This is a genomic window from Bradyrhizobium sp. UFLA05-89 (genome assembly GCF_059803475.1).
The window spans coordinates 1-43716 of sequence record NZ_JBANBA010000081.1; the positions used below are offsets into that span (position 1 = coordinate 1).

The 43716-nt window shown below is 58.9% G+C and carries 30 protein-coding genes and 4 pseudogenes; 20 read left to right on the plus strand and 14 right to left on the minus strand.

Translation table 11 applies throughout. The features are described 5' to 3' along the window. The first annotated feature begins 2076 nt into the window (after positions 1–2076). Positions 2077–2604 (plus strand): hypothetical protein, encoded by a 528-nt coding sequence (locus SO139_RS31795; RefSeq protein ID WP_498541176.1) that lies wholly within the window; start codon positions 2077–2079, stop codon positions 2602–2604. A 2323-nt stretch (positions 2605–4927) separates the two neighbouring features. Here SO139_RS31795 and SO139_RS31800 read toward each other — a convergent pair. Continuing rightward, the gene (locus tag SO139_RS31800; protein ID WP_498541177.1) at positions 4928–5314 is read right to left on the minus strand and encodes a response regulator transcription factor; all 387 of its coding nucleotides are present in this window, start codon (positions 5312–5314) and stop codon (positions 4928–4930) included. 88 nt (positions 5315–5402) lie between these two features. Then, the gene (locus SO139_RS31805; protein WP_498541178.1) at positions 5403–6074 is read right to left on the minus strand and encodes a response regulator transcription factor; all 672 of its coding nucleotides are present in this window, start codon (positions 6072–6074) and stop codon (positions 5403–5405) included. Positions 6075–6529: 455 nt separating this feature from the next. Here SO139_RS31805 and SO139_RS31810 point away from each other — a divergent pair, with 455 nt between their 5' ends. The 8 genes and pseudogenes from SO139_RS31810 (at position 6530) to rfbC (ending at position 16550) form a co-directional block, all read left to right on the plus strand. Further along, a complete protein-coding gene (locus tag SO139_RS31810) occupies positions 6530–6727 on the plus strand; it encodes a hypothetical protein (RefSeq protein WP_498541179.1) in 198 nt (65 codons plus the stop codon). Positions 6728–7897: 1170 nt separating this feature from the next. Then, positions 7898–9325 (plus strand): MATE family efflux transporter, encoded by a 1428-nt coding sequence (locus tag SO139_RS31815; RefSeq protein ID WP_498541180.1) that lies wholly within the window; start codon positions 7898–7900, stop codon positions 9323–9325. Between the two features lie 641 nt (positions 9326–9966). Further along, on the plus strand, positions 9967–10923 hold the full coding sequence (locus SO139_RS31820; RefSeq protein ID WP_498541181.1) for an ArdC family protein: 957 nt from the start codon (positions 9967–9969) through the stop codon (positions 10921–10923). Positions 10924–11856: 933 nt separating this feature from the next. After that, positions 11857–12123, plus strand: a pseudogene (locus SO139_RS31825) (strawberry notch-like NTP hydrolase domain-containing protein); the annotation flags it as partial. A gap of 92 nt (positions 12124–12215) precedes the next feature. Further along, entirely contained in the window at positions 12216–13304 is a 1089-nt protein-coding gene (locus tag SO139_RS31830; protein WP_498541182.1) for a DUF7146 domain-containing protein, read from the plus strand. Positions 13305–14062: 758 nt separating this feature from the next. Beyond that, positions 14063–14650 (plus strand): helix-turn-helix transcriptional regulator, encoded by a 588-nt coding sequence (locus SO139_RS31835; RefSeq protein WP_449382395.1) that lies wholly within the window; start codon positions 14063–14065, stop codon positions 14648–14650. Between the two features lie 190 nt (positions 14651–14840). After that, positions 14841–15797 carry a glycosyltransferase family 2 protein gene (locus SO139_RS31840; RefSeq protein WP_498541183.1) on the plus strand — a complete coding sequence of 319 codons (957 nt, stop codon included), beginning with the start codon at positions 14841–14843 and terminating at the stop codon, positions 15795–15797. 183 nt (positions 15798–15980) lie between these two features. Beyond that, on the plus strand, positions 15981–16550 hold the full coding sequence (gene rfbC / locus SO139_RS31845) for a dTDP-4-dehydrorhamnose 3,5-epimerase (protein WP_498541184.1): 570 nt from the start codon (positions 15981–15983) through the stop codon (positions 16548–16550). A 547-nt stretch (positions 16551–17097) separates the two neighbouring features. On the opposite strand, the gene SO139_RS31850 is transcribed toward rfbC, so the two are convergent. Further along, positions 17098–17736, minus strand: coding sequence for a hypothetical protein (locus tag SO139_RS31850; protein ID WP_498541185.1), 639 nt, complete (start codon positions 17734–17736; stop codon positions 17098–17100). 165 nt (positions 17737–17901) lie between these two features. Here SO139_RS31850 and SO139_RS31855 point away from each other — a divergent pair, with 165 nt between their 5' ends. Then, complete coding sequence (locus SO139_RS31855; protein WP_498541186.1) at positions 17902–19413, plus strand: glucan biosynthesis protein G; 1512 nt, start codon at positions 17902–17904, stop codon at positions 19411–19413. Further along, the gene (gene mdoH, locus SO139_RS31860) at positions 19401–21527 is read left to right on the plus strand and encodes a glucans biosynthesis glucosyltransferase MdoH (RefSeq protein WP_498541187.1); all 2127 of its coding nucleotides are present in this window, start codon (positions 19401–19403) and stop codon (positions 21525–21527) included. The genes SO139_RS31855 and mdoH overlap by 13 nt, the downstream gene beginning before the upstream one ends. An 83-nt stretch (positions 21528–21610) precedes the next feature. Here mdoH and SO139_RS31865 read toward each other — a convergent pair whose 3' ends face one another. Both SO139_RS31865 and SO139_RS31870 read right to left on the minus strand, forming a co-directional pair. Further along, positions 21611–23008, minus strand: a complete 1398-nt coding sequence (locus SO139_RS31865; RefSeq protein WP_498541188.1) for a TAXI family TRAP transporter solute-binding subunit — start codon at positions 23006–23008, stop codon at positions 21611–21613. Between the two features lie 644 nt (positions 23009–23652). Further along, on the minus strand, positions 23653–23880 hold the full coding sequence (locus tag SO139_RS31870) for a hypothetical protein (protein WP_449382402.1): 228 nt from the start codon (positions 23878–23880) through the stop codon (positions 23653–23655). A 214-nt stretch (positions 23881–24094) separates the two neighbouring features. On the opposite strand from SO139_RS31870, the gene SO139_RS31875 reads away from it, so the two are divergent. From SO139_RS31875 to SO139_RS31900, 6 genes and pseudogenes are all read left to right on the plus strand, one after another. After that, a complete protein-coding gene (locus SO139_RS31875) occupies positions 24095–25207 on the plus strand; it encodes a DUF1236 domain-containing protein (RefSeq protein ID WP_498541189.1) in 1113 nt (370 codons plus the stop codon). A gap of 21 nt (positions 25208–25228) precedes the next feature. Continuing rightward, positions 25229–25549, plus strand: a complete 321-nt coding sequence (locus SO139_RS31880) for a hypothetical protein (RefSeq protein ID WP_498541190.1) — start codon at positions 25229–25231, stop codon at positions 25547–25549. A 62-nt stretch (positions 25550–25611) separates the two neighbouring features. Further along, positions 25612–26001, plus strand: coding sequence for a hypothetical protein (locus tag SO139_RS31885; RefSeq protein WP_498541191.1), 390 nt, complete (start codon positions 25612–25614; stop codon positions 25999–26001). A gap of 82 nt (positions 26002–26083) precedes the next feature. Next, positions 26084–26338, plus strand: coding sequence for a hypothetical protein (locus tag SO139_RS31890; protein WP_498541192.1), 255 nt, complete (start codon positions 26084–26086; stop codon positions 26336–26338). A 25-nt stretch (positions 26339–26363) separates the two neighbouring features. Beyond that, a pseudogene (locus SO139_RS31895) lies at positions 26364–26613 on the plus strand (cell envelope biogenesis protein TolA); the annotation flags it as partial. A 1386-nt stretch (positions 26614–27999) separates the two neighbouring features. Beyond that, positions 28000–29211, plus strand: a complete 1212-nt coding sequence (locus SO139_RS31900; RefSeq protein WP_498541193.1) for an MFS transporter — start codon at positions 28000–28002, stop codon at positions 29209–29211. Between the two features lie 67 nt (positions 29212–29278). On the opposite strand, the gene SO139_RS31905 is transcribed toward SO139_RS31900, so the two are convergent. From SO139_RS31905 to rfbB, 7 genes are all read right to left on the minus strand, one after another. After that, the gene (locus SO139_RS31905) at positions 29279–30286 is read right to left on the minus strand and encodes a glycosyltransferase family 2 protein (protein ID WP_498541194.1); all 1008 of its coding nucleotides are present in this window, start codon (positions 30284–30286) and stop codon (positions 29279–29281) included. A 248-nt stretch (positions 30287–30534) separates the two neighbouring features. After that, positions 30535–31317: an ABC transporter ATP-binding protein gene (locus tag SO139_RS31910; RefSeq protein ID WP_449382407.1), complete on the minus strand. Its 783-nt coding sequence runs from the start codon at positions 31315–31317 to the stop codon at positions 30535–30537. A gap of 2 nt (positions 31318–31319) precedes the next feature. Beyond that, the gene (locus SO139_RS31915) at positions 31320–32084 is read right to left on the minus strand and encodes an ABC transporter permease (RefSeq protein WP_449382408.1); all 765 of its coding nucleotides are present in this window, start codon (positions 32082–32084) and stop codon (positions 31320–31322) included. Between the two features lie 165 nt (positions 32085–32249). Further along, positions 32250–34211, minus strand: coding sequence for a glycosyltransferase family 2 protein (locus SO139_RS31920; RefSeq protein ID WP_498541195.1), 1962 nt, complete (start codon positions 34209–34211; stop codon positions 32250–32252). A 40-nt stretch (positions 34212–34251) separates the two neighbouring features. After that, positions 34252–35124: a glucose-1-phosphate thymidylyltransferase RfbA gene (rfbA, locus tag SO139_RS31925; RefSeq protein WP_498541196.1), complete on the minus strand. Its 873-nt coding sequence runs from the start codon at positions 35122–35124 to the stop codon at positions 34252–34254. Beyond that, positions 35121–36014, minus strand: a complete 894-nt coding sequence (gene rfbD, locus SO139_RS31930; protein ID WP_498541197.1) for a dTDP-4-dehydrorhamnose reductase — start codon at positions 36012–36014, stop codon at positions 35121–35123. The genes rfbA and rfbD overlap by 4 nt, the downstream gene beginning before the upstream one ends. A gap of 5 nt (positions 36015–36019) precedes the next feature. Next, positions 36020–37063, minus strand: coding sequence for a dTDP-glucose 4,6-dehydratase (rfbB, locus tag SO139_RS31935; RefSeq protein ID WP_498541198.1), 1044 nt, complete (start codon positions 37061–37063; stop codon positions 36020–36022). Between the two features lie 1388 nt (positions 37064–38451). On the opposite strand from rfbB, the gene SO139_RS31940 reads away from it, so the two are divergent. Continuing rightward, on the plus strand, positions 38452–39672 hold the full coding sequence (locus SO139_RS31940) for an O-antigen ligase family protein (RefSeq protein WP_498541199.1): 1221 nt from the start codon (positions 38452–38454) through the stop codon (positions 39670–39672). A gap of 218 nt (positions 39673–39890) precedes the next feature. After that, positions 39891–40016, plus strand: a pseudogene (locus SO139_RS31945) (RlpA-like double-psi beta-barrel domain-containing protein); the annotation flags it as partial. 413 nt (positions 40017–40429) lie between these two features. On the opposite strand, the gene SO139_RS31950 reads toward SO139_RS31945, so the two are convergent. Next, positions 40430–42388 carry a glycoside hydrolase family 127 protein gene (locus tag SO139_RS31950; RefSeq protein ID WP_498541200.1) on the minus strand — a complete coding sequence of 653 codons (1959 nt, stop codon included), beginning with the start codon at positions 42386–42388 and terminating at the stop codon, positions 40430–40432. 849 nt (positions 42389–43237) lie between these two features. Then, positions 43238–43414 carry a hypothetical protein gene (locus SO139_RS31955; protein ID WP_498541201.1) on the minus strand — a complete coding sequence of 59 codons (177 nt, stop codon included), beginning with the start codon at positions 43412–43414 and terminating at the stop codon, positions 43238–43240. 46 nt (positions 43415–43460) lie between these two features. Between SO139_RS31955 and SO139_RS31960 the strand changes: the two are divergent. Beyond that, positions 43461–43616, plus strand: a pseudogene (locus SO139_RS31960) (group II intron reverse transcriptase/maturase); the annotation flags it as partial. Positions 43617–43716 lie beyond the last annotated feature (100 nt).

Below are 43716 nucleotides of genomic sequence, written 5' to 3' on the forward strand. Positions count from 1 at the left end.
CATCACAGAGCGGGCGGCCCCTCAGCGATGAGCCCAAAGCTTCGGGTCCGCCCTACATCACCGGGTGGCTGGGAGGACGGTGATGCTGGTTACGACAAAGCAAACAGCATGCCGAAGGGAAATCGCCGCTTCTAACTAGCGTGGGCTCCAGACATGTTTGAGACTGAACCTTGCGCCGGCTGCCGTCTGTCGGAATTGTCTCGAAGCTGACAAACGAAGTAGCGCGTCGATCGTCACGGCGCTGGCGCGATCCAATGTTTAATCTGCGGACTAGCTACGCGGCGAACAATTCCGCCCGGAGCGACCTTTAGAAGCGGCCGGCTGCTCTTTCGCTTCTCTGCTTCGCCATTCTCGTAAATTAAAATGCATGCGTAGCAACGCTACAAGAACCAAAGATGCCTTATGATGGGGCAGACCGCGATGCGAGCAACAGCCTCCCGTCGACGAACAGCGCCAAAATACGCCCGTCATTCCATGCAAATAGCTGGAACTTGGTGCCTTCCACAATCTCGCTTGATGTGAGAGTGCCCGCGCAACCGAATACGTGAACGACGTCTGCATAGTTCGCGCCAGGCTTGACAACGCTTAGCTGGGAGCTTCTGACGCGACAATTCCCACTCGGCAATGAGCGAGCGTCAACTGACTTATGATCCGCATCCACGTCATCAGGGGCGGCCGGATCGGCGAGGATCTCGCTCGACGGAGCGCTGGCCTGTGCGGGTCGAGGCCCACTCGCTATGCCGCCTGGCTCCGTGAATAGCCATGCGCAGACCGCAATCACGATCGGGATTATCTGTCGGTTGATGGGATAGCCTGTCATTGCGAACAATTGGCCATGAATTCGTTACGTCCACTACAGAGCTTCTTTCCAATAACTAAGAACAACATGTTTTCGCCTTGTGTTGTTAGTCTCTCCGAGAAATGCGACACGACTATGAGCCGAACGCGCCTGAAGCGGTCTCAAATTGTTCGGTCCGGTAGCTGGCTGCCCGGCCCCGATTAAGACAGAGCGGGGCGAACCCGACGTCGTTCATGGCGGGGCCGGGTCCGCCCCTCCATCACCGCGACGGCTCGGCGATGTTGTTGTGCACAGAAGCAAGCTCTGTGCCGAACTGAAAAGCCGGCAGATTGTGCAGGTCCGGCGAGCTCGAAATTGGTCGAATCCCAAAAGGAGCATCCAAGCAAACAGGCCCCGCTTAGCGCATTTTGTCTGTACGACACCTGCTTTTCGCAAATTGCGGTATCTCAGTCAGCCATTCCAATTCCACCTGTCGCTTATTGATGCCCTGTCATGATTTGCGACGTGAGGCATCGCTGTGCGACCGACAGTGCAAGCACGCTGTGCTTTTCGCTCATCTCGCCGATCTGCAAGTTGCGAAATCGCGAGCAACGGACAAGCCCTCTACTTCCATATGAGTTACCAAGCCGGCAGAAAGGTTTGGATCCGCACTGCGCGCTTGTCGGGAACGTCGTAGGCGTGTCTGGAAGACCCATAATAACCGACCGCATCATGAAAGAGGTGGATGGCTGGGACACGCGGGGGCACAGAGCTTCACCGGCCATTTGTGCTGGGGCGCGGCGAAACTCTCATTTGCGGGGCAAGCCCGACCATCAAGCAGGCGGCGAGCTCTGTCAAACCTCGATAATTTTGGTCACAGCTTCTCCAATGGACGCAGCTGTCTCTTACGATCTACTGATGCGATCTTGGGTCGTCGCTTAAGACGCTCGCGCGAAAAGGCTTGAATCGAGCGTGGCGTCAGGTTGTAAACAAAATGCGAGAACACCGTCCGCGGGACCTTCGAAATGACAAAGTCCTTTCTCGCTACTCATTTTGCCGCGGAATCTGTTGCGGTCAGGATTGGAGATTCCAAGCCAGGATTTGACTGCGCCAAGCAGGCGTTCCATGCCGCTACGTTCGTTTTTGCGTCTATATTTGCCGCGGCCCCGCGGCTCGCGCAAGCTGGGCCCCCCAGCGACGGTATGAACTGGTCATCCAGCACGCAATCGAACGGCTCCTCCGCCGTGGCCGTCAAGCAGTCGATCTCGCCGTTCTGGGATAGTTGGATCGGCGGCGACATGACGGTGGCGCGCGAGCCCGCGACCATGTTGGAATTGCTGGCGGAGAAGGCGGCTAATGGTGGCAGCGTGCCCCAATCCTCCGGCAGCGCCTGGGCTGCAGCAACCGCGCCCGGTGCCGGCGTCATCTGGGACAAAACCGTCGTTAAAGCGCGCGTCGATCCGGGCACGGAGAATAGCAACATCCAAGCCTTGCTCACCAAATCGATGCCGCTATCGAACGATTATACCCTGGCCGTGGACGTCGACTACAACATGATTCAGCAGGGGAAGATGCCGCTCTTCGGGGGCGCCGGACAGGAGATGCGCAACTACGAGACTCATCAATCGGCCAAAGTCACGATCACCGGGATCGGCACAAGCTTTGTCGTCGGCCAGACCATGTCGACCGTCGACGACAAATGGCTGCGCACGTTCGGCGCCGAGCAGAAGCTGTTCAATGGTGTAACCATCTCCAGCGCGATCGGCGAGACGGCACAGGGCACAACGAACATGAGCCTGAAGGCGGAATTCAAGAAGAGCTGGTGAGGTTACTGACAATTTAGAGCGGCGGCGTGGTAGCCAACACAACGCCTTGATTTTGATGTCGTCGATGACGGCGTTTCACTCAAGCGGCGGAGCAAGGCGTGCGGCAGCAAGCGGACGCCGCCGCAGTAGCGGCCTACAATAAACCCCCGTATTTGGAGCCAGCGAAGTGCAAAGAACGGAGACTGCGGCTTTTAGCCGAAAGCCGTTCTGTTCCAATTCGGACGAAACGTTTCGCCAGATTTGGGGCACTTGTCCGCTTCGAACATTCGTAGAGCGCAAGGGCAAACAAGAGGAATCGCGATGAACCGCGTACAGGGCTTCTTCATCGCAATGCTCGTCACAGGCTGTACATTTATGTGTGCGGCGCTCGCGGTGTGGCTTCTCGGCTGATGAAACAGCAACGCCGCCCGCTTGAAATGATCGCGGGCGGCGTTACGCGGGGTCGGGAGGGTGGTGCAAAATCCCGGTAAGCAAGGGGTTTGCACGTCCCGTGCCAAGGTTCAGGTCTCGGGCCGAAACACCGAGAGGGGATAAGGACCTGGAATTAGCACGTGGCGCAAAGCCCTATTTGCCGGCTTCATCCACTCAACTTCATTCTTTTGCGGAAATGCTGATCATCGATAGGCACCGGTCTCGCCTCGCCACAGTCTGATAACCAAATGCCTCCGGGAGCTAACACGAGACAGCCGCGCCCCCCTGGTTTCCCAGCGCTCCCTGCGATCTGTCGTAGAGAGTTGGTTGGGGCGGCACCGACGCCTGGATCGGAAGTCACGCCGAGTCCGCCCCTACATCACCTGGGAGCAAGTGATGGTGCTTTGAACGTAGCAGACGCCCTGACGCTGCAACTACTGCAACCATTTCATGCCAGAGGGGCTCCCGATGAGGCTTGTATCGGACGTAGCGTCAAGTTGCAGCATGCTAGCCCCGTTTGTTCTGCCGTAGCAGAGATGAAAGCCGCTCCAAGGTGACGGCGACGAGCGCAAGAAAACGGACAAGAATCCGCAGACGCGGCGACAAGAATTGCCGGAGCGACCATCGATCAGCAATTCCACGATAGATCCTGCCCTTAAGTGCCACCGGCTCAACTTGACCAACCCAAGGTCTTAGCAAAGTCGATGATGCCTCACCTGTCCTCCTTCTGAGCTCGACCGGTGTTCTCGTCTCGTTGGATGAGAATCGGTCGATGATGGTCGGTCAAGAGCGACTAGGCGGGTCAGATGATCGAAACGCCGTTTTTCAAAGAGGCGGCTGCGTTTGATGTCCGAGCGCAGATCTTGGACGGAGCGAAATCTTGGACCGGCGCGGAATCTTGAATTGGAGCAAAAGTCAGCCTGGACTTGTTGGAAGGATCCAGCTGCGCCAGTCCCCTCGTTCTTTGTTCGAAGTCTGACAGCGGCACTCAAAGTGTGAGATCCAAAACAGGGTATGCGATTGCTCTATGCGAGCAATTGCGAAGCGCCATCATGCGTTTAATGCGTGCGTGGTGCGCTGGCACGGGCCTTGCTCGGTCTAGCAGTAGGCCAAAAGAGGCCAATTTGAAGGAGCTGAACATGACCAGCACGACAGGATCTTGGGCTTACGGAGAGAAAGCGCCAACGCCAAGCCAGGAACAGACCAAGTCAAAAGAAGTTCGTGGCTCTTTGACCCCTCGCGGATCTGGGACCATGCCGCAGGGTGTGAAGTTGCGGCTGCGGCCGTCCAGGGCGTCTGAAGAAATCGGGCCCCCGCCTGCGGCCTAAGCAGGGCCGAAGCTGCAGTACCGCTGACCTCGCCTTGCCCCTTGACGGCAAGGCGAGGAAGCGCCCGTTGCATTCGCAGGACGCGGCTGTTGTCTGCGGTTGTTCATTGGTATCGCCTGGGAAAGAATGGGTTGGGTTGGCCGTCTTTTACGAGAATTGGATATTCCCGAAATACCGGACCGCGTGGACTTTGCTGCCGTTATGTTGGGAGTAACCCACAGCGACCTTTACAAATACGAAACTGGTGAACGCCAGATTGTCGTTTTCAGTTCTTCTCATTTGTTCGGCGCTTCTCTGAAGTTGCGGATCGTTACGACGTGAGCGAGCACCACGATCGATTGCTAGCTACCCCATGATCGTCGTCAGCAAGAACCTCGTGCCAGCGAGCTCGAAGCAACTGCTCGCCTAGAGTTCGAACGGTCGCATAATCCAGCAAAGCGAGGGACGGCCGGTGCAAGCTCGGGCGCCCGTATCGCCGCCCGGTCATTCGAGAATGTTTGTCAGGACCGAGCCGCAATATGTACCAGCCGCTGATTCAGAGGTGAACGAGGACCACGCATGAGCGGGCGACAGCGGCTCAGGCATCATCCGCCTGGGCCGTCCGATCCTTTCAGCGCAATCTTCAGGCATTCGATCAAGGCTGGCGTGGCAAACGGTTTGGCAAGGAAGCCGATCGCGCCGGCCTCGATTGCATGAGCGCGCACGGCATCATCCGGAAAGGCCGTGATAAAGATAAAAGGCATGTGATGACCGAGGCTGCGGATGTGTCTGAGCAGGTCAAGTCCGTTCATCGACGGCATCTGGATGTCCGTAATCACGCAGGACATATCGTGCAGTTCCGCCGAGCGGAGGAATTCACCAGCGGAGGTAAAGGTGCGGACGCTATATCCGCACGATGTCAGTAGGTTGGTTGTTGCGGCGCGAACGGATGGATCATCGTCGATGACCGAGATAACAGATGGCATTGACAAGATGATGGCTCGTAATCCGGGAACTGCCTGCCGCGGTCGCGGCCGCGCAATGAAGTGTGGGGGCGCGGCGCAGGATTGAAAATCATACTTAGGTTTGTACGTCCCCTTTGCTTCGGGAAATTCCGAGCGCTTCGGCCATTTTTATGAGCTCGGCCAGCGACTTGGCGCCCATTTTGCGCATGACCTGCCCGCGATAGATTTTGACGGTAATCTCCGCTAGGCCAAGCTCGCCCGCCACTTGCTTATTCAACAGGCCGGATGTGACCAGGGGCAGAATGTCGCGCTCGCGTGGGGTCAGTTGTTTGAGGCGGGATCGCAGCTCGGAGACCGTTTTCTCGAGATCGCGCCGCTTGCGGTCCCGTTCGATGGCGGCCTGGACCGCGTCGAGCAGGTCCTGGTCGCGTACCGGCTTGGTCAGGAAGTCGACCGCACCGCTCTTCATCGCCTGGACGGTCATGGGAATATCGCCATGACCTGTGATGAAGATGATGGGTGTGTGGATGTTAGCCTTGGCGAGATCCAACTGCAGCTCGAGACCGCTCGATCCCGGTAGACGGATGTCGAGCACGAGGCAACTCGGCACCTCGGGCGGGTTGGCCTGCAAAATCTCCGCCGCCGAGCCGAAAGCCTCGACCCGAAGGCCCACCGATTCAAAAAGATTTGTGAGAGCCTCGCGCATCGAAATGTCGTCGTCGACGACGAGGACGATGGCTTCATCGGTACCCCTGCGAGGCTGCATCGATTGCGTGAGCTCGCTCATGATGCATCCTCTGGATGCATGAGCAGGATGATCTGAAGTGTCACGCCGCATCTCCGGTTAGAAAGCGCAAGGAAGCGCCTACGATGCCGCCGGCAACTGGCTGTGCGGCCGAATTCCCCAATTTCGTAATCTGGCCAGGCTCGAACGCAGAACCTCCCATTTTTCGAATATATGGGCGATTCGTTTACGGCAAAAGGACGATGCAGGCCCCGACTGGGCGCCGGTCGTCAGCAGCCCAAATTTCGCTGCTCTGGCTTAAATTGCGCGAAGATGTGTCCCTCAGCGGGCCTGAAGACACGAATTCCCTGTTCCCCGTCGGCAACCCGGGTGCCCGGGCTGTGCGCTTCCGTCCTTATTTTGGCGACAGATGCCGGTCATCCAACGCGACTGGCGAGGGCCGGGCGACTCAGGTTAAGCAGCCCTCGTCGATGAGACCAACATGCCAAAGGAATGAAATGGTCGCAGCCTCTACAAAACTTCCCGCCTCCGGTTATGCTCTCGAAGTGGATGGCCAATTGAAAACCGAATTTGCCACCAAAGACGGGGCCTGGTCCGCAGCGAAGGAGCTAAAGCAGCGCTTTCCCATGCTTCAGGTCAGAATTTATGATGCCGAGGTAAAGGCCAGAGAGGAAGTCCAGCTTTCGCGTGCCTAACTTTTCCGTTCTGAGCTTTTGCTGCGCGTGCGGCCGGCCGCACCGGGCTCTCGTGAAACGAGCCGCGTCGCGTCTCGTCCGTGCGGCTTCGATCCCTCGCGCGTAACAAGTGCATAACAAAGATGTGCCCCTCGTCGAAGACGTTCGGGAATAAGGTCCCGCCGCGCCGCGTCGGCGCTGACACGGGCTCCTCCCTGGGTGCGCCTTTATTAAGCAAACTCAAGGACTGTCGTCGCTAGCGTCCGCCCAAGGCGGGACGCTATGCTTGCGCATCTGCAACAGCCTCCCTTGTGGTTTGCCGCGCCTTACCTTGCTGCACACCGATACATCTCCTCGTGGCTGCGTTGCAGCCACGCTTCAAGGAGGGCTAAAAGCAGATCCGGACCCGAAGGGCCGCGTTAGCGCAAAGTGTGGAGCGGTTTTGCCTCGCGATATCAGCGGAACGCGTTTTGCGCTGAGATCATGCTCAAACCACAACTTAAAGCGCGATGATGATTCATCCTAATCCATCGCGCTTTAGCGGTCGATGCAGAAGACAGGAAGCGTCGGGCCTCGCCCGAACGTCTTGTCGCAAACGACTGCAAGATCACGATCAAGCATTCCCGATCCCGGCTGTCGGAGTTGCGACATGCTGTCAGGGCCACGACGCGTCCGCTTGAGGCAGATCGCCTTCTAATCCAAGGTTTTTCGCGTTGGCATGAGTTTTGAAAATAGGGACTCATTCAGGACGCAAGGATTCACAGTGACCGACGATATCACCGACCAGTACGCGTGGAATGTGGCATCGGGACTTTCAACAGGTCCCGTCGGCTGTGCGCTGGTGCGCGATTTTCCCGGCTAGTTCGAGCACACGCCAGGATCCAATTCGCGCCGATACCCACGTGCGATGAATCGACCATTTCGGCATGCAGGCCACCGGCCGCATCTCCTTGACGCAAAAGGTAGTGCGAAGGTCGAGCTGACCGAGCTGCGTTCAGTGGTCGGCGAGAAGTGGGCGGGGCTCGAGCTCATCTATCGCGCTGGCGCGGTTCATCTGTAACAGACCTGAACAATGGCTGATGTCAGCTCGCCTCAGTAGCCATCGTGAGTTTTAGGGCGGGGACGCGGATCCTCCTCTCTGTGAAACAGAGGTGATGGGAGCGACGACGCTAACCGGACAGTGTCATTTCTATGCACAAGCTAGTCAAAAAACCGACCTTGCAGCCTAAACCGACGATACGGGGGAAATACCATCAGCTAGCAATCGAGTTCGCCGAGGTTGCGAAGCTCGCATGGCCGATGGTATTGACGCAGCTGGGGCAGGTCGCGATGATGACGACGGATCTTGCCTTCATCGGACGCATCGGCCCTGAGGCGCTTGCTGCGGCAGCGCTGGGGGCCACGATCTTCCTCATTGGCTTCACTCTCGGCATTGGTTTGCTGGCCCCGATCGCGCCGCTAGCAGCTCAGGCATTCGGAGCAAAAGACCTTGCCGCGGTCAGATGCACGCTGCGCATGGGGCTCTGGGCCGCGCTGCTACTTTCGCTCCCGATCATGGCGTTTGCGCTACACGGAGAGCAAATACTGGTCGCTTTCGGCCAGGCGAGCGATGTGGCGCGGCTCGCGCAGCAATACCTGTTCGGACTAGCCTGGGGCGTGGTGCCGGCACTGTGGTTTCAGGGTTTCCGCAACTTCATGGCCGCGGTTCACCGGCCGCATCCGGTGTTGTGGATTACGCTTGGGGCCATCCCCGTCAACGCCCTTATGGCTTATCTCTTGATCTACGGGAAGTTTGGCCTGCCGCCGCTTGGGCTGTTCGGAGCCGGTCTTGCGAGCACCTTCGTGAACTTTATGATGTTCCTTGCCGTTTTGTGGTTCGCCACAATACGCCGCCCTTTCCGTGATTATCAGGTACTTGCACATGTCTGGCATTTCGATTGGCCGTTCATGCGACGGCTGATCGTGACCGGGATTCCGATCGCATTCATTGTTCTGCTGGAGTACGGATTGTTTTCGGCCGCGGGACTGCTGGCGGGCCTCGTCGGCATCAGCGCACTCACTGCCCATCAGATCGCATTCCAGGTTGACTTGATGCTGTACGTGGTTCCGTTAGGCATCAGCACGGCGGCAGCCGTGCGCGTCGGTCATGCGGTCGGCCGCGGCGACGCTGCCGGCGTCAAAAGGGCGGGGCTGATCGCTATACTGCTTGGCATTCTGGCTGCTGCGATGCTGACGACCGCAGTCATCGCGATGCGTTTTGAAATTACCGGTCTTTTTCTGGACAAGACGACTGACGGCGCTGGCGCGACAGCGGAATTGGCGGCAAATCTTCTTTTGATCGGCGCGAGCTTCTTCATCAGTGATGCCGCGCAACACATTGCGGCGGGCGGCTTGCGCGGATTGAAGGACACCCGCGTCCCGCTTCTGTTCGCCGGCATAGCCAATTGGGCGATCGGCTTCAGTCTTAGCTACGTACTTGGTTTGAAGATCGGGCTGGGTGCCATTGGTATCTGGATTGGCTTGTCAGTTGGCACGACCGTCTACGCGGGCTTTCTCATTCTGCGTTTCCTGCTGCTGTCGAGCAGATTTTCCCTCCAGAGATCCCCGTCAATCTCGTAAGTCAGTTTTTTTGGCGTGCTGCAATTCGTGGGACCGGCATCGCGGTTGGCTTAGCTTAGGCTTACCCGAGCCAGCCGGGTTCGAACGATGTTGCAGCTGTCGGGACAACATCCGTTTTAAACTGGCATGGTTCACACACCTCAGGCCTATTCGATCTCAAATTCGACGCGCCGATCAGGTGATTGCACGGGGAATCTGCGCCTAGCTCCGCGCCGATCATTTTTCCTGCAGTCAGCAGCTTGTTGTCTGAGTGGGCCCGGATGTCGGCGAGCGCGCTTTGATCCTTGCGATGAATAGTCGCCCGAAATGCTCTCTTCCAGATCCCGTCGCGTCCACGCGGCACTCAGCTGACCGTCCCCGCGGGACTCATTTCATCCGTCTTGGGACTGCTATCGGTCCCGCATCCAAGCCAAAGGGCGGCGCCAGACTCACCGCTCCGCTTGCTTCCGCACCTCTGAGTTTCGTGGCTCCGTTGGAGCTGCGCCATTCATCTGCCGCCAGGCGCTAGCCTGCCGTCGCAGCGCGGTCAGATCCGCGTCTTGCTTCGGCAGCCTCATAGAGGAAGAGGGGAGGTCCTGATCGCCGTGACGGGTTCATAGCCGCGAGAGAGGCTCGACGGTGCCCGTTCTCGGAGAAAAGCGATGTCCAGACGACAGTCTCGGATCGGGACCGGCCAGGACCGAACAGGCCTTTATGACGAAATCACCGACAAGATCATCGCCGAGCTCGAGGCCGGTCGTGTGCCATGGGTGCAGCCCTGGGGGACCGCGGCGGCGAAGGCGCCGCTCGTCATGCCAAGCAACGCCGCGACTGGCCGGCAATACCACGCCATCAACGTCCTGATCCTTTGGGGCGCGGTCATCGAGCGTGGATTCGCTGGCCAAAGCTGGCTGACCTTTCGCCAGGCGCTAACGCTCGGCGGCCATGTGCGCAAGGGCGAGCGCGGCACAACTGTGGTCTATGCAGATCGCTTCATCCCGAAGGATGAGAAGCTGCGAGCCGCCAGTACCGGAGAGGAAGCGCAGGCAATCCCGTTCTTGAAACAGTTCACAGTCTTCAATACCGATCAGTGCGACGGCTTGCCTGCAGAAATCGTGGCCACCACGCCCCCTCCGCCGCAAGGGCTGATTGAGCCAACTGTCGAAGCCCTGATCAAGGCGACCGGCATTGAATTCCGCATTGGCGGCGATCGCGCCTTCTATGTACCGGCGGAGGATTACGTGCAGGTGCCGCCGCCGCAAGCCTACTTCGAGCCGATCAATTGGCATCGCACCGCGCTCCACGAACTTGGCCATGCAAGCGGTCATTCCTCACGGCTCAACCGCGATCTTAGCGGCTCTTTTGGTACCAGGAAGTACGCCTTTGAGGAATTGATAGCGGAGCTGTCCGCTGCGTTTTCCTGTGCCTCGCTCGGCATCGTCCCGACGGTACGGCATGCCGATTACATCGCCTCGTGGCTCGAGGTTCTGCGAGAGGACAATCGGGCGATTGTCCGTGCCGCAAGCCAGGCCAGCAAGGCGGCCGATTACATCCTCGGTTTTCTGCCGGATGCGGTCTCGGGCGAGACGATGGAGGCGGCGGAGAGTGAGGCGGCGTGAACCGTTTGTTACCCGTTGCGGGAGGAGAGAGATGAGTGGCGGATGACCAACGCCATAGTCTGGAGGCGGTTCGGGAGCGAAGGGGGAAACCTTAAGTACAGCTCATTGATCAGCTCAAGAAGACAGGTATGGCGAATAAGGCGAGGCGTCTTCTCGATGATACGGGCTGTTTGCCGAGCCGCTGCGCCTTGCCGAGACCGCGCTCCTTCCGAACTGAGTAAAGCGCTCAAGCCGAACCGCTTCCAGGATCTCTCATCGATGTCGAGGATGAGGAGGACACGACGCGCAGCGAGGAAGATTCGTCGCAAGTCGCAGAGTGACGCCACGGCGAGGGATGGGGCTCCCGTCCCTCGCACTTCTTCACAAGCTCTTCCTGGCTGGGCCAGCGCGCGCCTGGCTTTGTCCAGCCTCCGCCGATGCAGCCAGCGGTGATGAGAGGAAGAGCAGGCCAAGGAGAGTTTGAGCCGGTCGGATCAAGAGAGAGCGCCGACGGCTCATGGCGCAATCGCTCTCCGTAGGTCTTCTCACATGTTCAAGCCATCAGATCGTATGGCGGCCGTTGCCGCCAATGCAACGCTCACATCAGCCTCTTTCGTCCATCGTGCCGCGCGGTTTCTCCTCCCCAATCTCGAGCACGGCCTTCTCATCGGTACCAAAATTTTGCGCAGCGTCATGGAATCTGCGTTCGGCGTCACTGGCGCCGCCGGCTCCTGGGATCGCAAAACCGCCTATCACCTCTGCGAGGCGGCAACGGTCCTATTCCTTTGCAAATATGGGGCGCCCATCACTGACAAGGCGGGATCGCCGATTGCCACGTTGCCGATTCTCTCGAAAATCGCGGGCCTTCTTCCTATCCCTACGGATCGCCCGGAGGAGAGCCAGGCGCTTGTGCAGTTTTCGGCGCCAATCGCACGCGAGCTCGCCGTTTGCGCCTCCACGCTTGGCATGGAGCGGAAGCTTGTCACGCTGCTCTCGCGTTTCCGAAAGGGTGCGCCAATCCGACCCGCCGAAGGCATCCTTTTTACGACCTATGCCACGCTGCGCACCGATGAGCCTCGCGAGAAGCTTTCGCGCGTTAGGCGGATCGTCCAACGGTTGGGCTCCGCCTTCGACGGAGTGATTGCTTTCGACAGGTCCCATGCCATGCAGAACACGGTCGGCGGGCCCGCCAGCAAATGGACTGATTATGTTGCGCGGCAAATTATGTTGCGTATTCGAGATTGCGGGCTGTCTCACAGACGATCGACAGCCCCTCAGGATCATAATCCCTTCGCGCGGCGGAGGGTTGCGTGATGTCCCGCGACGCTTCCGAGCTGGCACGCCGCCTCGCCCGTGAGGCTGAGGCGGTATGCCGCCATTACCTCTCCAACGGGCGGCGCCAAGGCCGCTACTGGACGGTGGGCGACGTCCGCAATACGCCCGGCCGATCGATGTTCGTCCGGCTCAGCGGACCGGAATCCGGTCCCGGCGCCGCCGGGCATTGGACCGATGCTGCCTCGGCCGAATATGGCGATCTCCTCGATGTGATCCGTGAGAGCTGCGGGTTCATCGACTTTCGCGATGTCGCCAAGGAGGCACGGCGTTTTCTGAGCCTGCCGCGCGAAGGACCTCGCCGCAGCCCAAAGCCTGCTCAAACACCTGTCCCTGACGGATCGCGGGAAGCGGCACAGCGGCTGATCACCATGTCGCAACCGATCTGCCGGACGGTCGTTGAGACCTACTTGCGCAATCGCGGCATCAAAACTGTGCACGATGCGGATGCGTTGCGCTTTCATCCGCGCTGCTACTATCGTCCGGATGAGAGTTCGACGACTGAGACGTGGCCGGCGATGATCGCCGCCGTCACAGATCTTTTCGGCATCGTTACCGGCGCGCATCGCACCTGGCTCGCGCCGGACGGTTTTGGCAAGGCGCCGATCGACACGCCGCGCCGGGCCCTCGGCGGTCTCCTCGGCCATGGCGTCCGCTTTGGCACGGCCGACGACATCCTCGCTGTCGGCGAAGGCATCGAGACGATGCTGTCGCTGCGCAGCGCACTGCCTGCCATGCCGATGACTGCCGCACTCTCAGCCAACCACCTTGCCGCCCTTCTGCTCCCACTGACGCTGCGCCGGCTCTACATCGCCCACGACGCCGATGCCGCGGGCGACATGGCGCTCGCGGCATTGACCGAACGCGCCGCAGCTGCGGGGATTGAGGCGCTTGCCCTGTCTCCGCGGATGGGCGACTTCAACGAGGACCTGCGTGCATTCGGTCTCGGCGCCCTCCGAGCGGCACTGCGCCGCCAGCTCGCGCCGCAGGATGTCGTTCGCTTCATGCGCCAGGAAAACTCCAAGATAACGGCCAAAACAACGGCCGAAAACACGGTCAAGACAAAGTGACAGACGTCGGTTTTGCTGTCTTAGCCGATCTGGAAAGGCCCGTACCAACAAAGCCGCGCCGGCTTTCAGGCGGCTGATCGCCGCGCCGCAGCCAAATCCGTTCGCATCGCGGATTAGTCCGAGGCTGATAAAAGCGGCACGCGCGGCAGTAAGTCGGGTTTGCGCACAACTACGATCCGGCATTCGTTCTTGAGGCCATCTGGTCTCAATTAGAGAATGATCCGGCCGCGAAGGGCCGCGTTAGCGCAAAGTATCGAGTGGGTTTCCCTCGCGACATCAACGCGTTTGCGCGGAGGTCATGCTCACACAACAACCTAAAGCCCGACGATGATTCTTCTAATCTTATCGCGCTTTAGGAGCATGATCCGGAAAAAGTGTGGCGCGGCTTTCCCTCGCGACAAACGCGGAACGCCTTTGCGCGGAGATCATGCTCACACAACAACCTAAAGCGCGATGATGATTCATCCAATCTCATCGCGCTTTAGTCCAAAATTCGCTCGGACTTGGCGAGGCGGAAAACGGAACGAGTGGTCAAACGTGGCACTCGCGTCGTTGTTCCGGATTGCGGCCTTGCGAAGGGAAACTTTATTCTCGCTAGGCCGCAGATTCGGACAAGGCTCCGCTCCTTGTCGGAAATCGCTTGAATCGCACGTAGCGTCAGGTTGTAGGCAAGCTTGGAGGTTTGCTCATGGCCAACGACGCGTAGAGTTGAAATGCTTGATTTGTGCGCAGGAAGAGCCGCGGTCTGTCAGTCCTCCGTGGATTCAGAGGAGCATTCGAGCATCATCAGCGTGCTCGACGCTATCAACTGTCCAGCCATTTGGATGGATCGAAACGGCTCTGTGCTGGCTGTGAGCGCCAAGGCCTCCAAGCTCTTTGACGGCGAGCTCTTCGTGCGGGCGCGGCGCCTTTATGTCAGAGGTCTGCAATCGCGCATCAAATTGGAGGAGTTGCTGAATCGGGTCCGCTTGGCGTCCTCTTCGCAAAAGATTTTCTCTTCGCATGTCGTGATCCATCTTTCTGACCGTCGACCGATCGTTATCGAAGCCATCTGGCAGGATTGGAACTGCCAAAGCTCATCTTGCGACACCGGCGCTCTTCTTCTCTTGACGGACCTCAATGAGGTGCCCGTCATTTCTCAAGTGTCCCTCATGGAGATCTTCGGCTTGACGCGCGCTCAAGCACATCTCGCACGACTCCTCGTCATGGGAAAATCGCTAAAGGAAGTCGCTCGCGAAATGAACATTGCCCCGGGCACAGCTCGCAATCACCTCAAGGCCGTGTTTGTACGGACGGCGACCAAGCGACAGGGCGAGTTGATCTCGCTGCTGTCCCGCCTTCGATAGTGCTGCCAGCGCTTGGTGTGAGAGGGGCGCCTTGCGCGCGTCGGCGATTGCGTCGAGACGGCCGCTCGGCGAAGACAAGTGGCTCCATTCTGAGGCATTTACGTCCGGCGTTGGCGGCAACACCACTGAGGGACGAATCTAGAAGGATGGTCGCTAGCGCAAGCGGGCCACGTTTATGAGAGGTGGCCGAATGGCTTTCGCTGTTACAAGCGATCTAAACACGTATCGCCCGCACGTCGCGATCCTGCTTGCCGTCAGGAATGGCGCGCGGTTCCTGTCCGAACAGCTCCAATCATACGCCGAGCAGACGCACCCCAACTGGTCCGTCCATGTCTCGGATGACGGATCCAGCGATCAAACCCGCGATATAATTCAAGACTTCGCGGGCGGCGTGTCGCAGGAAGTGACCCTGCGCTATGGCCCTCGCTCAGGAGCTGCGGCCAACTTCTTAAGCCTGTTGTGCGATGGCAAAATTGAAGCGGATTATTTCGCCTTCAGCGATCAGGATGACATTTGGTATGCCGAAAAGCTCGACCGAGCGATCAGCATGCTGCGCACTGTGCCGCGCGACCAGCCCGCGCTCTACTGTTCGCGAACTGAACTGATTGATGAAGCAGGGCGCCATCTTGGTTATTCGACCGCATTCAAACGTCCTCCGAGCTTTCGAAACGCGCTTGTCCAAAATGTCGGCGGGGGAAACACTATGGTTTTCAATCGGTTTGCCGGCGATCTACTCCGGCATGTGCCAGACGAGATCGTTGTCGCCCATGACTGGATGACTTATCTTACAGTCTCTGCTGCAGGCGGGACTGTCTTCTATGATCAGACACCTTCCGTGAGGTATCGTCAGCATCGGGACAATTTGGTTGGGTCGAATTTGGGTCTTCAGGCCGCCGTTCATCGCGCAAAGAAGATTTTTGCGGGGCAGTGGCGGGTTTGGAATTCCCTCAATGTCAGGGTGCTGCAGCACCACCTATCACACCGCATCACAGAGGAGAACGTGAGTGTTCTCGAGAGATTCGTTGAGATGCGCCTATCGGAAAACCTCCCGCGACGCTTGTGGAACTTCTGGCGATCCGGAGTTTACCGGCAGACGCCGCTCGCAAATCTCGCAATGCTGTTGGCAGTGATCGCGAACAAGATTTGATTGAGCAGCTTCCGACATGAGCTTGGGCGCCTGCAGCCTAACTTTGTTCGGCTATCGCCTCAAAGCCGCTTCCCCCGTTCCTGATCGGTCTGCCAGCTCGCCAGCAGTTGGTAATAGCCAGCGCTTACACGGTTCATGGTGAAGACCGCGATCGTATTCAATTATCCTTGAGAAGGAATTCCCATGACAGTCGAAATCCAGTCCCTTGCCATCCCGGATGTGAAGCTTATCCGGTCACCGAAACTCAGTGATCATCGAGGCTTCTTTTCCGAGACCTGGAATAAGCGCGCCTTGCAGGAATATGGCCTTGATCTTGACTTCGTGCAGGACAACCACTCGTTCTCGGCTGCGACAGGCACCGTGCGCGGGCTACATTTTCAGATCCCGCCGCGCGCGCAAGCAAAGCTTGTGCGTGTGGTGCGCGGCGTCATCTTTGATGTCGCCGTCGATATCCGCGCCAACTCACCGACCTATGGCCGGCATGTGAGCGCTGTGATTTCGGCCGAGACATGGAGCCAGCTTCTGGTACCTGCAGGCTTTGCACATGGCTTCATGACGCTCGAAGAGAATACGGAGGTCCTTTACAAGGTCACCGATTATTACGCACCAGACTGCGACAGAGGCATTCTCTGGAGCGATCCCGACCTCGGGATCGAGTGGCCGCTACCTCTTGCGAGTGCGGTTCTTTCGGAGAAGGACAGCCGGTTTCCGCGGCTCAGAGACTTGACAAATGTACGCTCGGAACCCCGATGATCTTGTGTTTGACTCGAGGCTCCGGCCTTTGCCTTGGAGGAACCAACCAAAGTTTTTCCAGCGACAGCACAGAGCCGGATTTGGTGTTGGCAGTCGATAAGCCCTGGCATGGCGTTCGTATGTTCGTGGCGTGAGTGTCATCTCAAATTCCAGCGAAGAGATCCTCTTTCGGCCCGATCCCTTGGGCTCGCAGCTGACTGAGGCTCGAATCAAACTTCCGTTCGTCCGATGAGGCGGATCTTATGAACGTGCCAACAGATGCTTTGACGAGCGAGTATGTCGAGTTTTGCGTCAAAGAGATCAACCTCTTCATCGCGGCTGCTGCTGCGCGATTGCCCAAGCCGCTTTGGACTGCGGACAAGAAGACAACGGGGCGCCTCTTGACGACCACGACGATCAACGGGCGGATCGTCTGCCTTCATCGACGAAATGAATGTTCTGATCGACCTCGATCCTGTCGCAGACGACACGACGATTGCGACAGTACCGCGGGTGTGCGCCCGACTGAGCGCCGCAGGCTACGGACGGTCGATCGATGCCTCGGGATTCACCGATTGTCGTCGAAAGCATGGAGCCTGCGTGCGGGCCGCTGCCGAGCATCTCGGCGCGGCGAGGGCACCCTTGCTCCCCTGATCTTCCCTTCGGCAGAGCGGAGTTGGGATCGCAGTCGCGACTTCAGAGTTCGGATCCGCTCCAAAGCCTCGCAGAGGGCTCGGCGAGAGGTCCGCCATGCCGAGGTAGACTCCAGAAAATCCATCATACGTCGCCAGTACCCATGGCCCCACGCGAAGAGAGGGATCGATAGGAGCTTTTCCTTGTTCAGCTGAAAAAGTCTTTCGACAACGGTCAGCTTCAGGACCTCCGCGCCGATGAAGACGATCGCTCCGGGCAGAAAATGGCCGGTACCGAGCAGATAGGCGCTCAGGGGCTTTGCGGGCTCCAAAATGATCACGGGTACCGCAAACAGCGCGAAGGATTGATAGGGCCCCAAGGACATGACCCAGCGACGAGCACGTTCCAGCAAGCTCTTCTTGCTCAGCCACGCCGTGATCGGTCCCGTGACGGCCGAGAACAGAGCATCGATGGCAAAATAAACGGTAGCGATAGCGAAGATCGGTGTATTCCAGACTCGCGCCATTTCATCCTCCGACCAGACAAGGCTCGCGAAGCCAAGACGTTCCGCCATGTTCTCACGGATCTTAGGTCAGGGCCGGATCTCTGAATTTCGGCTGCTTTTCCTTGTGATTGGGCCGGTGCTCGCTTCTTGTCTGGCCAGTGATGGCCGGCGGTGGAACTCGCGGGCGCTGCGGTCGTTGCTTGGCCGCGGTAGCAGTAGCGAGTAGGAGGACACGTGAATCGACGCCAGCTTGTTCGAGGGTCGGCGGTGCTGCCGGCGTTGCTGCTCGCCTCGCGGAGCGGATTCGCCGCCATTGGTCCGTCGGAGGGCGCATTCGAGCCATCCAACGTGAGGGACCTCGCCCGCATGCTGGCGAGCAAATCGTACGAGGCGCCCGACGAGAAGCTGCCGAGCGGCTTGCGGGACCTCGATTACGATCAGTACCGTTCGATCCGCTTCCTGTCCGAGCGCGCGCTCTGGCGCGGCAAGAATCTCCCGTTCGAAGCGCAGTTCTTCCATCGCGGATTCTTCTATAAAACCCGGGTGAACATCTTCGAGGTCGCGGACGGAAAGGCCACCGAGATCAAGTATCGCAAGGCGGACTTCTCCTTCGGCGACAAAGTTCCAGGGTTCGAGGACGCCGATCTGGGGTTCGCCGGTTTCCGAATCCACACGCCGATGAACCGGGCCGATTACTACGACGAGGTCTGCGTCTTTCTGGGCGCGAGTTACTTCCGCGCCGTCGCCAAGGGACAGACGTATGGGCTTTCCGCTCGAGGCCTTTCGATCGATACGGGCGAAGCCAAGGGCGAGGAATTTCCGCTCTTCAAGGCCTTCTGGCTGGAGCGGCCTGCGCCTGGTGCGACTGCGCTGGTTATCCACGCTTTGCTAGACAGCAAAAGCTGTGCGGCTAGCTACCGATTCACCGTTCGGCCCGGGGACACGACGGTCTTTGACGTCGAGATGTCGGTCTACCCGCGTGTCGAAGTGCAGCGGGCCGGGCTCGCGCCGATGACCAGCATGTTCTTCTACGGTCCGAACGACCGCAACGACATCGACGATTTCCGCCCTTCCGTTCACGATTCCGACGGCCTTGCGATCTTCAACGGGAAGGGCGAAAGCCTCTGGCGGCCGCTCAGCAATCCCCGAGACCTCCAGATCAGCACCTTCCAGGATCTCAATCCGCGCGGGTTTGGGTTGATGCAGCGGGAGAGAAACTTCTTTGCTTATCAGGACATCGAATCCAGCTTCGAAAAACGTCCCAGTCTCTGGATGGAGCCGATCGGGGACTGGGGCGAGGGCGGGGTCATGCTGTTCGAGATCCCGACCAAGGAGGAGGTCCACGACAACATTGCCGCATTCTGGCGGCCTAAGAACCCGCTGCAAGCCAAGGGTGAACACAACTACACCTATCGGCTGCATTGGGGACCGGACAATCCCAAACCGCACTCGCTCGCCCGCTTCACGCGCACCGGCATCGGCGCGAGGGGCGAAGACGCCCGCCTCTTCGTTCTCGATCTGGTCGGCGACAACTTGAAAGGCATCGACCCTGCGGGCGTAAAAGGTGTGGTGACGGCTGACAAGTCGGAAGTGAAGAACATCGTCACGCAGCCCAACCCCCACACCGGCGGCTGGCGGCTGAGCTTCCAGTGTCAGGTCAAGGGCGAGCCGATCGAGCTGCGCGCGTTCCTTGCCGAAGGCGACAAGCCCTTGTCGGAAGTCTGGGTCTACCGATGGGCACCCTGAGCACGGCCCCGCGGCCGGTTGCCGGCGCTATCGCGACCCAACGCCTGCTGCCGCGCGAGTCTCCCCTTCCCATGGCGCCTGGCGATCTCGGAAAAGACCGGGTGCCGGACCGCGTCCCTGCGCCGGTCGCCACCACGATGGCTTGGCGACGCGGTCTCATCCTCTTTTGCACGGCGGCGCTCACGGGGGCGGGGGGATATGAGATGTATCGCGTGCTGGAGGTCGGCGGCGTCACCGTCCTCGAAGCCATGGTGCTGGCGCTCTTCCTTGTCCTGCTCGCTTGGGTCGCCTTTTCGTTCGCGTCCGCCGTCGCGGGATTCTTCGTGCTGCTGGCCCAACGTTCGGACGGGGACGCCTTCGCGCCTGGTGCGGAATTGCCTGTCATCGCAAGCCGCACAGCCATGCTGCTTCCCACATACAACGAGGACCCGCACCGGTTGACGGCCCGGCTGCGTGCGATCATCGAGTCCTTGGAGGGAACCTCGCGAGGAAATCTGTTCGACTGGTTCGTTCTGAGCGACAGCACAGATCCCGACATCTGGATCGCGGAGGAGAAGGCGTTGCTTGCATTGCGACAGGCCGTCGGAACGCCGCGGCTGTACTATCGTCACCGCGCCGACAACACAGCGCGGAAGGCCGGCAACATCTCCGAGTGGATCAACCGTTTCGGCGCGGGCTACGACTTCATGATCGTGCTCGACGCCGACAGCCTCATGAGCGGGCAGACCGTCGTCCGATTGGTCCATGCCATCGAGACGAATCCGACCGCCGGGCTGGTCCAGACGCTCCCCATGATCGTCAACGCGCGGAGCCTGTTCAGCCGCGTCCAGCAATTCGCGGGCCGCCTGTACGGTCCGCTGATCGCCGCGGGCGTCGCCTGGTGGCACGGCTCCGAAGGCAACTATTGGGGCCACAACGCGATCATCCGGGTAAAGGCATTCGCCGAAGCGGCCGCGCTGCCGCAGCTCCGCGGACGGAAGCCGTTCGGCGGGCACATCCTCAGCCATGATTTCGTCGAGGCCGCGCTGATGCGGCGGGCCGGGTGGGGCATCTACATGCTGCCGACGCTCGGTGGAAGCTACGAAGAGGTGCCGCCTTCGCTGCTCGATTTCGCCGCGCGCGACCGGCGTTGGTGTCAGGGCAATCTTCAGCATCTGGCCGTGGTCCCAGCGCGAGGTCTGCATTGGGTGTCGCGCCTGCATTTCATGGTAGGCATCGGGGCCTATCTAACGGCGCCGCTCTGGCTGCTATTCCTGCTGCTGGGAATGTTGATCTCTCTGCAGGCCCGGTTCGTACGGCCGGAATATTTCCCGAAGGGCTTCTCATTGTTTCCGACCTGGCCGGCCCAGGATCCCGTGCTCGCCATCTGGGTGTTCGTCGCCACCATGGGTCTGTTGCTGTTGCCGAAGCTACTTAGCTTGGTCCTCGTCTGGATGCGGCGATCGTTGCGAAGGCAATTCGGCGGCGCTTTGCGTGCCTTGGCCGGAGTTTTCGCGGAGATCGTCGTATCCGCGTTAATGGCGCCCGTGATGATGATCTTTCAGTCGATCGCGGTCGTCGAGATTCTGGCCGGCCGCGATGCGGGCTGGCAGACGCAGAGGCGCGACGACGGCACGGTGGAGCGCCGCGAGCTCTATCGGAAATACGGCGTTCCGACCGCGTGCGGCGTCGTGATGGCTGCAAGCGCCTACGCCGTTTCGCTGCCCGTTCTGCTCTGGATGTCGCCGGTCATCGTGGGGCTCCTGTTCGCCGTTCCCATAGGGGCGCTGACTGCCGCCCCCGCCTCCGGCAAATTGTTTGCCACGCCGGAGGAAAGAGAACCGCCTCTCGTCTTGCGTCGAGCGAACGAATTGAGCGGGTCGATCGATGTAGGCATAAGACCGGCCTTGGTGGAGCTGCGCGAAGACGCCGCGCTCCTGGCCTTCCACCTCGCGCAGCAGTCACCTCCTCGCGCCGCCCGGCCTGACACGGTCGACGTCAACCTGGCGGTCGGACGCGCCAAGGTCGACGCGAGCGATAGCTTCGAGCAGGCGGCTGCCCATCTGTCGCCGCGGGAGGTTTTTTCGATCCTGAACGATGGTCCAGCGTTGTCGGCGGTGCTGCAGAAGGGATGAACAGGACCGGCGGTGGGAGACCCGGCCTGGGTTTGAACCAGGATAGAAAGTAGTCCCCTACTTTTGCGCTGTATCGCTGGGCGCTATCGTCTGGAGGCAAGAGTTGGACCCGGCGTGCGAGATTCGTCGGCTGGACCGCTCTGCAGCGCCGCCCGCCTTTGGGCGACGGCATGATCGAACAGTTCAAGCACCAGACCGAATGCGGCCAAGTCCTCTTGTTCGAGCGCTCCATCGTCGTAGCACTTGATCGCTTCGGCGATGATCGCGTCGACTTCGCGCTGCGACCTCATTAGGTCCTGTTCGGACCCGGCACCGCGAACCTCAGAGACCACGGCAAGGATGCGGTTGCGCTGGCTGGTGTTGTCGTCCCGTTCGTCCCTATTCAGATAGCGACGCAGCCAGGCGGCGGCCGAACCGATGCCGGAAAGAAGAAGCAACGCGAACCAGAAATAGTCGCTGTACTTGTCCAGAAACGTCCGCTCGGTCCCGTTGATGACCGCCGCCGCGCCACGGTGCACGGAGGGCTCCGCCTCCTTCTCGGTTTCTGGTTTTGCGATGTGCGCGGCGCCGGCGACACGTTGGCTTATGGTGTCGCGTACCGCGAAAAGCTGCCGGTAGAAGGCCGCAGCTTTGGCTTCGGACAATTCTTTTCTGGCAAGGATGAGATGGTTGACGCTGATGGTGTCGACCTTGTCCTCAGGCCAGGCCGGGTTCGCGTTGAAGACGCTGCCGGGGATCTCTTCGGCTTCGTACCGAGGGTGCCTCAGGGCGATGGCCTCGGACGCGTCAATCGGGAGAAACTTCGGCGCTCCGCGCGATCGGGACGTCGTGGCGATGGCGTCGGTCGTGATCTTGCTGTCGAGCGGACCGACGGCGAGGTACGCGTCGAGGGTGGCGTCTTTGCCGAGCTTCTCGATCTCATCGGTCCCGAATTGAGCCGTAGCAACCTTGTCGGGCTGCACGCCTGAGCCCTCTAGAATTGTCCGCAGGAGTGCGACGTTGGCGCCCGTCCTTCCGATGATGCCGACCTTATGACCGGCCAGATCGGCGATCTCTCCGATCTTACTCGCTGCCTTTTTCCTGGAATCCTTGCGCCCGGAGGGCGACCATAGGACCACGTAGTTCTTCCGCAGGACGGCCAGTGTCTGCGCGTCGGCCGGCATTCCCAGGTCGCCGCGGCCGACCGCCAGGTCGGCTTTGCCGGCGCCTAGCAAAGCCAGGGATTCGGCCGCTCCGCCGGTCGTGACGGGCGAGAGCCTGACGGTCCTGCTTTCCTCCTCGAAAGCCTCGGCCATCGTCTGGACCACCTGGTGGTCTTCGCTACCCGAGGGGCCGACGGCGATCCGGAGGGTCTCGGGCTGCAGGAGGTAGAACAGGGTAGCCGCTGCGGCGCCGAAGACGACGAACCCCAGAGCCAACACGATCAACAGTCTTCGTTGGCGGCGATCGTGAGAACTTCTAGCTGGATCGGACGGTGGCATCAGCGAACCCTAGGTGAACGAAAGGCTGCTTGGGGACTTCAAGTGCGTCGCCGGGAACTTGTGGCGAACCTGCGTCGGGCGGGAAGGTTCCGCCGAACGCAAGAACGAGCTCGCGAACGGCTTGGATTTGAACTGCGAGCGAGCTTCTGGATCATCCGCCTTTGCGCGGCACCATCAAGCAGATCTTGGAGGATGATCTGTTTCGAGCCTGGAACGTAGGGATCATTCCCTGATTTATCGACGCAGTATCCCAGTGCCAAGGCGAGCGTCTCTTCCAGCGCTTCCCGTTCATGCCGGTCTTTCATGCCGTCGAGATCACATCGGGGTTTTCCCTTTGCGTACTCCGACAGGGCGCCAATCATGCGCGAGACCCCAGCTCCTCCCCCGCTTGCCCGAAGCTGGGGCCTTTGCTTGCGAGCTCGCATTTCGCGGCGGTCGGCTTGTGGGGTCTCACGGGGGCCGCTTTCAGGGCACACGCAAATAAGAGCCCGCACCGCGTCCCCGGCGGTTGGAAGCCAGTTTGCTTAGTGCATGTGAGCCAGCCAATAGCCGGCGCCACCGACGACGATGACGGCGGTCACGGCCCACAAAAGCAATCCGGGCATGATGTCCTCCTTCATGGCCGTCAAGCGACAGCGCGCTGATTACTGCTCGGTGCAGACCTTCGTGGTCTTGACGGCGGCGTCCGCTTCGGTGCGGGTCTTGTAGATGCCGTTGCCGACGACGGTCGTGGTGGTGGTCGTCGGCTTGCTGTCCACGACTGTGCACTTCTTGGTGGTCGCATCGCGCACGATGTAGAACTCGGCGGCGCTCGCGGCTTGGGTGCCCAACGCGAAAGCGGCGAGCGCGCCGCACAGGATCAGTTTCTTCATGGTCGTCTCCCTTGCTGAACTAGCGTTGGGAAACCTCCATCCTTCTTCGAAGTTCCACTTCTTCCCGACATCGGAATTGGCAGGCTTACGCAGATATTTTCCGGGAGAGCAAAAAAGGAGGTCGGAAAAGACGAAGTGAGGTTGCCGCTTTTTCCCGGTTTGGAACCGAAGCCATCGCTGAAAGTTTCGGCATCTGATAATCGGGAGTTTTCACATGAACAAGCGTTTGCTGTTGGCCACCACCGCCGCGCTGGCGATCGCGACCTCGGCCTTTGCGCAATCTTCGCCTAACAATACTACGAGCCCCTCGACGACCCAGCGGCAGCAGGATTCGAGCTCGACCTCGCCGTCTTCGTCGAGCACGACCTCGGCGCCCTCGCCTTCGTCCTCCTCTTCTCAGACGGCCAATCCTTCGACGAATTCGGCCCAGACGCAGTCTCCGGCGTCGAGCGGTCAGGCCGCTGCTGGCCAGTCGTCCAATTCCGGGTCCGGCACCAACACGACGCAGGCACCGTCCTCAAACAACTCGACCAACCAGGCCCAGACCAATCAGCCGTCCAACCAGACAACGACGCCTTCCAACCAGGCGCAGACCAATCCGCCTTCGAACACAAACAATCAAAGCGCCAACCCATCCGCCTCCGGCAACAACCAGGCGCAATCGCCTACGGGCAGCGGTTCGACCAACACGGCCCAGCAGCCCAACAATCAGCAGAACACGGCTGATCGTTCGTCCAACACCAACGTGAACGCATCGGTGAACATCAACGACCAGCAGCGGACCCGCATCAGCGCGTCGATTTCGCACCTGAACGTGCAGCCGCTCACCAACGTGAACTTCTCGCTCTCGGTGGGCGCCGTCGTGCCGCGCGACGTCCGCCTGCAGCCGCTGCCGGCCGAGGTCGTCGAAATCTTGCCGCAGTACCGCGGCTACGACTTCGTGCTGGTGAAGGACGAGATCGTGATCGTCGAGCCTTCGACCTACAAGATCGTGACGGTCGTGCCGTACTCCGGCCGCTCGACCGCAGCCGCGCCAGCGCGCACGGAGCAGCGCAAGGCGACGTTCACTGAGCGCGATCGAGAAGTCGTCCGCAAGCACGCCAAGGCACATCCGGTCGAACGGGAGAAGCGGGTGACCACCGGCAGCTCGGTCCGGACCGAGATCCGGACGGGCGAGCGCGTGCCGGAGGGAGTGGAGATCGAGGCCTTCCCGGAAGAAGTCTATCGCGAAGCTCCGACCCTTCGCGAGTATCGGTACATCAACCGCGACAGCCGTACCTACATCGTCGAACCCGGCGACCGTCGCATCATCGAAGAAATCGAATGATCCGCATCAGGAGAAACGACCATGAAAACAATTGCACTTGGCGCAGTCGCCGCGGCGCTGCTAGGATCCGCGGCGGTTGCCGCTCCGCTCAATTCCGCGGCCATCGGCTCGACCGAAGCCTCCGTCATCGATCAGGTCCGCCTGGTCTGCAACGAATACGGTCGCTGCTACCGTACCCGCGGCCCTCGCTACGTTCAGCGCTATTATGACGACGATGATGGTGGTTACGTGGTCCGCCGCAGCTACGGCTACTATGGAGGGCCCGGTTACTACGATCGCGGTTACGGCTACTACGGCGGTGGCCCGAGCATCGGTTTCAGCTTCGGCACCCGAAGCTGGTGAACTAGGAAAGGGCCGCTCGAAGAGCGGCCCTTTCGATATTGATTTCCTCTGGCGGTGATGAGATGTCTGCTGTTGCGAAACTCCTGGCCCAGAAAGTGCAGTTGCTGGCGCGGCTCCAAGTCCATCCAGGCTCGAACGAGAGCGACGAGATCCAGGCGCGTCTCGCCAAGATCGAGACCGCGCTGAAGCTTCTTGGCGGCCGCGATTCGGCTGCTGCGGCAGAGCAGGTAGCACGAGGTCGTCCAGCTCCGCAGCGCCTGTGCAGAACGCTAGCAGGCGCTGCGGCAGAGCGTCGGTCGGGAGCGCGCGCCGGCGAAGGCGGGCAAGCCCGCCAAGAAGCCGCGCAAGGCGGCGGCCGGCCAGAAGGAAATGCTGATGCCGATCGAGGGCAAGAGCCGAAAGAGGCGGCGGCGAAGAAGTCGGCGGCCAGGTTGCAGCGGAAGTCGGCTTAGCTCAGGCCCTCCGGAGCGACAGCGTAGGAACCAGTCAGTCCGGCGCCTGGTTGCTCCGCAAAACACGAATAGGAGGACTCGCATGGACATGAGGGAAGCCTCGGCAATGACGGAAGCCTCCGGGCTAACGAACGAGGATGGCGGCATCGAGCAGGCTTCCGGAGCAAGGCCGGACGCCAAGACCGAAGTGGAAGGAAGCCGTCGACACACCCACTCGCCTCCGCCGGACACCGCGCTGCGCTGGGCCGACCAGTTGCGCAAGCTGACCGTGGAGGCTCCGTTGCAGTCGCTCTTTGTCGCGTTCCTGCTCGGAGTCTGGGTCGCCCGTCGGCGGTAGGGAGCTGCGAACCTGCACGTGCTTCGTGGCTAGGAAGCTCAGGACATTTCAGACCTCGCTGGGCTTCTACGATCTTGCGATCGCAGCGCCTTCCATGAAGGCGGCGCTCGAGGCTTGGGGCGCCGGAAGCAATCTCTTTCATCAAGGTGTCGCCAAGTAGATGGACGACCCCGACGTCGTCACCGCGACGATGTCCAGGCCAGGCGTGGTGCTCAGGCGTCCAGCTGGATCGAACGGACGCTTTGCCGGGCGCTCCGGACTCCCGTCCGCCCTGGGATCCGGCGCGAACGAAGTTCGCCGCGAAAGGCGCCGGGCCGAACCCGGGCAAGAGAGCCGCGCCCAAGATCAGCGATTGGGCGCCGCGAGAGCGGCGTGCCGGGCGCCTTCAAGAGTACGAGAGCAGCGAGACCGTGCGCAGAGTTTCATCGACGAGACCCTACATCTCCTTCAAGGGACGGTTCTGCAAAGTCCAAAACAAGCTCGTGATCGTCTGCTTTGGTTTGACCGCTGTAACCGTTTCGATAGGCGGAAAACGCTGGGCCTTTGGGACTGGGTTGTAGTCGCCCTCAGCGTTGCGCCGTAGCTGCCAGCCAGCATCGAGTTAAGCCGTCCCCACCAGTTTCAGGAAGCGCCCGCGATCGTCCGGGGCAAGGTGAATGCGGTGGCGATCCACTCCGCAAGGAGTCCGCACGTGTCAATCCTAGCGTTCGACCTTTGAATTGCGCATAGTTTGGTACGGCTTATACAGTCGAAACATCACCGCGTGATTGTCGGGCTTGAGACGAATGTCCCAAATCCGACGCGCACACCCATTACGAGGCGCTGGAGAACCCGACAGTGTTAGGCGGCACGCTGCTTGCTTCATTCGTACCGCCGTCACCGACGCCAGTTTCACAGCGCTCGGCTGAAAGGCGGGAGAGTGCAGCGGAGTGTTTGATGCGATCTGGAGTTCGGTCTTGCGAAGCCACAACCATTGCGTCCCTCGCAAGTTGCGCAGCCAATTCGGCGCGCCCACGGCCAGCAGTGAAGCCGCCGCCCACTGTTTGGAGCTGGTCGGAAGATATACTGGCGCGCAATTCGGCGATGGTTACCGCTGGAAGTGATTCTGTAATCCGTGTTTGCCAGCATGGCGGCATTGTCGACAGTCCCACTTTCCTGAAAGTAAGCTTTGCTCGAAGAGATCATGGTCAGGCGCAGTGTGCATCCTTTGCGCACAACCTGATCGGAGGTAGTAACGGCCATCCGTACTTCGCCCCGATCGAGCGCGGCGTAGCCCGCGACGAATACCGATCTTGTGGCCAATTGTGGTCTGCACAGATGTCCGTTCAATGATCGCAATCCTCAACGCGAGGTCCTGAACGCAGCCGAGGCGACAGCGTTTGCCTGCGTCTCATTTTGATTGCGCAATATTGAAATCGCGCGAGCCACTCGGGACCGGGCGCGATTGCGTTCGGCAATAAGGCACATCGGCGGGCAAGTTGAAGGCGTTGCAAGTTGGCCAACGAGCGATCGAGACGGGCGAGCTGTCTACGGCCTCGGCGCTTTCTCGAGATCTCGAAAGCTGCATATCCCCCTTTCAGGGGCGGCTGCGCTGTTCCGCTGTCTATTCAAACCACGTTTCAAGTGCACATGCGAAATCGCTCTTTCGGAGGAAGAGGTTGATGGAAAGTCGCGTCATGCCACACATCGGAACGGTTGCGTTGGCCAGTCAGCAGTATCTGGCGATCGCGTTCATCTATTCGGCCATTCCTGTGATCCTCCGGGGCAACGGTGCCAGCCTGGAACTCGTCGGCTTATATAGCACGGCATTCGTTGCCTTCACCGTTAACTTCCTTTGGGCCCCGGTCGTGGATCGATGGAGCCTCAATCGTCTCGGGCTGAGACGTTCATGGATCCTGGTGACTCAAGTCGCCAGTACCACGGTGCTGGCAACGATGGCATTTCTGAACCCGAAGACCGACTTCGTGCCAGTTTTTCTTGTCTCTCTCGCGCTTGCGACCATTGCCGCTACACAGCGGATCGCAACGTTGGGGTACATAGCGGACGCCCTCGATTCCGGCGAGCGGCCGCTCGGGGCTGCGCTGCTGGGTTGGGGCCGGGCCATCGGCCACGTAATCGGTGGCGCGGTCTGCCTGCAATTGATCGAGATTTTCGGCTGGCGCCCGGCTTTGCTGGGCTTGACGCTACTGGTAGCCGTCTTCGCTGGATGGGTGTTTGCGATTCCTGAACCGCTTCTTTGCAAGGGTCGGTCGCGCTCGCCACAGCACCTATCCATCTTTGCGATGCTACGCAACAACGGCCTGTGGTCGACGGCTGCCTTGATCGGGCCCGGCGTTATCGGAATCGCAGTGGCGTTCGCAACGGTGCAGTTGCGGCTCGTTGATATCGGCTTTGCCGCGGCAGATATCGGCTGGATCGGAGCTCTCTCGAACGTGGTGACGTATACTATCATTGCGCCGCTGACGAGCGCGATCCTGACGCGAATGGCACCGCACCGTGGCCTGATATGGGGCTGCGCCGTCCTGGCCATCGGTTTTGGAGGGCTTTCGGTGATCGATCACTATTTGGACGTAAGCGTGAGCGCCGTCGCGAGCGTTGGGATGGTGTTCGCCGCGCTCGCAGTCCAGCATGTTACATTCACGAGCTGGTTTCTCGGGATTGCCAGGCCAGGCAAGACGGGAACTGATGTCACGTTCCTGACTTCGGTAATGTCGGCGTTTGCACTGGTGGGCTTCGCAGCGAGCGGGTTTCTCGCGGCAAGATTAGGTTACGGGGTTACGCTGATATTGCCGGGCGTCGGCTATGCTCTATCAGCCTTGCTTGCTGCGGCATTGCTCCGCCAATCTGACATCGCAGCGCCTGGCGAGGACTGACAATCGTGTATCGTTGGAAGCTGCTCAGAAACTGTCTTTGCGACTTCGTGGATCATGCCGGCTTCCTTCACGATAAACGGGCCCGCATCAGTCCTGTCAGACAATGCCTGATACCGACACCGACGTAGCCGATGGTTGGATCGCGCAGCAAACTGCCCATCGAACGAAACATCAAGGCATGTCGCTTCCTCAAGTGCGGCAGGATTGATCCGATGTCGCTCAGGACGCGGTCCATTGCCTCGCGGTCACCGCGGCGAAGGGCCGTTACGTATTCGCCGTGCAGGTTTGCGTAGAACCGCGGCGCGATCAGATCACGCACGAAATACCGATTCTGGCGAGGATTGTCGGGGAAGGTCGTCGCAAGCTTGTATGCATAGATCATACGCGACCTCGCCATGCGCGGGCTATACGATGTCGAGCCTGGATAAATGCGCCATTTCGAAAGAGGTTCGTCAAGATAGACGTGATCGTATCCAGCGCGAAAGAGCCGCAGAAAAAGGTCGTCGTCCTCGTAACCGGATAGCCTATCATCGAATCCACCGACTGCCTCGAACGCTCGGCGCGAGATGAGTGAGGCTGATGGCAAGATGAACATGTCCCTGGCCAGACACTCGATAATGCTTTGTTTCGGGTGTTCGGCGGGCACTTTGTCCAAATAGCGCTTTGTGACCATCCCGCCGCTTTCATCGATTTCATCAAGGTTGCTGTAGACCCAGCCGAGCGGAATTCCGCGCTTCTTTTGGAACGGTTTGGACAGCATCTCGAGATGATGAGGATGCCAGACATCATCCTGGTCAAGGAGGGCAATCAGACGGCTTCTGGAGTAGGAGACGCCAAAATTTCGAGCAGACGATTGGCCGCCGTTCGCCTTGCGAAGCAGCCTGATCCTCGGATGGACCATCGCCAGGCTCGCGACGATGGCCGCTCCGTCATCGGTTGAACCGTCGTCCACCACGATAACTTCGCTCGGCGGAAGCGTTTGAGCCAGCACGCTCGCGAGGGATTCTTTGATGAACGTGGCACCATTGCACATGGGAATAATAGCCACGATCGAGAGATCATCGGACGCGCCCATGGTAACTCCTAGTTGTAGGCCTGCTCTGAAGGGGATCTAACCTAAAGTTGAATGCGCCGCCATCCGGTTGTTGAACAGGTTGGCGACAGCGCTATGCGGTAGTAAAATTGTCGATATAGACGAGGTGGCATCGGCGCGGCTCTCAATGAAAGCCATCCCGACGCAAGGCGTCTGTCCTCGCAGTCGCATCATCTTGAGACTGCGGCAGCGCGGCCCCAAGCTCAGCCCCAAGCGTAGGCTAGCAAGCATCAGGGACCACCAGCACAGATCTCAGAGTAGGCTTGTAGGACAGCTTCAATTTCACCAAACATCTGGATTTCACCGCGCTCCATCCAGATGGCTTTCGTGCACCACTGCCGACAAATTTCGAAGCTGTGAGAAGCGAGCACCAGGATGCTCGCTCGCTCGACGAAGGAAGCTACACGACGCTGCGCTTTGGCAAGAAAAGCTGCATCGCCAGCCATGATCCATTCATCCATCAATAGGATTTCTGGCGAGAAACAGGTTGCCACGGCGAACGTCAATCGCGTCATCATACCCGACGAATAGGTGCGTACCGGGATGCTCAGATAGTCACCGAGGCCGGTAAAATCGCCGATGTCCGCCATGTGCGATTCTATCTCGCTTGAGCTTAGCCCAAGCAGCATGCCACGCAGCCGGATATTGTCATATCCGCTCAAGTCAGCATCGATTCCCAGTGCGATATCAAACAGAGGTGAAATTCGGCCACAGGACGTTACGTTCCCGATTGTCGGTTGGTAGACTCCGGCCATGACGCGAAGCAGGGTCGTCTTGCCGGCCCCATTACTGCCGATGAGGGCTATGCGATCACCGGCAGTCAACTGGAAAGAGACGTTTCTGAGCGCCTCAACGACAATCCTATGACTGGCATCTGTTGCAAGCTGGCCGCCAGTGCCACGAAACAACAGATGCTTTTTGAGAGAGCGCGAACCTGTTTGGTAGATAGGAAAGGAAACGCTTACATCATCAAGCGCAAGCAGAGGCGTCTGGTCAAAGGCTGATGTAACCATCCTTAAATCCAATACGCGATTCGGCCGCGGAAGCGCGAAAGCAAATAGACTGAGATGCCGATGTTGAGAGCTGTGATCAATCCTACTGCGCAGTAGTTCTCTGTTGATGGCATCTCTCCCAGGAGCGGCGCGCGCGCCACCTGCAGAAGATGAAAAAACGGATTGTACCGGGTGATAAAGGAGTGCCCCTTCAGCGAGTCTGGCCGCCAAAAGATCGGTGTAAGAAAGAACAGAATTTGCACGGCTGAATTGATGACTTGCGGAATGTCGCGAAATCTCGCCGAGACCATTCCAATTGTCAGGCTTGCAAAGATCCCATTCACGACGATGGCTAAGAGGCCAACGATGGCCAAAAGGGCAACTGATCCGGGCCAAATTCTGAAATAGATGATGACGCCGAAATAGACAATGAGATTGTGTGCAAAAATGATCAACTTGGTCCAGTTGAAACGAAAAACATAGACCGAGAAAGGCAAGCTAATCTGCTTAATGTAGCACTCAGAGCCGGTGAACAGCGTTCCGCTCTCCGTCAAATAGCTCGACAGCAACGTCCAGACCAACATGCCGGAACAGAAAAACGGAATAAATCGGTCGACTTCCTGCTGAAAGAGCTCCGCATATACCACGCCCAAAGCGATGACCATGACCGCCATGCTGGCGGTCAACCAAAACGGGCCCAGCACGGAGCGCCGATACCGCTGAACGATCTCGTTCCAGCCCAACGACCCCCAAAGCCTCCAATGGGTTAGGCCATCCAGGAGGTCCAAGCGGGCGCTCTTGAAGCCTCGCGCGGTCGTCGTTGCCGGGAGACGGACGTCGAAATGACTTCGATCAACAGACAATGGGTGCATCGGCTTGCTCAGTTACTTTCGCGGCGTACGGACGTTGTCTCAAGATTGCAAAGACGTTTGGTCTGAGATTGTTCGCATCAATCATGCCGTCGGCTCGCGGTGGTGAATCTGGACGTTATGCGCGCTCGAACTGGAGGCGTCTTCGCCAAAGGGGCGCTCCTCAATCACCGAACAATCAACGCGTGCCACATATTGTTCTTTCCATGGCTTTCGGCGTCGCGGAGGAAACGCGAGCTCGAACGAGGTTGTCGCGTCATTGGCGAGATTGTCGTTGTGGAAGGGATCACGCGACAGCTCCCGGCTCCATGTTTTGAGCATGTAGGCGGTTTCGCTTCGCAAATCTTTCGAATGTTCTTCGTGCGCGTCGGAGTTATTGCGACTGGATTGATGATGATAGAGCTCCGCATGCGGGGTCCAGATGTTCCGGTACCCGCGGCGTCTGAGTTTCAGACAAAGGTCAACATCATGAAAGGCATTGGGCAGGTTGATTTCATCCAGCTCGCCAACCTGTTCGTACACCGATCTTCGTACAAGGAGACAGGCTCCAGTTACGGCGGAGACTTCGGAGACCAGCGCGTTCCGACCGAAATACCCGGCCGCCTCCCGGCGCAATCGATAATTGAACGGCTTGGCAATACCGGGAAAGCCCAGTGCCAGCCCGCCATGTCGAACGCGGCCATCCGAATAGATCAGCTTAGCTCCAACCGCACCCACATCGTCTCGAACGGCCCATGAGACCATTTCGGAAAGCCAGCCTGGATTGACGACCTCAATATCATCACTCAACAAACCGAGTACTGCTCCGTTTGCCAAACGGGCCGCCATATTGATCATTGCAGAATAATTGACCGGCCCGCTGTACGTGAGGATACGCATGCGGGGATCTTCACTGAGCCTTTGAAGCAGCGACTGGGCTTCCGTAGATCGGCTTTCGTGATCGACCACGAAAAGCTCAAGATCGGGGTAGTCGGTTTGCTCGAGCAAGCTTCTTGCGTAAGCGGCACGCAGGCCTGATCCGTCGAGCGTCGGCACAATGAGTGTGACGGTCGGCGCCTGTGTTGGAGGCTGGCGGCGAACCCGCACCCAATCAGGCAAAACCGGATGTTGTTCCGCGACGGCATTCTCATGACCTCTCTGCAGGTGCTCGTCGATGGCCCGTCGAGCGGCTTGCGCGCACCGCGCAGGTATTGCTTCGGAGAACGAGCGCGCGCCAAAATCGCGACGCCAGTGATAAAGGACCGTTGGAATATGGTGAATGCGATCGGGTGAGGTCGATTCAATACAGCGCAGCGCGAGATCGTAGTCTTGACTACCCTCAAAGCCCAATCGAAATCCGCCGACTTTCTCCACGAGAGAGCGCCGATAGACTCCCAGATGACTAATGAGGTTATGGCCTAAGAACAGTTCTTTGTTCCAGTCCGTCTTGAAATATGGAGTCTGACGGCGACCTCGCCGATCGATCTGATCTTCATCGCTGTAGATGATATCAAGATCGGAGCGGTCATTGAGCGCCACGACAACTTCATAAAGGGCGTGCGAAGCCAGCAGGTCGTCTTGATCCATCAAGGCGACGAACTCACCTTGAACGAGCGATAACGCAGAATTGGAGGCAGCCGAAATGTTGCCGTTAACAGTTCGCCGGACCAGTTTGATTCGGGGATCTCGCGTCGACGCTTCCAGCAAGGCTTGTACCTGGCGGTCTGGCGATGCATCGTCGGCAATGCACAGCTCCCAATTGGGGTACAGTTGCTCGCGAACGCTTTCAATTGCTGCACGGAGAGCCCATGTCGGCGGGTTATAAACCGGCATAACGACGGACAGTAGGGGCTTATATCGCAACACGTCTAGATGACGACGGATCGCGTCGATATCGGACGGCGTCAGCGTGTCGTATTGTTGCACCCAGCTCTGGTATCGCCGATTCTGGAGTTGGTTCGTAACCTTGAATAGACGTTTGAGCAGCGAGCGCATCCAGTTGGGCAGCCGACGCGCGCGCGACCTCAAATACTCGAGGTGGTCATCTGAAGCGAGTTTGTCGAACACTGTCTTGCTGGCTCTCTATGCTGGATCCAATGTTCCAGTGTCAGCTGTGGCCGTCGGCGACGCCGACGATGTAGCGCGCGTAGTCACCTTTTCCCAACGTTCCGGCTAGCCGCATCAACTGGTCGCGATCAATGAACCCCTGTCCGAAGGCAATCTCCTCCGGGCACGCAATTCTGAATCCCTGACGTCGCTCAAGCACGGAAACAAATTCTGCGGCCGTGAGCAGGCTGTCGGGAGTTCCGGCGTCAAGCCACGTGAAGCCGCGACTCATGCGCTCGACGGCAAGCTGTTCCCGATCGAGGTACGCCCTATTCAGATCGGTGATCTCTAGCTCGCCCCTAACCGAAGGCCGTATATCTGCTGCCAGATGGACAACCTGCGGGTCGTAGAAATAAAGTCCCGTCACGGCAAAGTTGGACTTTGGTTGTCTTGGCTTCTCCTCAAGAGAATTGGCCTTACCGCTCTCATTAAAAGTGATGACCCCGTAACGCTCAGGATCCGAAACCTGATAGGCGAACACCGTGGCGCCGTTTGTGCGTGAGCGTGCGTTGGCAAGCAGCGCGGGAAGGCCGTGCCCGAAGAAAATGTTATCGCCGAGGATAAGCGCTGAATTGTGCCCTTCCACGAACGTCGCACCAATAATAAAGGCTTGCGCCAGCCCCTCAGGCTTTGGCTGCGTCATATACGACAGTGACAGCCCCCATTGATTTCCATCTCCAAGAAGGGACTGAAACAACGGAAGGTCGTGGGGTGTTGCGATGATCAAAATGTCTCGAATACCTGCGAGCATCAGGGTTGTAAGGGGGTAGTAGATCATCGGCTTGTCGTAGACCGGCAGAAGCTGCTTGGATGTCACTGCCGTCATTGGATAAAGGCGTGTACCGTTGCCCCCGGCAAGGATGATTCCCTTCATAGTTCTTTCCCCTCATGCGAAATGCGGTCCAAGCAGGCCGAGATGGATGATGGTGTCGGTGGCAAGCTGATCTCGAAAAGTGAGCGCAATCTTTCAGTCGACAGCTGTGAATTGGCAGGCCGTACGGCTGCAGTCGGATATTGCGCGGACGAAATGGTTTCGACTGCGGCCGATGGACCCGCTCGTTTCGCGCTTTCGCGAAAAATCAGACCGGCAAATTCATGCCACGTCATAGCGTCTAACCCGGCGAGGTGGGTAATCCCGCTATATTGCTGCTGCCATTGTCTCAACCGTCTGGCCATTGAGACGATCGAGGCGGCGATGTCGGGTGCATAGGTCGGGCAGCCCCGTTGATCGCCCACCACGCGAACGCACTCTCGTTCCGCGCCGACCTTCAGCATAGTGCGAACGAAATTGTGCCCAAACGGCGCATAAACCCAAGACGTCCTCAAGATCACGTGGCGGGGATTGGCCGCGGCGACAGCAAGTTCGCCCTCCAGTTTGGAGCGTCCGTAAACGCCTTGCGGATTAGGTTGGTCCGTCTCTCCGTAAGCGCCCGGCTTTTTCCCGTCGAAAACGTAATCAGTGGAGAGATGAATGATGGTCGCACCAACCGCGTTTGCCGCCTTCGCGACCTCGCCGGCCGCGTCGCGGTTTATGGCATAGGCTAGATCGGATTCTGTTTCCGCCCGATCAACAGCTGTGTAGGCAGCCGGATTGATCACGATATCCGGCCTGAATGACATAATTGCACTGGCCACGGTTTTGGGCCGCGTGAGATCGAACTCGGGCCGCGCCGCAAAACCAAAGACCGCGTCACTCGCGGACGCAGCCAACTCTCTGAGGGACCTTGATACTTGTCCCTTCGTCCCGATCACGTAGAGGCGCACGATGCTCACCCTCTTACGAGACCGAGACGTTCGCCGGCATATATCTTCTCTCTTAAGGGCTGCCACCAATGTTCGTTTAGCAGGTACCAACGGACCGTTTTCGCGAGTCCGGCTTCAAATGTTTCTTGCGCCTGCCAACCCAGCTCATTTTCGAGCTTTGAGGCGTCGATAGCATAGCGGCGGTCATGACCCGGCCGGTCCGGCACAAATTGGATGAGCTCGTGATGCGACTGGTCAGTTGGCCGCAGTATGTCCATCCACGAGCAAACTTGGCGCACCACATCGATGTTCTGGCGCTCATTTCTGCCGCCGATATTGTAGGTCTCGCCTGGTCGTCCGCTCTTCAAAATGAGGCCCAGCGCGCGCGCATGGTCTTCCACATGGAGCCAATCGCGAACATTCGAGCCGGTCCCGTATACCGGAAGCGGCTGGCGATTCAGGGCATTAAGGATCATCAATGGGATGAGCTTTTCCGGGAAATGATAAGGGCCGTAATTGTTCGAACAATTGGAAACGATCACCGGCAAGCCATACGTGCGATGCCAGGCCTTCGCGAGATGATCTGATGCGGCCTTGGTTGCGGAGTAAGGAGAGCTTGGATCGTACGGCGTAGCTTCCGTGAATAGTCCGCGCGTTCCGAGCGAGCCATAGACTTCATCAGTCGATACGTGGACAAAACGAAAGTCTGGCACGTTTTGAGATGAGAAGTGCCGCCGGGCAGCTTCGAGCAAGGCGAAGGTTCCGACCACATTGGTTTGCACAAAGACATCAGATCCTGAAATCGATCGATCAACGTGGCTCTCAGCGGCCAAGTGAATTACGCCATCGGGGTGATATTTCGAGAACAGGGCGTTGACGGCCTCGACATCGCAGATGTCCCGCTGCTCAAAATGATAGCGCGGATTGTTGGCAATGGGTGCCAACGACGCCAAGTTCCCCGCATAGGTTAGCTTGTCCACCACGACCACTTCGTAGCCGAGCTCTAAAACGAAATGACGGCAAACCGCCGACCCGATGAAGCCGGCGCCACCCGATACCAGAATGCGCATTCAATTGCTCAAGCTTCGGTAGCTGAAAGGCGGGGTTGGGCCAGCCCGTCTTGGCTGCCGTTGTCCTTTGACAAAGGAGATCACTGCGCGGAATCCTGCAATCAACCTCGAATGCGAGATCTCGAGCGATGGCGCGATCGCACCAAAGTGAATAGTTCGTCGGTTACCTTGCATATGCCGGCCGTGGGTGTCGATTTCCGTACACATGCGGGAAGCTTTAAAGGAGTGCCAGTCCCATTTGAGACAGGCGAGCCCCTCATTTATCGCGCTCACCTTTCGCCGAAGGTCGGCCGCTCGGCCTATCGGAAAAAGTTCTCTGGCCGAGATGAAGTGTGCGAGTTGGCGTTGTCCAAGGTCTACGCTCTTAGGTGCGGCTCAAACGCGTCACGATCTTGAACGGCGTCATCCGAGAAGGTGCCTGCTCATTGAAGTGCCCGATTGTTGCGCGAGCGACGCCGAATATCGGCTTTATGGCAGCCCATTCAAAATCGGTGAGTCCATAACGTATGATTCGAGCGCCCAGTTTGGGGGGGGAATCACCAGCGCGCGGCCAAAAGCAACACTCCGGCCCGGCCCCGTGCTGCTTGCGGGCGCGCGCACCGACGTGATCCCCGTGTCTGGACGGTCAATCAGGGAGTGGCGGTGCAAGCGGCCGGGGGAGCAACGCGCTCCGAGCTAGAGGGCGTGTGGGAAATGGCAATGCGCCGCTGGCCTAGCGAAGGATCTTCCTGACCCATCCCAAATGGGACGCGCGGGGAGTTTATTCCACTGCTATGTGCCTCGCCGGGATTCCTAATCTGGCGTGTGGCCTCGCTGCGCCGATCGACGATAATCCCGTTGAGCGATTGGCAGGAGCGCGCAGCTGGATGCGTCGACGTCCGCGACCCGAGAATGACAACACCTGCTCTGAAATGGGCTTTATCGTTTGGCCGTCGATCGTTCGACTGACATCACGCTCGGGCTCGACAACAGGGCTATCAAGAACACCGAAGTCCGTCAGCTCCTCGTCGATTTTCCATCGCGAACCACACTGGATCATCATCCGCGCCTCGTCGACCCAGGAAGAGCTGCCACTCTGAGTTTCCGGGTTGGGAGATTGTAGAGCGGTTAGCTGGAATTTGGCGGTGATGAAAATTGTAATCGCCTCTTAGCGCTTCCTTCCAAAAAAACAGTCGGCCCGATCACGACATGGCGATCGATCCGCTTCATAGGCCTCAGCGCGAGCGCAGCCGCCCGCTTGGGACACGGTACTCAATATGCAGATAATGTCAGCTGTTCTACTTTATTCTCGGCGATTTGTGACGGAAGCGTCGCTCGCCTGCACAACGTGGAGCGGCCCAGAAGTAGGCCGCGCAGACAGTTTGAGGCTCCGGAATGTTGACATCGTCGTGCTTGCGCTTGTGGCCGGACTACCTTGGTCGACCAGCCTAACCAGTATACTTGGAATCGTCCTCTTCTTTGGCATTTTGACAACGATCCGCTCCGAGCGGATGCTCTCTACGATCAGTCGTCCCGCTGGCGCCCTGCCGCTGGCTCTCGTATTGCTAGCGGCGATAGGGGTCATCTGGGCCAACGAAGTACCCTGGCCAGAACGGCTCAGTGCTTTGGGGAAAATGACCAAGCTACTGCTGCTCCCGCTCCTGTTGTTCCACTTCCAATCCAGTCCGCGCGCTAAATGGGTGTTCGCGACCTTCGTAGTCTCGAACATGATTCTGCTAATCTACTCGTTCGTTGCATCGACGATGCCGGAATTGGCGATTGTTCAAAGAGCCGGTGGCTTCGGCGTTCCCGTGAGAAATTACATTGACCAAAGCCAGGGGTTTTCGCTTGTTGCCGTGGCTTTGGCAGGCCTTGCATTTGAGGCGGCGTCTCAGCAGAAGCGCTATTGGGGTGCGGCGCTGGGTGTGGTCAGCGTCATGTTCTTTGCTAACCTTGCCTTTATCAACGTCGCTCGAACGGCGTTTTTCTATTTGCCGATCATGCTGGTTCTCCTGGCCATACGTTACTCAAGCCAACGAACTGCGTTGGTCGCCGTCATCGGTGTCTGCATCTTATGCGGAGCGTTGTGGCAGGCATCTCCCAATCTGCAACGAAAAGTCTCTGCGATTTTCACAGAATTGGCTGCGTTCCAGCCAAATGCCCATATTGGAGAGAAAGAACCTTCGGCAGCTGAAAGGCTCGAATTTTGGCGCAAGTCAATTCAGTTCATCGAAAGAGCTCCGGTCCTGGGCCATGGGACTGGTTCGATCCGACATCTTTTCGGGCAAGAGTCGATCGGGCGAACTGGAATATCGGCCCTCGTTGTAAGCAATCCTCACAATCAGACGCTTGCTGCCGCGGTTCAATGGGGCAGCATCGGTATCGTTGTTGTCTGGGCGATGTGGATATCGCAGGTGCAGCTGTTCTGCAGCAGGGCCCTTGTTGCCTGGATCGGAATGCTTGCGGCAGTGCAGAATATTGCGAGCTCGGTTTTCAATTCGCACCTGATGGACGCGTACGAAGGCTGGCTTTACGTATTGGCGGTTGGGATTGCTGGCGGAGAACTGTTGCGGACCGAGGGGCGTAAGCGGGCCCGGCTGGAGTCCGCCATCGCGCCTGCTTCGCGCTAAGTAGGGCAAAAGCTATCCGCATCCGCGTCACGCCCAAAGATCTCTACGATTTTGGGACGTTCCGGCGCGGACCCGTTCATTTCAAAAATGCTTTGGTGGAAGGCTTTTCAACATGGCTTCGGCGCGATGGCCTGCGCAACGGTGGCCTGGCGCGCGGCGAAACCGCGCATCTTCGCCCTAGCGATAATTGAGGGCGCACAGCGCGCGGATCGGTTGTCGTCACCATCAACGACCGTGGCCCCTTGGTGTGCGGCCGCGTATTGCGCCTGGCGCGCGCGCCGGCCGCACAACTCGGCTTCGTCGGATCTGGTGTGGCGCGGGTTGGGGCCGCAGTCATCGAATGAATTTCTGCGCTCGGTTGGCATTCGTGAACGCCGACTATGCAACACGTCCTGTGCAAAAGCGATTTTGCGAACCGCGCTGCCAAATGCGCTCAGCCCTGCAGCTCAAGTTTACATCTGCAGGACGTCGCGCGCTTCGTACGCCAGGTCGCAATCAAGCCCGCTGAATGCGACCCCGTCGATCGGCCATGCTGGCGCCCCGTCGCCTCTCAAAGGCCGGCCGCTTCCAACGCCGTCTTGAACATCGAGTCGATGGGATTGGAATCGCTAAACGACCGAAAGCCGGGTTGAAACATCGACCTATCCGTCGGTCTCGATAAGGCAGGCTGCCCTGTCTGCAAGGGCCCAGCCCATGCCGGGTCGCAACCCATCCTTCCCTCTCGGCCGCTTCAAACAGGCGCCGCCCATGGTTCGCGTTACCATTCATTGATCCAGATTCGCATTTCGCCTTCGCCACGGTTGGCCCAGCTGAACCACGGAATGAATGTCAACCGCTGCGATTGCCGCTGTCCAGGCACTTTATCATAGTGATAAAGCGGTGCTTCCTCAGAGTGTCTATGCTGCAAACGAAAGCCCTCAGCCTGCAGCAAAAACTTGCCGGCGAGAAGACCAGTGCCTTCGCTAAGCGAAAACCGGCTATCTTCATCAAGCCAAACATTGTGGAGCTCCGGCCCGTTGTCGACTTCTTCCAGACAATAAACCAGAGGACCCCGCTGAATAGCCACTTTGCCGGCCAAGTGGCGAAGTTGCGGATGACCATACACGCGGCGTACCGGCATCGGCAGCAGCAATTTGAGGCGATCGCCCTGTTGCCACGTGCGGTGAATGTGCAAATAGCCTTTGCGCGACTCGCAATTGACGACCTCGCCGTTCAGCCTGGCCTCCGGCGCCGTGCACCATTCCGGCAGTCGCAGGGCGATCGTGTGCGTGATTGGCTGGTCCGATTCTACGAAGATCTCTACACAGTCCTCCCAGGGATAGTTGCCGCTCACGCGCAGGCGCAGCGTATGTTCTCCGACCGGCAGCGCCAGGCTGTTACCAATGTAGAGATTGACATAGAGCGCGTCGGGACGTGCCGTATAGATGTAATGGCCAATTGATGTGAAAAGGCGCGCAATGTTCGGCGGACAGCAGGCGCAGCCAAACCAGGGCTGTCGCACCGGTGTGACATGACTGTAGATGCGGTTGGACCGCAGCGTTTTGGGATGAACTTCGAGTGGATTGACATAGAAAAAGTGGCGTCCATCCAAGGCGATACTGCCCAGAACAGTGTTATAGAGCGCGCGCTCCATCACATCGGCATAGTGACTGTCCGCTTCCATCTCGAGCATCCGGCGGGCGAACATTATCAGGCCAATCGATGCGCAGCTTTCCGCGTACACAGTATCATTCGGCAGATCGTAGTCGCTACTGAACGCTTCGCCGGCACTTTGCGAACCGATACCGCCGGTCACATAGATCTGCCGCTGCACCATGTTTTGCCATAGCCGCAGGCAAGCTTGGCGTTGCTGCTCGTTCTGAAGTAAACGCGCCAGATGGGCAACCCCAGTCATGAGGTATACAAAGCGAACCGCGTGACCTGTTGCGGTTCGCTGCTCCGAGACCGGCAAGTGCGCCTGGCTATAGGCTTTATCTTTCACCACCAGGGGCGTGGCGTGTGATTTGCGGTGACGGGATCGCTTCTCATACTCTATGTCATAGAAGTGCGGCTCGGTGCCGCGTTGCTCCACGAAATAATTGGCGAGTGTGAGATATCGGCGCTCCTGGGTCACTTCGTAGAGGCGTGCCAATGCAAGTTCGATTTCCGGATGAGCATCATAGCCGTGTAACTGATGGCGCTCTGGCCCAAAATCCGCGGCGATACGGTCGGCTAGCCTGCAGACGACCTCCAGCAACCGCCGTTTTCCAGTAGCCAGAAAGAAAGCGACGCCAGCTTCAATCAAATGGCCGGCGCAGTAAAGCTCGTGGCATTCGCTTAAGTTGCTCCAGCGCTCCCCAGGTGCCTTTACCGTAAAGTAAGTGTTCAGATAACCGTCGCCGCACTGCGCGGCCGCAATCAGTTCAATCAGGTCATCGGCGGTTTTCTCCAGTTCTGGATTGGAGGTTTGGCACAGCGACCAGGCGACCGCTTCCAGCCATTTCGCGACATCACTGTCCTGAAAAACTGTACCGCAGAACTCGCCCTTTGCTCGGTTGGCGGCGATCCGAAAGTTCTCTATCGCATGGCTCGGTGTGACTTCTGGAATACGATCGTTCAGCGCCTCCCACTGATAAGGAATCGACACGTCCCTCACCAATTGCTGGCATTTTCCAATAAGCGGATCCGTGATCGTTAAGTCATGGAGATTGACTTCCGTAACCGTCGGCCGATTCATCTGCCTCTCTTTCGTGTTGGATGCACGGGCTCATAGGTCACGAAAGCCTGTGCGAGATCGTTGTTGAGATATCCGAGGCGCGAATTGGTGGCCCCAGCACGTCCTGCCCGCTTTGGTCAGCTCATTTCGCGTTCGTCGGAACCGCGGCGTGACGAGCGATTGAAGTGTCTCTTTGGTCATGCAATCTGAACCAGCGGCGGAGAGTGAACTCACCTTCATCGAACAGAATGGGACGTTCTATGACGCTCGACGCGAACGACATTGTCGATCTCCGTACATCGTGCTGACCAGCACGCTCAAACAGTCAAGACAGCAATTTCCGTGCCGGAACGGGCGCAGATTGTCCGCAACAATCACCTCGTCGGCGTCCAGCAGTCCATATCGGGTTCAATGTGGATTCTGTGCGCCACCTTTGGCGCGGATAGATTTTCGCTCCGCCTTGCTGATGCTCGAGTTCCGGCGGGACACCCCGCGCTTCGTGGTTCTGGCCGCAGTCGAGAGCCTACGATCGCGTGGCTGCCTACAGCATGACCTTCGAATGCAAGCAGGGCACGCGTGAATCGCTACACCGCCTTCATGAAGGCGCTTGAGCAGCTTCGCGTCCATCGCCCATCAGACCATGGGGCGCTGGCGTTGCAGACCAGGACATCGCCGCTCCGAAACCCCAAATGGTCTTCGGTGACGTAGGCGATCGCTGGTTGGCGTACAGCCGCGCTCTGCGCGAGCTTCTCGGGAATCTCGACGCGCGTCAGATTGGAGCTTCAGCCTGTAGCTCTCCATTCAGATGCGGCCCCGTAGAGCTCCGTTGTGTCGAACTTGGAGGAAGCGATTTACCCCTCGCGCCAGCCGCTACTTCGCAGGTTCGGGTCGGCGCCGCGACGAGTCCGTGATCAGGCCGGTCTCGGAATCGATGATCCCGACGACCTTGATCTGGGTGAATTCGAGCACGGCGCTCCCGTCGTGGAGGACGCTGGGCTTGCGTCCCTCGACGATGCGCAGGTTGGGGCGTGGGCGGTGATCGATCATTGGGTCATTATAGAACATAACAAGAACAAAAGCAAGCGGGTCGGATCCGATATGGGATCCGACGTTTTCGGGGCACAGTTTCGGATTTCGGCGGCCGGGGCGGTCCGCCCACCAGGCTGTAGCCCAGGCACAGCGTTACGTCGCCGATGGCTACAACGTAGTGGTTGATCTCGATCTGGAAAGATTTTTCGACCGAGTTAACCCAACTTGCGCAGTTGGAGATCAGTTTTGGTGATTTCACAAGAATCGGCGTGAGTCGGATCAATGGGTTAGTCGTCGCGGAAGGCTCATTTGAGAGTGTA

Excerpts from the sequence above, each read along its gene's own strand:
- SO139_RS31870 (WP_449382402.1), bottom strand. The coding sequence starts at position 23,880 with ATGAAGAAACTGATCCTGTGCGGCGCGCTCGCCGCTTTCGCGTTGGGC.
- SO139_RS31795 (WP_498541176.1), top strand. The coding sequence starts at position 2,077 with ATGACGGTGGCGCGCGAGCCCGCGACCATGTTGGAATTGCTGGCGGAG.
- rfbA (WP_498541196.1), bottom strand. The coding sequence starts at position 35,124 with ATGAAGGGAATCATCCTTGCCGGGGGCAACGGTACACGCCTTTATCCA.
- SO139_RS31850 (WP_498541185.1), bottom strand. The coding sequence starts at position 17,736 with ATGGCGGAACGTCTTGGCTTCGCGAGCCTTGTCTGGTCGGAGGATGAA.
- SO139_RS31885 (WP_498541191.1), top strand. The coding sequence starts at position 25,612 with ATGTCTGCTGTTGCGAAACTCCTGGCCCAGAAAGTGCAGTTGCTGGCG.
- SO139_RS31840 (WP_498541183.1), top strand. The coding sequence starts at position 14,841 with ATGGCTTTCGCTGTTACAAGCGATCTAAACACGTATCGCCCGCACGTC.
- SO139_RS31905 (WP_498541194.1), bottom strand. The coding sequence starts at position 30,286 with ATGGGCGCGTCCGATGATCTCTCGATCGTGGCTATTATTCCCATGTGC.
- SO139_RS31900 (WP_498541193.1), top strand. The coding sequence starts at position 28,000 with ATGGAAAGTCGCGTCATGCCACACATCGGAACGGTTGCGTTGGCCAGT.
- SO139_RS31820 (WP_498541181.1), top strand. The coding sequence starts at position 9,967 with ATGTCCAGACGACAGTCTCGGATCGGGACCGGCCAGGACCGAACAGGC.
- rfbC (WP_498541184.1), top strand. The coding sequence starts at position 15,981 with ATGACAGTCGAAATCCAGTCCCTTGCCATCCCGGATGTGAAGCTTATC.
- SO139_RS31875 (WP_498541189.1), top strand. The coding sequence starts at position 24,095 with ATGAACAAGCGTTTGCTGTTGGCCACCACCGCCGCGCTGGCGATCGCG.
- SO139_RS31815 (WP_498541180.1), top strand. The coding sequence starts at position 7,898 with ATGCACAAGCTAGTCAAAAAACCGACCTTGCAGCCTAAACCGACGATA.
- SO139_RS31955 (WP_498541201.1), bottom strand. The coding sequence starts at position 43,414 with ATGATCGATCACCGCCCACGCCCCAACCTGCGCATCGTCGAGGGACGC.
- SO139_RS31880 (WP_498541190.1), top strand. The coding sequence starts at position 25,229 with ATGAAAACAATTGCACTTGGCGCAGTCGCCGCGGCGCTGCTAGGATCC.
- SO139_RS31910 (WP_449382407.1), bottom strand. The coding sequence starts at position 31,317 with ATGGTTACATCAGCCTTTGACCAGACGCCTCTGCTTGCGCTTGATGAT.
- SO139_RS31830 (WP_498541182.1), top strand. The coding sequence starts at position 12,216 with ATGTCCCGCGACGCTTCCGAGCTGGCACGCCGCCTCGCCCGTGAGGCT.
- mdoH (WP_498541187.1), top strand. The coding sequence starts at position 19,401 with ATGGGCACCCTGAGCACGGCCCCGCGGCCGGTTGCCGGCGCTATCGCG.
- SO139_RS31950 (WP_498541200.1), bottom strand. The coding sequence starts at position 42,388 with ATGAATCGGCCGACGGTTACGGAAGTCAATCTCCATGACTTAACGATC.
- SO139_RS31805 (WP_498541178.1), bottom strand. The coding sequence starts at position 6,074 with ATGAGCGAGCTCACGCAATCGATGCAGCCTCGCAGGGGTACCGATGAA.
- SO139_RS31890 (WP_498541192.1), top strand. The coding sequence starts at position 26,084 with ATGGACATGAGGGAAGCCTCGGCAATGACGGAAGCCTCCGGGCTAACG.
- SO139_RS31865 (WP_498541188.1), bottom strand. The coding sequence starts at position 23,008 with ATGCCACCGTCCGATCCAGCTAGAAGTTCTCACGATCGCCGCCAACGA.
- SO139_RS31810 (WP_498541179.1), top strand. The coding sequence starts at position 6,530 with ATGGTCGCAGCCTCTACAAAACTTCCCGCCTCCGGTTATGCTCTCGAA.
- rfbB (WP_498541198.1), bottom strand. The coding sequence starts at position 37,063 with ATGCGCATTCTGGTATCGGGTGGCGCCGGCTTCATCGGGTCGGCGGTT.